Source organism: Cohnella fermenti (genome assembly GCF_004801405.1).
Lineage (GTDB): Bacteria > Bacillota > Bacilli > Paenibacillales > Paenibacillaceae > Cohnella > Cohnella fermenti.
The window spans coordinates 1-57,671 of the sequence record NZ_SSOB01000022.1; the positions used below are offsets into that span (position 1 = coordinate 1).

The 57,671-nt window shown below is 60.7% G+C and carries 40 protein-coding genes and 2 pseudogenes (1 of these 42 running past the window's edge); 11 read left to right on the forward strand and 31 right to left on the reverse strand.

Going from position 1 to position 57,671, the window contains the following annotated elements; all coding sequences use genetic code 11:
• The 12 genes and pseudogenes from E6C55_RS17480 to E6C55_RS17535 all read right to left on the reverse strand — a co-directional run.
• A pseudogene (locus tag E6C55_RS17480) lies at positions 1 to 3,516 on the reverse strand (hypothetical protein); the annotation flags it as partial.
• A 20-nt stretch (positions 3,517 to 3,536) separates the two neighbouring features.
• Positions 3,537 to 3,980, reverse strand: a complete 444-nt coding sequence (locus tag E6C55_RS17485) for a phage tail protein (protein WP_136371105.1) — start codon at positions 3,978 to 3,980, stop codon at positions 3,537 to 3,539.
• 7 nt (positions 3,981 to 3,987) lie between these two features.
• Entirely contained in the window at positions 3,988 to 4,179 is a 192-nt protein-coding gene (locus E6C55_RS17490; protein ID WP_136371106.1) for a DUF6760 family protein, read from the reverse strand.
• Between the two features lie 2 nt (positions 4,180 to 4,181).
• On the reverse strand, positions 4,182 to 4,559 hold the full coding sequence (locus E6C55_RS17495) for a phage tail assembly protein (protein WP_136371107.1): 378 nt from the start codon (positions 4,557 to 4,559) through the stop codon (positions 4,182 to 4,184).
• Positions 4,560 to 5,368: 809 nt separating this feature from the next.
• Complete coding sequence (locus E6C55_RS17500; RefSeq protein WP_136371108.1) at positions 5,369 to 5,806, reverse strand: phage tail protein; 438 nt, start codon at positions 5,804 to 5,806, stop codon at positions 5,369 to 5,371.
• Between the two features lie 171 nt (positions 5,807 to 5,977).
• Positions 5,978 to 7,663, reverse strand: a complete 1,686-nt coding sequence (locus E6C55_RS17505) for a phage tail sheath family protein (RefSeq protein ID WP_136371109.1) — start codon at positions 7,661 to 7,663, stop codon at positions 5,978 to 5,980.
• 126 nt (positions 7,664 to 7,789) lie between these two features.
• Complete coding sequence (locus tag E6C55_RS17510; protein ID WP_136371200.1) at positions 7,790 to 8,365, reverse strand: DUF4255 domain-containing protein; 576 nt, start codon at positions 8,363 to 8,365, stop codon at positions 7,790 to 7,792.
• Entirely contained in the window at positions 8,362 to 10,665 is a 2,304-nt protein-coding gene (locus E6C55_RS17515; protein WP_230986729.1) for an AAA family ATPase, read from the reverse strand. The genes E6C55_RS17510 and E6C55_RS17515 overlap by 4 nt, the downstream gene beginning before the upstream one ends.
• A gap of 147 nt (positions 10,666 to 10,812) precedes the next feature.
• Positions 10,813 to 12,165 carry a PP2C family protein-serine/threonine phosphatase gene (locus E6C55_RS17520; RefSeq protein ID WP_136371110.1) on the reverse strand — a complete coding sequence of 451 codons (1,353 nt, stop codon included), beginning with the start codon at positions 12,163 to 12,165 and terminating at the stop codon, positions 10,813 to 10,815.
• Between the two features lie 19 nt (positions 12,166 to 12,184).
• Positions 12,185 to 12,520 carry an STAS domain-containing protein gene (locus E6C55_RS17525; protein WP_136371111.1) on the reverse strand — a complete coding sequence of 112 codons (336 nt, stop codon included), beginning with the start codon at positions 12,518 to 12,520 and terminating at the stop codon, positions 12,185 to 12,187.
• Positions 12,504 to 12,977: an ATP-binding protein gene (locus E6C55_RS17530; protein ID WP_136371112.1), complete on the reverse strand. Its 474-nt coding sequence runs from the start codon at positions 12,975 to 12,977 to the stop codon at positions 12,504 to 12,506. The genes E6C55_RS17525 and E6C55_RS17530 overlap by 17 nt, the downstream gene beginning before the upstream one ends.
• A gap of 28 nt (positions 12,978 to 13,005) precedes the next feature.
• Complete coding sequence (locus E6C55_RS17535) at positions 13,006 to 16,029, reverse strand: cyclic nucleotide-binding domain-containing protein (RefSeq protein WP_136371113.1); 3,024 nt, start codon at positions 16,027 to 16,029, stop codon at positions 13,006 to 13,008.
• Positions 16,030 to 16,195: 166 nt separating this feature from the next.
• Here E6C55_RS17535 and E6C55_RS17540 point away from each other — a divergent pair, with 166 nt between their 5' ends.
• Together E6C55_RS17540 and E6C55_RS17545 are read left to right on the forward strand one after the other, a co-directional pair.
• Positions 16,196 to 18,997: a hypothetical protein gene (locus E6C55_RS17540; RefSeq protein WP_136371114.1), complete on the forward strand. Its 2,802-nt coding sequence runs from the start codon at positions 16,196 to 16,198 to the stop codon at positions 18,995 to 18,997.
• A gap of 301 nt (positions 18,998 to 19,298) precedes the next feature.
• Positions 19,299 to 20,261: a type III secretion system chaperone family protein gene (locus tag E6C55_RS17545; RefSeq protein WP_136371115.1), complete on the forward strand. Its 963-nt coding sequence runs from the start codon at positions 19,299 to 19,301 to the stop codon at positions 20,259 to 20,261.
• A 157-nt stretch (positions 20,262 to 20,418) separates the two neighbouring features.
• On the opposite strand, the gene E6C55_RS17550 is transcribed toward E6C55_RS17545, so the two are convergent.
• Positions 20,419 to 20,952 (reverse strand): hypothetical protein, encoded by a 534-nt coding sequence (locus E6C55_RS17550; RefSeq protein ID WP_136371116.1) that lies wholly within the window; start codon positions 20,950 to 20,952, stop codon positions 20,419 to 20,421.
• A 213-nt stretch (positions 20,953 to 21,165) separates the two neighbouring features.
• Here E6C55_RS17550 and E6C55_RS34730 point away from each other — a divergent pair.
• Positions 21,166 to 21,312 (forward strand): annotated as a pseudogene (locus tag E6C55_RS34730) (GNAT family N-acetyltransferase); the annotation flags it as partial.
• A gap of 255 nt (positions 21,313 to 21,567) precedes the next feature.
• Here E6C55_RS34730 and E6C55_RS17555 read toward each other — a convergent pair.
• Complete coding sequence (locus tag E6C55_RS17555) at positions 21,568 to 22,356, reverse strand: glycoside hydrolase family 16 protein (RefSeq protein WP_136371117.1); 789 nt, start codon at positions 22,354 to 22,356, stop codon at positions 21,568 to 21,570.
• 148 nt (positions 22,357 to 22,504) lie between these two features.
• On the opposite strand from E6C55_RS17555, the gene E6C55_RS17560 reads away from it, so the two are divergent.
• From E6C55_RS17560 to E6C55_RS17585, 6 genes are all read left to right on the forward strand, one after another.
• Positions 22,505 to 23,425, forward strand: coding sequence for an ABC transporter permease (locus E6C55_RS17560; RefSeq protein ID WP_136371118.1), 921 nt, complete (start codon positions 22,505 to 22,507; stop codon positions 23,423 to 23,425).
• Between the two features lie 35 nt (positions 23,426 to 23,460).
• The gene (locus E6C55_RS17565; protein ID WP_136371119.1) at positions 23,461 to 24,345 is read left to right on the forward strand and encodes a carbohydrate ABC transporter permease; all 885 of its coding nucleotides are present in this window, start codon (positions 23,461 to 23,463) and stop codon (positions 24,343 to 24,345) included.
• A gap of 45 nt (positions 24,346 to 24,390) precedes the next feature.
• Positions 24,391 to 26,088, forward strand: coding sequence for an extracellular solute-binding protein (locus E6C55_RS17570; RefSeq protein ID WP_168735710.1), 1,698 nt, complete (start codon positions 24,391 to 24,393; stop codon positions 26,086 to 26,088).
• A 149-nt stretch (positions 26,089 to 26,237) separates the two neighbouring features.
• Positions 26,238 to 28,073, forward strand: a complete 1,836-nt coding sequence (locus E6C55_RS17575) for a sensor histidine kinase (protein WP_136371121.1) — start codon at positions 26,238 to 26,240, stop codon at positions 28,071 to 28,073.
• Between the two features lie 3 nt (positions 28,074 to 28,076).
• Complete coding sequence (locus tag E6C55_RS17580) at positions 28,077 to 29,648, forward strand: response regulator (RefSeq protein ID WP_136371122.1); 1,572 nt, start codon at positions 28,077 to 28,079, stop codon at positions 29,646 to 29,648.
• An 888-nt stretch (positions 29,649 to 30,536) separates the two neighbouring features.
• Positions 30,537 to 33,182 carry a family 16 glycosylhydrolase gene (locus E6C55_RS17585; protein ID WP_136371123.1) on the forward strand — a complete coding sequence of 882 codons (2,646 nt, stop codon included), beginning with the start codon at positions 30,537 to 30,539 and terminating at the stop codon, positions 33,180 to 33,182.
• 90 nt (positions 33,183 to 33,272) lie between these two features.
• Here E6C55_RS17585 and E6C55_RS17590 read toward each other — a convergent pair whose 3' ends face one another.
• Genes E6C55_RS17590 through E6C55_RS17610 form a run of 5 tightly spaced genes read right to left on the reverse strand, consistent with a single transcriptional unit; the run spans position 33,273 to position 39,325 of the window.
• The gene (locus E6C55_RS17590; protein WP_136371124.1) at positions 33,273 to 33,893 is read right to left on the reverse strand and encodes a DJ-1/PfpI family protein; all 621 of its coding nucleotides are present in this window, start codon (positions 33,891 to 33,893) and stop codon (positions 33,273 to 33,275) included.
• Positions 33,890 to 35,104, reverse strand: coding sequence for an LLM class flavin-dependent oxidoreductase (locus E6C55_RS17595; protein ID WP_136371125.1), 1,215 nt, complete (start codon positions 35,102 to 35,104; stop codon positions 33,890 to 33,892). The genes E6C55_RS17590 and E6C55_RS17595 overlap by 4 nt, the downstream gene beginning before the upstream one ends.
• Complete coding sequence (locus tag E6C55_RS17600) at positions 35,101 to 36,213, reverse strand: LLM class flavin-dependent oxidoreductase (RefSeq protein ID WP_136371126.1); 1,113 nt, start codon at positions 36,211 to 36,213, stop codon at positions 35,101 to 35,103. Before E6C55_RS17600 ends, E6C55_RS17595 begins: the two co-directional genes overlap by 4 nt.
• A gap of 6 nt (positions 36,214 to 36,219) precedes the next feature.
• A complete protein-coding gene (locus tag E6C55_RS17605; protein ID WP_136371127.1) occupies positions 36,220 to 38,241 on the reverse strand; it encodes an iron ABC transporter permease in 2,022 nt (673 codons plus the stop codon).
• Positions 38,234 to 39,325 carry an ABC transporter substrate-binding protein gene (locus tag E6C55_RS17610; RefSeq protein ID WP_136371128.1) on the reverse strand — a complete coding sequence of 364 codons (1,092 nt, stop codon included), beginning with the start codon at positions 39,323 to 39,325 and terminating at the stop codon, positions 38,234 to 38,236. Before E6C55_RS17610 ends, E6C55_RS17605 begins: the two co-directional genes overlap by 8 nt.
• A gap of 200 nt (positions 39,326 to 39,525) precedes the next feature.
• On the opposite strand from E6C55_RS17610, the gene E6C55_RS17615 reads away from it, so the two are divergent.
• Complete coding sequence (locus E6C55_RS17615) at positions 39,526 to 40,971, forward strand: aminotransferase-like domain-containing protein (protein ID WP_136371129.1); 1,446 nt, start codon at positions 39,526 to 39,528, stop codon at positions 40,969 to 40,971.
• Positions 40,972 to 41,007: 36 nt separating this feature from the next.
• On the opposite strand, the gene E6C55_RS35415 is transcribed toward E6C55_RS17615, so the two are convergent.
• Positions 41,008 to 41,124 (reverse strand): hypothetical protein, encoded by a 117-nt coding sequence (locus E6C55_RS35415; RefSeq protein ID WP_407923749.1) that lies wholly within the window; start codon positions 41,122 to 41,124, stop codon positions 41,008 to 41,010.
• Between the two features lie 186 nt (positions 41,125 to 41,310).
• Here E6C55_RS35415 and E6C55_RS17625 point away from each other — a divergent pair, with 186 nt between their 5' ends.
• Positions 41,311 to 43,017 (forward strand): glycoside hydrolase family 2 protein, encoded by a 1,707-nt coding sequence (locus E6C55_RS17625; protein ID WP_136371130.1) that lies wholly within the window; start codon positions 41,311 to 41,313, stop codon positions 43,015 to 43,017.
• Here the strand turns inward: E6C55_RS17625 and E6C55_RS17630 are convergent.
• From E6C55_RS17630 to E6C55_RS17680, 11 genes are all read right to left on the reverse strand, one after another.
• Positions 42,999 to 43,802 carry a polysaccharide deacetylase family protein gene (locus tag E6C55_RS17630; protein ID WP_136371131.1) on the reverse strand — a complete coding sequence of 268 codons (804 nt, stop codon included), beginning with the start codon at positions 43,800 to 43,802 and terminating at the stop codon, positions 42,999 to 43,001. The two genes, E6C55_RS17625 and E6C55_RS17630, sit on opposite strands and share 19 nt — an antisense overlap.
• 34 nt (positions 43,803 to 43,836) lie before the next feature.
• The gene (locus tag E6C55_RS17635; protein WP_136371132.1) at positions 43,837 to 44,346 is read right to left on the reverse strand and encodes a hypothetical protein; all 510 of its coding nucleotides are present in this window, start codon (positions 44,344 to 44,346) and stop codon (positions 43,837 to 43,839) included.
• 20 nt (positions 44,347 to 44,366) lie between these two features.
• Positions 44,367 to 45,008: a GyrI-like domain-containing protein gene (locus tag E6C55_RS17640; RefSeq protein ID WP_330999634.1), complete on the reverse strand. Its 642-nt coding sequence runs from the start codon at positions 45,006 to 45,008 to the stop codon at positions 44,367 to 44,369.
• A gap of 286 nt (positions 45,009 to 45,294) precedes the next feature.
• The gene (locus E6C55_RS17645) at positions 45,295 to 46,884 is read right to left on the reverse strand and encodes an FAD-dependent oxidoreductase (protein ID WP_136371133.1); all 1,590 of its coding nucleotides are present in this window, start codon (positions 46,882 to 46,884) and stop codon (positions 45,295 to 45,297) included.
• A complete protein-coding gene (locus E6C55_RS17650; RefSeq protein WP_136371134.1) occupies positions 46,874 to 48,577 on the reverse strand; it encodes a hypothetical protein in 1,704 nt (567 codons plus the stop codon). The genes E6C55_RS17645 and E6C55_RS17650 overlap by 11 nt, the downstream gene beginning before the upstream one ends.
• A 13-nt stretch (positions 48,578 to 48,590) precedes the next feature.
• Positions 48,591 to 50,717, reverse strand: coding sequence for an alpha-L-rhamnosidase (locus E6C55_RS17655; protein WP_136371135.1), 2,127 nt, complete (start codon positions 50,715 to 50,717; stop codon positions 48,591 to 48,593).
• Positions 50,714 to 53,068 (reverse strand): helix-turn-helix domain-containing protein, encoded by a 2,355-nt coding sequence (locus tag E6C55_RS17660; RefSeq protein WP_136371136.1) that lies wholly within the window; start codon positions 53,066 to 53,068, stop codon positions 50,714 to 50,716. Before E6C55_RS17660 ends, E6C55_RS17655 begins: the two co-directional genes overlap by 4 nt.
• A 58-nt stretch (positions 53,069 to 53,126) precedes the next feature.
• On the reverse strand, positions 53,127 to 54,764 hold the full coding sequence (locus tag E6C55_RS17665) for an extracellular solute-binding protein (protein ID WP_136371137.1): 1,638 nt from the start codon (positions 54,762 to 54,764) through the stop codon (positions 53,127 to 53,129).
• Positions 54,765 to 54,823: 59 nt separating this feature from the next.
• Positions 54,824 to 55,648: a carbohydrate ABC transporter permease gene (locus tag E6C55_RS17670; protein WP_230986730.1), complete on the reverse strand. Its 825-nt coding sequence runs from the start codon at positions 55,646 to 55,648 to the stop codon at positions 54,824 to 54,826.
• 81 nt (positions 55,649 to 55,729) lie between these two features.
• Positions 55,730 to 56,623 carry an ABC transporter permease gene (locus E6C55_RS17675; RefSeq protein WP_136371138.1) on the reverse strand — a complete coding sequence of 298 codons (894 nt, stop codon included), beginning with the start codon at positions 56,621 to 56,623 and terminating at the stop codon, positions 55,730 to 55,732.
• 215 nt (positions 56,624 to 56,838) lie between these two features.
• Positions 56,839 to 57,671, reverse strand: the 3' portion of a protein-coding gene (locus E6C55_RS17680; protein ID WP_168735711.1) for a sugar-binding protein. Its footprint extends 2,521 nt past the window's final position; the window shows 833 of its 3,354 coding nt (coding positions 2,522–3,354); its start codon lies off the right edge, out of view; the stop codon is at positions 56,839 to 56,841.

Genomic DNA, 57,671 nt, shown 5'->3' on the forward strand with positions numbered 1-57,671 from the left:
GTTCGCGCCGCGAGCGCCGGGCGCGGCTTGGGCGTGCGGCGCGGTGCCGGGGCTCGCGGACGCGGGCGCTTGCGCCGCGATCAGCGGCGGCTGTGCGTGGCCGCGGGCCGAGCGGCCAGCGAACGAAGTTGCGTCTGCGATGGAGGCCGAGCGCATCCGGCGCTGAGCGACCTGCAGGCCGAGCGGAGGCAGAGCCGAGTGGCGCGAGGTTTGCGCTTGTTGTGCAACAGGCACAGTGGCAGCTCCTCCCGGATGCCTGCCATCCCCCCGCGTGTCTCTCGCGGGCGCGGCCGCGGCGGCGGCCCGCTCCGCTTGCGCAGCAGCGGCTTGGCGGCGCTGCGGTTCGAGGCGAGCGCTCGCCCGCGCCGGGTGGCTCAGCGGCACACGAGGCGCCGCCGAACGTGCCGCCGGGTCTGCGCCGCGAGGCGAGCTCGCCGGAGCCGCAGGCCGTCGTCGGACGGCGGTCGCGGCCGGCTCGATGGCCGTCCGGCGCGATACCATCGCCTGCGCAGGAATTGCACCCTGCGACGGCGAACGGGGCGCTTCGCCCGAAGCCTGGCGTCCAGGCGCAACATGCAGCGGCGTGCCTGCTTGGTCCCGGGCCGCGTCATGCGACGGCGAACGGTGCACAATCGGCGAGCCGGGCAGTGTGCCCGTCTGTGCGGCGTGGGGAGTTGCGCCGGTACCTTGCGCGGACGGCGAGCTTGCGTCTCCCGTCTGCGGAGCAGAGCGCGGTGCGCCCGGTCTAGGCGCCGCCCCGATCCTGGCCGCCAACTCGCGAATCGCGCCGCGTCGAAGCGGCGGCCCGCTCCGCAACATTGCGTAGCGCAGCGTGGCGCGCTGCTCCGTGAAGCGCTCCGGCGGCGTATTACCCGAAGCGGAGATGCCCGGGCGGCTTGCCGCGCCTTGCCCCTGCGACGGACGAACCGTCGCCGTCTGCCGTGGAGCGGCTGCGTCCCGTTCCCGGCCGCTTGTCGCCGCAGATCCCGTTCGGCCGTCGCCGCGGTCGCTTGCCGGGTCGGCTGCCGACACATGCCGAAGCTCCACGCCCGATGCGCCCGCACCGGCACTCGCCGTTGCATGGCCGGTCGAGCTTGCTTCCGCTTCATAGACCGTGCGGCCGCTATCGGCGGATCTGCCCGGCTCCCCCGGTCTTGCAGCATTTCCCGATCCGTTAGCGCTCGCCGCGTTGCCGTCATTGCTTGCGTTCCTGTCGGATGCGGGCATCACGCTCTCCGTCCCGCTGCGAGCCGTCTGCGACTCTTCCGAGCCGAAGGCGGCAATCGCTTCCCGGTCAGCGACGCGAACCCTGCCAACCTGCCGATGCTCCTGCCTTGCCGCCCCTGTCCCTTGCCGTGCGCCGGCGCCTTCCGCCGCCGTTCGGCCGGAACTCCCGATCAGCGGCGCCCGATCGGCGACGGGAGCGACACCCAATCCCGTTCTCGCGATGCTGCGCAGCACCGTCTGACCGAACGGCGTACTGGCCCTCGGCTGACGGACAACGGCAACCGCAGTCGCGGAACGTGCGTTGCCGCCTTCCTCGCGGGCGGCCGCTCGCGTCGTCTCCCGGTCGGCGCGAGCTTCGCGCCATTCGAGAGATCCGCGCGTTGCCGACTGCGAAGCAACCGACTGTGCAGCTGCCAGTTGCGCGCCGTGCCGCTGCTCGATCTGCTCGCGAAGACGGCGGGCGTACCGGAGCTGGCCGATCGCCCGCCCGAGCAAATAATCCTCTTGACGCGGCCTGGCCAGAACCATAAAGGCCTCCCCGCGATCTTCCCTTGCCGGGCGCAGGCGTCCTGCCTGCCTAACGCTCGGCAATCGCGCGGAATCCTCCGCTTGAAGCGGCAGCTCGTCCGCCCGCGTCCTCCGCCCCGGCCTCGCCTGGGGAACCGCTGCGCCAGGGACGCGTTCCTCCCCGCTCGCTCCTCGCTTCATCTCGGCGGCGCGGTCCATCTCGCGGATCAGCGAAGTGCTCTGCCCCGGCATGCGAACCACGCTCGCCGCGAGCGGCAGAAGCTGCCGCAGCACCGCCTGCGCCGGGTGCCAAGCGGCAGCTCCGCCGCCGTTGGACTGGCGAGCCGCGAGACGATCGCCATCGGCGGGGCGCACGGAGTTCGCCGCAGACCAACTCGCGCTTCCGCTGCCTCTTGCCCTATCACTCGCTCCATCTCTCGCTCGCTCGCTGCCGCTTCCGGCTGCGGCGACGCCGAGCCATTCGCGCAACTGCTCTACCGCAGCCCCCGTCCTCCGAAAACCCTGGGCCAAAGAAGGAGTCGTCCGATGAACGATACCGAGCCCCTGCCATGATCTATATTCAGGAAGAGCCATCCGCTCGTAAGCGGGCTGGTCTCTCCAAGCTTGATTGCGAATCCAATGGGTAACTTGCCGAAGCGCGCTCGCCATCTCCACCCGCGCGGCGAAACCCTTCGCGAGCGTTCTCGGCGCGAACGCCTCGATATAATCGACGTGCAGCGGACTCATGCGATCTGACATCGCCCCGCCGCCGTTCGCCTCTCTTGCGACTGGTCCCGAAACTCCGAGATCGATAGTCTCGATCCGGCGTACAAGCCGCTCCAGCCGCGCAACCTCTTGCGGCCTTGCTTGCCGTTCTCTCGCTTCCCGTTCCAGAACCTGCTCGACTCTCTCCTCCGCAGTCCGTCCCTCATTCGGGTCCGTCGGCTTCGGCGAGCCGTTCGCATTCCGGATATCGCGCTGTTGTCCGCGACGCTGTTCCGTCTCTTGCTCGGTGCGGCTCTCCAGACGCCGTTCGATCTGATGCTCGATCGTTCGTTCGACGTTTCGTTCCACTTGTCGTTCGATCCGACTTTCTATCTGTCTTTCTATTTGTCTTTCTACTTGTCTTTCTATTTCTATTTCTCTTTCTGTCTGTCTCTCGTTCCGTCGTTCGATCTGCGTTTCGATCTGCTTTTCTAATTGCTTTTCTATTTGCTTCTCGATCTGTCTTTCGCTTGGCCGCTCGATTTTCCGCTCGGCCTGCCCGTTCGCGGCCGGTTCCGCCGACTTCTCCGTGCGATGCTGAAGCGGCTCCTCCGGCTTCCGGGCAGCTTCCCCGCTCGGCATCGCTCGATGGCGATCCTGTCCCGCTTGCCCAGCTTGCCCCATTTGCCCGGATACCGCGTTCCCGCGAATCTCCTTGGCCTCGCGAACGCCTCTGCTTGCCGGAGTTCGATCCGTCGCCGGCAAGCCCAACGGCTGCTCGGCTCTCGCGGCAATCTCGCGAATCTCCCGCAGAATCTGGCGTTCCGTCGTTCGACTCTCCGCCCGCACCTGCTGCTCGATCGTGTTTTTCACATTTAAATTGACCATCTTAAGCATCGAGCGAATGTGCTTAAGATGCACATCAACGTGCAGAGACACCTCGGAAGAAGCGCCTGCAGGCGATCCCTCGCGATGGACCATCAAGCCCCTCGGACTGGAGGATTGCCCGACCAGCCATCCGTACTTGCCTATCAAGCTATTGGCGAACTTCGCATCGGACAGCCGAATCGATCGCATCGGCGATTCCTCCTCTCCTGCTATCTGGCCTTGAAGCCGTTATGCGTAAGCTCGATCGCCTCGACCGCGATCTCGCTGCTCGACGCGTTCAGGTCCGGCCCGGACCACCTCGTCGGATACGCATCATAGAAATTCCAGCGACGGAACTCCTGGTCCTTCTCGTTGTATAGAATAATCGAGCCGCTCTTGCGCTCGATAGTGCCCATCATCACGTCGGAATACCAGTTCCACAGCTCGTTCGTCATCGTCATGCCGCGCTTCAGCACGAGAGGCTGGAGCTTGACTCGTCCCGGCAGCCGGTGCGTGTACTGGTTCAGCCCGCCCTCGGCCACTTCCTCGAACTCGACCTCCGATTCCAGCCCCGTTACCTCGGAGAAGCCGGCAACCAGCATCCCGTCCAGTTCCACCATGAAGCGGTAGGCTCCGACAACGTAAGCGCGGGACGAATCCGATTTATTCGCCACTAGCCGATCACCTCTTCTTGAACACGTCGAACGGATTGTTCTTGTCCGTCTCGTCGTTCATCTTGCGATTGATCCTGGAGATCTCCTCGCACCACTTGCGCCGCTCCTTGTGCTCCATGTTCATGATCTCGTCATGCGTCCAATGGAAGTAGTAAGCGATGAATCCCGCCTCTTCGTAGAGACGTCCTTCCGGATACAAGCTTAAGCCCCTTCCATCTCGGACAAAAAAGAAACGTCCACCTCATGCTCATGCTCGCACTTCGGACAGATCGCCTTCACCGTAAGCCGCTCCGTCTCGTTGATCTCGCGGTACAGATTCTGCAGGTACGCAAGGTCCGCGGTAAAAAGCCGCTCGATCGTCTTCGTGTCGACCGCCCGCAGATCGCCCAGCTTCGTCACAACGCGAGCGAGCAGGATGATCGTCAGATAGCCCGGATTCTGCTGCACCCGCTGGTCGCGCATCGGCAGAATCTCGTCGGCCGCCGTCGCCAGCCGCATCGTGCCCCTGCGGTGCAAGTTGCCATTCTCGTCCACATACCCTCTCGGCAGCTCGAATTCGTATTCCGTCTTAAAAGACATAATGCTCCTCCTCGAATGTCCATGTTCCTTATGCGTCCCTTATGCGCCCCATCGTTCCGCCCGCCCCACACAACGAATCGGCGGTTTCCGCGACTTTTATGCGATTTTTCACATTCATCCGCGCCACCGAGCCGGATTCCCGCGACTTTTATGCGATTTTTCACATTCATCCGCGCCACCGAGCCGGATTCCCGCGACTTTTATGCGATTTTTCACATTCATCCGCGTCACCGAGGCCGTTTCCGCGACTTTTATGCGATTTTTCACATTCATCCGCGTTCCCGAGGCGATTCCCGCGACTTTTATGCGATTTTTCACATTCATCGCACGTTCCCGAGGCCGTTTCCGCGACTTTTATGCGATTTTTCACATTCATTCGCGTTCCCGAGGCGATTCCGGCGACTTTTATGCGATTTTTCACATTCATCCGCGTCACCGAGGCCGTTTCCGCGACTTTTATGCGATTTTTCGCATTCATCGCACGTTCCCGAGGCCGTTTCCGCGACTTTTATGCGATTTTTCACATTCATCCGCGTTCCCGAGGCCGTTTCCTCGACTTTTATGCGATTTTTCGCATTCATCCGCGCCACCGAGCCGGATTCCCGCAACTTTTATGCGATTTTTCGCATAAAAACCGCTCCGACGCTTCCCCGCAGACGAATGCCGTCCGCCCTTGCTCCGCACACTCGCCGCGCCGGCCTCAAGGGACCCTCGGGTCCCTCCGGCATTGCTACCATTTTCCACATCGGGAGCGAATAATGACTAAGGAACAACACAAAAAACTGTTGTTCCTCAGCCTCAAGCACCTCTTATTGGGTTCTCAGCATGCCTTCGTGCGCGAGCTCCAGCAGCTCGATCGCCACTTCGGAAGCCGTTGCGTTGAAGTCGGGCGCCGTATACTTCGTCGGCCAAGCTTCGATGACCTGCCAGGTGGCGACGTCTTCGCCTTCCTCGTCGATCGCGATGATCGTGACCGTCTTGCGCTCGATGACGCCTTCGACGATGCACTCCTGAATCCATTCGAACAGGTCCATGGATTCGGTTGCGCCCCACTTCAGGCTGATGTTGCCGTACTTCGCCAGGCCGGGCAGCTTGCGCGGCGTGATGACGTCCGTGCCTTCGCGATACTCGATAACGTCGAGCGACGCGTCGAAGCCGGACACTTCGCTGAAGCCGGCTTGCTCAATGCCTTCCACCTCTACACGGAATCGAAACTTGCGATAGGGATCGTTGCGTTCGCCTGCCATCTTCTATTCGTCCTCTCCTGTCTTTAATAGGTTATAAGCATTGCTAGGCTGCCGGGCGGACCTGCCGGACGAGCCGAGCCGGGTCGCTCCGCGAAGCTCCCCGCTCCGAAGAGCCTTGCGGCGCTCCAGCTCCCGGTCCCTCTCCCGTCATATCCGTCCGTTATCCCGCTCTTATTGCTCGTTCGTCTTCTGCGTAATCCGGAAGATAACGAATTCGGCCGGCTTAACCGGCGCGATGCCGACTACGCAGATGAGGCGTCCGTTGTCGATGTCGTCCTGCGTCATCGTGTTGGAGCTGATGTCGATGAAGAACGCTTCCGAAGGAGAGGAGCCCTGCAGTGCGCCGCCGCGCCATACGCGGGTCAGGAAGGCGTCGATCGTACGTTGCACGCGAGCCCACAGACGCTCGTCGTTCGGCTCGAAGACGACCCAGTTCGTGCCGGCCTTGATCGACTCTTCGACGAAGATGAACAGACGGCGGATGTTGATGTACTTCCACAGCGCGTTGGACGAAGTCGTGCGCGCGCCCCAGATGCGGATGCCCTGGCCGGAGAAGCTTCTGATTAGGTTGACGCCCTTCGGGTTAAGTACATCTTGTTCGCCCTTGTTGTACTGGACGTCGAGGCCCGTTACGCCGCGAAGAACTTCGTTGGCCGGAGCCTTCTCCACGCCGCGCGTGCTGTCGCTGCGAGCGTAGACGCCTGCAACCGAGCCGGACGGAGGAACGAAGATGTTGCGCTTCTCGAGCGGATCGAACACTTGAAGCCAAGGGTTGTACATAGCGGCATAACTCGAGTCGAAAATATCGCGGTGAGACAGCACGTCCGGAATCTTCGTCTTGTCGCGCGGAATGTCGAGGATGGCGAAGCGGCTGCCGAGGTTCTCGCAATGAGCGACCAGCGACAGTTGCACGACCGGATCGGTAACGCCCGGCACGGACATGATGCTTACTTGGTCGTTATCGACGAACGCCTGGATGCCGGTGCGCTTGCCCGGACCGTTGTCTTCCCCGACATAGTCGGAAGCGCTGAGGCCGCCTTGCGAGCCGTCGGAACCGCCGAACAGGGCGATCGCATACTTGCTTCCTTCGGAGAACAGAACTGCGATGCTGGCGTCGCCGGCAGCGACGATCGACACGAGCGCCGAGCGGGAAGTCGCCTTGTCCACGTAGTTGGCCGCAGCCGCGTTGAACGAGCAGTTCTCGTACGTCTCGGACTCGTCGCCGTAGATGACGTGAACCGTGAATTCGGAGGTGGAGAGAACCTTGACCGCAAGCAGGCCGTTGTCCACGACGTCGTCGCCGAGCGAAGCGGACAGCTCGATCACGTTGTCCTTGACGAGAACGACCGATGCGGACACCTTCTCGTCTCCGTTCACGAACGTAACGGAGTCGCCTTCGTTGAAGCCTGCCGCGTTCTTGACGCGATACTTGCCGTCGCCGAGGTCTTCGAAGATTTGCGTCTTCGCCTTGCTTGATGGAACCAAGAGCAATTCGACCGAATTGCCCCATGCGCCGGGGTTCTTCGCCGTTACGGTGAGCAGCTCGCCGGAGCTTGCCGCAGGAGCCGCGTCCGAAGGAGCAACGCGCATGATGTAAGCGCGGGCGCCGCCGTTAACGAAGAATTGCTCGACGGCATACGCCAGGAACCGGTAGGAGCCGAATTGGTTGTCCGACAGGTACCCGCCATAGTTCTTCTTGAAGTCGTTCATGCTCGTGACGAGCACTGGCAACCCTTCTACCGGACCGCGTTCTGCGAGTCCGATAAATCCGGCCGTACTCGTGCTTACGCCGGAGAGAGGCTGTCCCGCGCTGTCGAATTCCTCCACGTAGACGCCAGGTGAGAGATATTCCGCCATTTTGATTCCCGATCTTCCATACAGCCTCATTAACGATGATTGCGGCTGCCGAGACCGGTTCCTCCTTTCGGGGTTTGAAATATGCAAGACCGTTCCGCCTTGCGGGGTCGGTCGATGCGACGCTGGTTACGGCTTCTGGTGCAGCTTGACTTGGCGCTCGCGGACGCGAGCCGCCGTCTTCACACGATTCGAATCCAGGTAGACGGGTCCAACCCTATAGTTGAGAGAGAGCTTGTACGGCACGTCGGGGAACAAGCTGATCGCCGTGTCGAGAGGAATGTCCTCCTTGACGATCTTGAACGCTCCTTCCGTTCCGGCCAACGCCCCTACCAAATCAGCCCCTTTCAGCACGTTATGATCATGCAGCGTCTGCAGCGTCTTCCCGATAATCCGATGCTCGTCGATGGCCCTGGTCAACACGTCGGCCGCGGAATGCGCGGTAATCAGATAAGACAGGTCGAGAGCGACGGGCGGATACCGAAGCTCGCCCCCCTCGTCGACGAGATCGCTGCTGCGGTAATCCGGATTCTCCATGATCTGATATAAATAAAGACTAAGGTTCATGTCTCCCTTATCGTGCGGATGGGCGAGCCCGACCCCGTCGATGTGCGCGATCAGCTCCGGAACGAGAGCTTCCCTCAGCACCTTGACGAGGGACAATCCGACGTCGGAGATGACGCTGTAATCGGCCGTCGTCCTCACCCCTTCCAATAGTTGGCGTACGCTCCCAAGCGATCCCTCAGCAGCACCTTGCCCGTCTTTTTGTACTCTTGAACGACGCCTTCGATGATCTGCTTCATGGACACCGGGACTCCCTCGCTTGCCGCCAGGAACGCCGCCGTCACGACAACGTTCTTGATCGGACCTCCCGAGAGCTCGAACGCCTGCGCGAGGAAGGGGAAGTCGATGTCTCCCTGGACGGGCAGCTTCTTGGGGAAAACAGATCTCCACAACTGTTCGCGCTGGACGGCGTCGGGGAACGGGTACTTGACGATAAACGGAATCCGCCGGGTGAACGCGTCGTCGAGGTTCTGCGAGAAGTTCGAGGCCAGAATCGTCAGGCCGTCGTACTCTTCCATCTTCTGGAGCAGATAGGACGTCTCCATGTTCGCGTACTTGTCATGGGCGTCCTTCACCTCCGAGCGCTTGCCGAACAGGGCGTCCGCCTCGTCGAAGAACAGGATCGCTCCGCTCAGCCTCGCCTGATCGAAAATCTCGCTCAGGTTCTTCTCCGTCTCGCCGACATACTTGCTGACGACCCGGGAGAGGTCGACGCGGTACAGCTCCGCGTTCATCTCCCGCGCCATGACCATGGCCGACATCGTCTTGCCGGTGCCGGGCGGGCCGGTGAACAGCATGCTCGTCCCCTTGCCGTACGGCAGCTTGCTCTCGAAGCCCCACTCGTGGAGCACGGTATGGCGGTAATGAACCCGGTCGCAGGCGCGGCGCAGCAACTGCACCGTATCCGGAGGAAGCACGAGATCGTCCCAGCCGAACTTCGGCTCGAGCTTCGTCGCCTTCTCCCGCAGCCGATGCTGGATCAGCCGGTATGCCGTCTGATAGAGCAGTTGCGGCTCGGAGGCGGCCCCTCCAGGGTGCGAAGCGCCCGCCTGGTCCCGCTTGTCCGCTTGGCCCGGATCGACCGTTTGGCCCGTCCCGTCTGCGGTTCGCCGCCAATCGGCGGTCTTGCGCATCTCTTCGATCACGGCTTCGATCTGGCCCGGAGTGAGCAGGAACCGCCCCGCAAGCGCCTCCGCATCCTCCGGGGGAAGGCGGAGCGTTCCCTCGGCCATGTCCGCCCACAATCGCCGGCGCTCCCCGATGTCGGGCATGTCCAGCGCGAGGGGCACAACAACCATCGAGGACGAGGGCGGAAGCTTAACCTTCGTCTCTTCCTCCGCGAACAGGAACAGCAGCCCGCGCCAAGCGTCCAGCCGTTCGAGCAGCCGCTCCAGCCGGCGATCCTCCGACCGGCGGTCGCCGGAGCTCCCTTCGGAAGCCGGACGCTCCAGAACGTTTATCCGGTCGAACGCCGGAACGGCAGCCCGCAGCTTCGCCTCCAGCAGCAGCCGATCGACCGCCTCCAGGAACGGCCCCTCCTCCGCGGGAGCGTCCCGCAGGTCCCATTCCAGCAGCGGCTTGCCGATCGCCTCGCAGGCTTGTCCGGCCAGGAACGTCTTGCCGCTCCCCGGCGGCCCGTGAACCATAATCGCCGAAGCGGCGGCCGGACTCGTCCCCCGCTTCGCGAACTCGATCACGCGGCTGCGCAGCTCCCCGTTCAGAAGCGGCGCCGCCGGCCTCTCCTCGGCATTGGAAGAGATCCGATGGAGCCGTATGCGCGCCAGCGCTCCCCGCTCCGCCCAGTCCAGGCCGAGCAGCTCGTGAACGATCCGCTTGCGCAGCCGGACCTCTCCGGCCAGGAGGGACGAGGCCGGATCGTCCTCCGAAGGCGTCTTCGCAACGAGAAGCTCCGCAAGAGGCGAGCTCGGCTCCGTCAGCAGCGCAAGGAGGCGCCGGCGCTCGCTTGCATCGTCCGCGCAAGTTCGCAGCAATAAATCTATCGATAGGAACGGACTGCTGTAGTCCTCCTGCAGATAGCGGTACAGCTTGTCGTAGCGTCGGCTGACATGGGGAGCGGCCGTCGCGAGCAGGCAACGGAAGCCAAGCTCGCCCAGGCCGAAGGCATCCCGCAAGCGAATGAGAGGCGGCTGCGCCAAGCCTTGTCCGGCCGTCTCGGCCAGCCTTGCGGCAAGCCGCGCATCCAGTTCCTTCAGCCGCTCCTCCTGATCGCAGGCGTACACTCCCTCTTCTTCGGGCTCGTCTGCCAGCGAACGGATGTCGGAGGCGGTCAGGAACAGGCCGGGAAGCTCGTTCAAGGGCAGCTCCGCGGGCGGTGCCGCATTCATGCGCAGCGCCTCCATCTCGAGGCGTATCTCCCATCGCCGCAGTTCGTCGGTCAAGTGTTCCAGCGGGTCGGCGTACGGCCCAAGCGAGTCTGTCAATGCCGTCACTCCTCGAACACGGGCCGTTCATGAACACGTATTCTAAAATCTATGTAAAAAATGGCTTTCTACCTACATAATCACATGTAATCGGACAAATATCAACTAGAACTGATGAATTTCGCTAGGATTTAGGCCTCAACTCCTTTATTCGACAATATTCACGACCATGATCGCGATATCGTCCGATTGCGGGTGGCCTCCGGCGAACCCCGAGGCGGCCTCGAGCATCGCTTGCGCGACCGCCTCCGGCGCCCGATCCGAGGAGGCTGCGAGCGCCTCGCGCAGCCGGTTCATCGAGAACCATTCGCCGCGGCTGTTCTCCGCCTCGGTGATGCCGTCGGTGTACAACACCAGCGACTCCCCGGGCGCAAGCGTCGCTTGCCGAGCCTCGTATTCCTCGTCCCCGAAGATGCCGATCGGCAGCCCCTTGGCGGTGTCAAGCTCCCGCACGCCGCCTTCCGACACGACCAGCGGCGTGCAATGCCCGCCGTCGCAATAGCTCAGCTCTCCGGTCCGCGTGTCCAGAATGGCGAGGAAGATCGTCGCGAACATCGTCGAGTCCTCCGTGCTTACCTCGCGGTTGATCTCCATCAGAATGTCGGCCGGGCTCGGCGCCGCCTTCGCCTTGGCGCGAATCCAGATCATGAGGCCGGACATGAACAGGGCGGCGGGCATCCCCTTGTCGGACACGTCGCCCAGGCAGAGGAGCAGCTTCCCTTCCTCCAGCTCCATGAAGTGGAAGAAGTCGCCGCCCACCTCCCGCGCCGGAATGAGGCGGGCATGGAGCTCCGCTCTGCCGGATCGGCAGAATTGTCCAGGCAGGAAGCTCATCTGGATATCCCTGGCGATCTTCATCTCGCTCTCCATGCGCTCCTTGGCCGCGGTCGTCACCCGCAGCTCCTCCATCGACTTCACGAGCGCTTCGTAGAGCAGCATGTTCTCCAGGGCGATCGCCGCCGGCGAGGAGATCAGCTCGAGCAGCCGCAGGTCGCGCTTGTCGAACGGCCTGCTGCCCTTCCTATTGATGACCTGCAGCACCCCGAGCGTCTTGTCGCCGGAGACGACCGGCACGCACAGCATGTTGCGGGTCGGAATCTTGGTCCGGACCGCCACCCGGTTCGACCAGCGCGGATCGTTCGCCGCGTCGGCGATGAGGACGGACTGCCCGGAGCCCGCGACCCAGCCGGCAATTCCTTCTCCCGGCTTCAGCCGGACTTCCTTCACCTCGTCCGTCTTGTCCCCGGTCGCCACCTCGAAGTAGAGCTCCCCGGTCTTCTGGTCGACGAGGATGACCGACGAGCCTTCGGCCTGGAGCTCCCGCGAGGCGGTCTCCATAATAATCTCGAGCAGTTCCTTCCGCTTGATCGTGGAATTCAGCCTAAGGCCGATCTCGAACAGCCGGGTCGTCCGCCGCTCCTGTCTGCTCACGATCCGCAGCCTTGCGAGCGACCCGAGCAGAAGCGCCGCCAGTCCTCCTATTGCAATTCCGCCTATCATCCGAATGCCCCCAGCCCGCTCAGGATACGAACGCCAGCGCTTCCGCGCTCGTCCCGAACAGCGAGAAGATCGTCGAGAAGCCGGAGATCCGGAAGATCTCGCTCACGTTGTCGTTCAGGCCGTACAAAGCCAGCCTGCCTCCCGCCGCCTTCGTCTTCTTGACGGCCAGCAGCATGACGCGAAGCCCCGCGCTGCTGATGTAATCCAGCTCCGTCAGATCGAATACGAACCGGGAGCAGCCGCTGCCCGCCAGTTCCAGGAACTGCGCCTCGAGCTGCTGCATGGTCGTCCCGTCCAACCGCCCGCCGATTCGGATGATCCGAACCTCGCCTTGCTTTTCAATGGTTACATCCATCGTTCGCCTCTCCCTGCTCTGCACGCCGACAAGCCTTGATGTGCATCGTGAATTCGTTGCGGCCGTCCGCTCTGCGATACGAGCAGCCGTCCATCTTGTTCTTGATCAAGTAGATGCCGAGCCCCCCGACCTGGCGCTCCTCGGCGCCCAGCCCCACGTCCGGGTCTTGCCGCTCCAAGGGATTGAAGGCGCCTGCGCCGTCGCGGAACACAAGCGCAACCCGGTCCTCGTCGTCCAGCGCAAGCTCGACCTCGACGGGCGGGGCGTGGCCCGGCTGGATGCCGGCCTCCTCGAAGCCGTGAACGACGATGTTCGTGAACCATTCCTCGCAGACAAGCAGCAGGTCCATCCGTTGGCTGTCCGCCAGCCGATTGCCTTCGCAGAACCCGTCGATCACCCTGCTCAGCTTCGCCCACTCCGACATCAAGGGCACGAGTCTCGTCTTCGCTTGCCGCATGGCCTTCTCCTCCTATCGGATTTGCCCGTTAGCCGAGCTTAAGCACCATATCCTCCATCAGCCGCAGCCGATTGCCGATCGAGCGCAGCAGCCCGACGCCGACGTCCGGATACAAGCGCACAAGCTTCGCCGTCTCCTGGCCCTCGATCTCGAGGACGCGCGCTTCGTCGAAGATGACTTGCGCCGACACGTGGGACGGCCGATCGTCGAACAGCCCCGCTTCGCCCAGCGTCTGGTGCGCGCCGATAATGCCGATCGTCCCCTCCGAGCCGTCGTCGCTCTTCCCGCCGATCTCGACGTGCCCCTCGACGACGACGAACATCGACGAGGCCCGCTCTCCTTGCTTCACGAGGTACTCTCCCTCCCCGTAGACTCGTTCGTGCGCAATGCTCGCGATTCTCCCCAATTCCTCGATCGAGATGTCCTGGAACAGCGGGATCTGCTTGAGGAAAACAATCTTGTCGAGCGTGCTCAGGTACTCCCAGTTGTTCGTCAATATGCTCGCTCCTTCCGCTGCACCGGATTTGATGGCGATCGCCTGCAGCCAGGGATCGGTTAACGCGTCGAACGGATCTTCGGACGACTCGGGCGCGGCGTCGGCCGCGCGAGCCGTCATCGTCGCCGAATCCGTCGCATTCTGATAGTAGGACAGCAGCGCGGCCGCCAGCTTGGCATTGCCAAGCCCTTCGGACAGAATCTCGAGGCCGTTGTCCCGGGTCTCTTCGTCCTTGCCTTCAAGCGCCCGTCTAAGCTGCGGAATCGAACGCTCGTCCCCGAACCGGAGCATGACGGTCCACACCGTGTCCAGCAGAATTCGGGCCAGCTCGTCGCTCCGCATCCGGGCGAGCGCCGTCCATTCCTCCTGCCCCATGTCGCGGATGCGGGCCACGACGGCGTGGTTCGCGCCGAGCTCCCGCAGCTTCTGGACGCAGGAAGGCACGATCGTCTCGTGAACGTCCTGCTCCGTGCCCAGCGCCATGATGGCGTCGACCGCGGCCTTCCACACCTCGTCGTGGTGCGAGACGAGCAGCCGGTGATAGACCGGCAGGCCGGCTTCCCCGATGTCGACGAACGCCCGCTCGATAGCCGAACGAAGCTCGAGATCGGCCCCGATGAGCAGCTCGGCCAGATTCGTCGCCGTCTCCCCGTCCCCGATCCGACCGAGCGTCCGCACCGCGGTATGCCGCAGGAACGGGATCGGATCGAGCAGAATCATCATGACGTCGAAGTAGAAGTCCGTCAGCTTGCGATCGCCGATGATCTCGCAGGCGAGCACCGTCGAGGCGCTCCGTTCGCCGAGCCACTCCTTCAGCTCTCTCGTCAGCTCGCCCGACGGCGGCATGATCCGCAGCGCCTCCGCCTGAACGAGCCGGCTCCCGTCGTATCTCGCCTGCCGAATCCGCCGTTCGCGGTCCCCGGCCAAGCCGGCGGAGACGAACAGCCGGCGGAAGACGACCGCTCTCACGTCTTCGTCCGGGTCCTTCAGGAAGGGCTCCAGCCGCTCGAACCGGACCGCATTCCAACTGGCCGTCGAGATTGCGCCGAGCGCTTCCGCCCTCCCCCGCTGCCCGCGCTTCTCCGCGTATTGAAGCAGCCCTTCGGTCGCGGCCGGGTCGGGATGGCCGGCGAACAGCTCGATCGTGAGCAGCCGCACGGTCTCGCTCTGGTGGCGAAGCTGCTCGAGCAGCGTCTTCTTGATCCGGTCGTTCTTCATCGATTCGACGAACTCGCTCATGAAGTCCTTGACGGACGACGCCCCGATCTGAATGTAGCGGACCAGTTCCTTGATATAGAGGTGGCGATCCGCCCAGGCGAGGGCGAGCAGCACCGCAGACATGCCGAGGCCGACGAGCGCCTGCCACGTCAGGGACATGCCGAGGCCGTGCAGCAGCGACGCCCCCGACCCGATCAGCACGCCGGCCGACGCCGCAACCCCCTGCGCAATATAGCGAATCCCGTCTCTCGTTCTCATAGGCAGCATTTTGAAGAAAAACTGGTAGCTCGGTTCCGCAAAATAATAGAGAAGCAAGTAACAGAGACAGTAGCCGAACGAGGCGGCGAACAGCGCGTATTCGCTGCCGATCAGCAGGCTGACCAGGGCGAAGCTGCCGAGGAACAGAGCCGCGATCGCGAAGACGGTGTTGCTCGCACCGAGCCAATCGATGAGCCGGGCCGCGAACAGTTGCAGCAGGAACGCCGCGCAGAACAGCACGATAACCATAAGCCCGTAGAACGAGGCCAGCTCCGCTTCGTCGGTGTAGACCGCCTGGGCCGAGGTGAAGTACTGGTATTCGATGAGAAAATAAACCGCCGGCATCAGCGTCATGATGCCGATAACGGTCATCAGGAACGGGGACCGCAGCGCTTGCTTCAGATAATAGATGGTGGAGAGCTTCTCTTCCTGCTCTTCTTCCGCCTGTCCCTTGAGGGTAAGCGGAATGAGGTACAGCTTGATCGCCCGGAGGAAATTCGGCAGCCCGGCGAGCAGCAGTCCTGCCGCCAGCAGGTAGAGCAGCTCCGGCCCGATCAGCGGGGCGAGCAGATTGGAGAAGACGCCGGCCGCGACGCCGCCCAGAATGGCGGACAGCACGAACACGGGCATGACGCGCTTCGCCTGCTGCGTCGGGCACAGGTCGAAGGCCGCGCTCCACATGAGCAGCGTCTGCTGCCGGATGACGAAGTTCGAGCAGAGGAACAGAATGACATAGAACCCGAGCCAGCTCAGATCGAGCGCCCGGTAGACGAGCAGAACGGCGCCGTTGACGAGGCCGAGCGCGATGAAGAAGGCGTACATCGAGACCATGAACCGCGGCTTGGACAGCCTCTGCGAGAGAGCCGAGAACGCCCAGCCCTCGAGCGGCATCAAGAGCGCTTCCGTCAGATACATATAGGGAAGGTACGATGTGCCGACACGACTGTTGAAGAGAGCCATGAACGACGTGTAATTGATCATCTCGGACATCCCCGCCAGGAAAAAAACGGTGCCCATGATCCACACCTTGCGACGATCCTCGTACCGAAGATTGAATAACGCCTGGAGCTTCGCTAACACGTGCGCTTCCACCTTATCCGCCAAATCATGACTTGTGTAGTTCCATCATACTACAAAACGCGGGCGATATTCGATCAAGTTCCTATTTTTCCTATCAAATTCGAGCGCAATCGGTTCTTCCTCATGTATAATGGATTCCATATATGGATACCGGGGAGGTAACGCCGTGTTCGCCGGCATGTTCAAGAGGGGAAGCTCGAAGACTCCGCAATCCAATCAACAGCAGGTACAGGCTCCGGTCACGCCGGTCAGGCAGCCGTCGCAGCAACAGCAGCAGCAACCGCTTCAAGCGACGAAATCTCCGGAGGAACAGCGCAAGGAAGACCTGGCCGCGGCCAGGGACCAGCAATTGCCGCTGATTGCCTCCCAGCTCTATCAATCGTTGCGGGCCGGAGCCAACCAGCAGGCCGAACAATACCTCCTTACGAGCAAGGAAGCGCTCGCCCTGCGCGATTCGGTCATGCAAGCGGCGACCGCCAAGGTGGAGGCGAACATCGACTCCGATGGAACCGCAACGGCGGAAGAGAAGGCGGATGCGAAGAAGTACGCGAAGGAGAACGTGGAGAAGGCGCGCATCGTCGAACAGTCGCTGAAGAAGCTCTCGCTCGACACGGTCAGCGGCGTCGTCGACATCGCTAACCGGCAGATGCTTCAGGACAAGGCGAAGGAAGGCTACGATTCCGTCGCGCCGAAGATGAAGACGGCGCTGGAGAAGCAGAAGGCCGAGGCCCAGAAGCAGGCGATCAAGACCGGCCAGAGCGCGATGGAGAGCAAGCTGTCCGAGTTGACGACGCAGATCAAGACCGGCCTCGCGCAACGCATCAAGGCGGACGCTTCGTTCCTGAACGGCAGCATCGACGTTCAGGACACCGGCAAGAGCGAGGTCGAGCAGCGGCATGCCCTGAACGACACGCTCGTCGCCGATAGCGTAATCGACACGCTGTACACGAACAAGCTGTTCGACCCGATCAAGCTGGCCGTCGTCATGAAGCTCGGCTATGAGCGCGGCTTCTTCAGCACGACGTCCGACGAGACGAAGGCGTTCGTCAAGAAGCTGGCGACCGCGGCGAACGACCAGGCGAGAGCGGACATCGACAGCCAGTTGGACACGGATACGAATACGTCGGGCAAGTCCGAGCTCGGCAAGAAATACTACGGCATGCTCGCGAAGGTTCAGGCGCAATCGCTCTCCAAGGGCTCGGTCAACACGGTCGTCGAGAACAAAGCTATCGAGATCGCGAAGCAGGTGCTTCCCGAAGCCGGAACGAAGGGCGCGCTCAAGACGGCGGCGCAATCGTCCGCTTACGAGGTGGCGAGAGCGAATTCCGGCGACGCGGAGAAGATCGCCGCCGCCGCGAAGAAGGGCGCGCAGATCAAGGCGATCGAGCTGCTGAAGGCGAAGCAGACGGAAGCGGTCGCCGCTGCGCGGGCGATTACGAAGGGCAAGAAGGACGACAAGGGCGTTACGGTCGCTCCGGCGGACACGGTCAAGCAAGGCGAGATGGCTCAAGGAGTCAAGGACCAGGTGAAGACCGACGAGATCGGGAAGAAGTCGATCAAGCAGGCCATCGAGTCGGATACGCTGAACGGCGGCTTCGCCAAGGTCGGCAAGGTCATCGATCTGGCCGTGCCGAACGTCGGCGATTCCAGCTCGTTCGACTTCGAGCTGAAGATCCCGGTCGACCAGACGGGCAGCGTGTACGTACTGTTCGGCCTTGCTGCGGAGGCGGAGCGCGAGCAAGCCGACGGCGGCAAGACGGACCTGACGGTGAACGCCCAGATCACATTCGGCGCCGGCTTCCAGACGTGGGGACTCGACGCCAACTTCCGGGCGGGCTTGTTCATGGAGAGCCAGGCGAAGGATTCCGTCGGCGTCATGAAGCTGCTCTCCTACGGCATGTACCGGGAGATGCGCAACATCGCGCCGCGAGCCGCGGAATTCTTCTGGGGCGAAGGCGGCAAGTCCGGCATGTCGAAGACCGACGAGTCCGAGCTGTGGGCGGCGATGGTCGAGCAGACGCATATGAAGGAAGGCAACTATGTCGACGTCGGCCTCATGACCAAGCTGCAGGGCGACATCAATGCCGGCGTCGCCAAGATGGGCGGCGAGCTCGGCTACAAGCGGCTGCACCATTACGATCAGGAGACGATCGAGGATCGCGTCAAGGATCACAATACCGCCAAGGGCATCGCGAGCCCGGTCGGCAAGACCGGCTTCGGGGATAACACCGACATCGACAAGCTCGGCGAGAAGGCAAGCGCTCTCGGCTTCAAGGCGAACAAGCACGTGTGGGAGGCGGGCGCCACGGCCGAGGTCAAGCTCGGCGGTACAAGCGTCGGCTTCGGCCTTGAGGGCTCGCTCGCCTTCGTGAACGGAAGATTGCGGAACCTGGAGATCTCCGCCAAGGGCTCCATTCCGTTCGCTTACGGCGAGGATGTGTCCGAATGGGCCAAGATCGCTTCCAAGTGGGTCACGCCGATCGTCGGCGGAGCCAAGAACGTCGCCGGTCTGCTGCAGAGCAAGATGCGCACCGACCAGGAGGGCGTCAAGAAGGGCATCGGCGGCGCGCTTGACACGGGCTCCGACATCATGTTCACGCTCCCGCAGTTCGACTCCGTCGGCAAAGGCCTCGTGGAGAAGATCCAGGGCGACGAGACGATCAACGACACCGTGCGCGGCTGGCTGACGGGCAACCCGACGACGAGCGCCACGGAGCAGGTCAACAAGATTCTGCTGTCCAGCACGCTCGATCTGTCGCTCGGCTTCGAGAAGGAATGGAAGAAGGACGGAACGCCGAAGGAATGGGAGATCGCGCTCGAAGCCGCCGAGACGAAGACGTTCGAGATCGACGCGGAGATCGTCAAGGTGTCCGTCGAGAAGTCGAAGAGCCTCGGCAAGCTGGGCTTCGGCACGAACGAGCAAGGCGAGCTGGAGTTCAAGGGCGCGTTCCTCGGCTTCGAGACGTAATAGGCGGGGTTGCGGCTGGAATGCGGCTTGGTTGCGGGATCGAGCCTTCGTTGCGGTGAATGAATGTGATTTCTCACATTCATTCGCGGCGCTGAAGGCCATTTGGCTGATTTTATGCGAAATTTCATATAAATGACGGCCGTCCCTCGGCTTAATCGGCCTATAAATGTGAAAAACCGCATAAAAACGTTAATTTCGGCGATATCTGATAGTGTGTATGTGAAAAATCGCATAAAAACTGGCGCTGTCGTGTTATTTCCAATTATACGGCGCTTCGAATAGACAAGGAGACCTGCCTGCTATGGCGATTCAGCATTCTACCATCAAGACGAGCTTGCCCGTTCGGTTCCTCGCGTTGGACGGCAGCGAGCTGCGCGCCGTCCTGAACCGGATCGAGCTGCGGTACGACGATGCCGCACCCGGCGACCCGATCGGCTCCTGCGAGCTGCTGCTCGAAGTCGACGAGGCGGCGCGCCGGGCGATTGCAGAGAACGAGTGGTTCCATCTCTTCCGCGGCGTCCGGCTGAGCGAGGCTTCGTTCGACCCGGAGCATCCCGCTCGGATGACCGTCTCTCTGCGCCCTGCCCTTCTTCGCCGCCTCGCCGCCCAAGGCTTGGACGCAGAAGGCGTGCTCGACGCCTTTATTCCGTCGAATGGCGCAGCGCCCCTCTCCGCCTTGCTCCAGCAGACGGAGAGCTGGCTGGCGCTCGAACTGAAGCAGGAAGTCGCGCTGCCTTCGGAGCTTCAAGACGAAGGCGCGTTGTCCGCAAGCCTTCGCACAAGTTGGCGCGATGCGCTGGGCGGCGAAGGGGGACAACTCTCCCCTCATTCATCCGACTCGGCTGCCGCCTCGTCTCTGTACGATCAGATGCTTCACTATCTCGAAGCCAAGGGGCTGACGGTGGAGCCCGTCAACGACTCGCTCATGAGGATGCGCTTCTATACGGAAGAAGCCGAGTGGGGCAGCGTCATCCAGGTGGACGAGGATGCGCGCCTGCTCGTCCTCTACTCCGTCTTCCCGACCGCCATTCCCGCTCCTCTTCGCGAAGAGACGGCACTGGCGTTCATCGGCGAGAATTACGGAAGCCTGCTCGGCAGCTACGAGATGGATACAAGCGACGGCGAGCTGCGTTACCGCACAACCGTCCCTGCCGACCGGGAACTGAACGTCAGCCTCGTCGCCGCGGCATTGTCCGACCACCTGAAGGTCATGAAGCACTTCGTGCCGATCGTCGCAAGCGTTATTGAAGAAAGCGGGCTGTGAAGCCCGTTTTTCTTATTCTCAGGAGAGTGGAATCTTCGTCAGGCTTGCTTCGATTGGCTCCATGAGAATGTCGACCCGGACAGCGGCTTATGGAGGCGAGACTGCGTCGGCCGGACTACAGGACAAGGTGGAGCGCCGCTCTTCCACCATAAACGGTCTAAACCGCTTGAGAGAAGCGGATCAGTCCGAGGATCGCGAACAGGAATAAGGAGGAGCCGGCCGCAATTCCGGTTATCGCACTGCTGGCAACCTGCATTCTCCGGGCGATGAACGGAGAGAACAGAGAAGCGGCGATGAGCAATCCGGACAGAACGTAGAGACCGGAATCCTGGAAGACGTCCTTAAGAGCGATAAAGTGAATGCCCACGATAAAGGCGATCCAAGGGGCGACGAAGTCATGGCGCTTGCGACGAATCCAGAAGTACGACCCGATGGCGCCGATAGCGAATTCGGCATAGAAGGCGATCAGATAGGCTCGGAAGGAATCCGAGTCGTTCAGGGCGCTGGCCCCGTCCCAATGAGTGACGCTAAGGTAGACTCCGATCAGGCAGACCAGCAATCCAAGCGAAGCGCCGATTCCAAGATAGATTCTCCAACTGGATCGCGGATTCTCTTGTGCCCATCCGAACCATGCCATGCTAAATAAGCCGAAGACGGAAGCGTACATCGCATAATCTCTTACGTAATCCATACGAGACCTCCACTTGTAAAAAGTAGAAATTACCCAACAACTACTTTTTACTATAACATGGAATGTTACGTTGCTCGCCTTCCATTCCGTATCGTATACTATCGATAATTTAATGACATGGGAATAATAGGTGGGACAACGTGGAGATTAAGATTATTGTCGACGATCTTCGAGGGCCTGAGGCGGCGGCGCTGCTGGAAGAACATCTGAGGGGCGCGGGCCATCCTGGCTCACATCATGGACGAGGCGCAGAGGCGTGGCTATTCTCGGGTAAGTCTCGAGACGGGCTCGCCCTATTCGTTCAAGCCGGCCGTTCGCTTATATGAGAGCTTCGGCTTCCAGCTATGCCGCCGCGTTGCCCAACCAGGTGCCGCTCTTTTTGTAAATGGGTGCCCTATCCCCTCTGATCAGTGCCCTAATTATTGGAGAATCCAGGGCCTGAACAGCAGGGATAAGGCACCCTTCTTTGGAATGGCAGCAAGTACGCATGAGGAATTACCATTTAAAGGAAAAATTCAATATTCCATGACCGAGATTGCTCGGGTTGCCTCACTAAACATTGCTTCACTAAACATTGCCGATCGCTGAAGTGTATTAAGGACGAGCGACAAGCCTTCAGTCCGCAAGCTCATACACCCGTATACTCGCCACCGTCATGACTCCGGGCAAAGCCGCCTCGTCCACCGGGACACGGTCGTACCAGCCGCCGACGGCGAGGTTGAGAAGCAGATAGAACGGCCGGTCGAACGGCGTCTCGCCCGGAGCCCAGCGGCTCTCCGCGTAGCAGATCTCGTCGACGAACCAGCGAATGGCGCCATCCTCCCATTCCAGCGCGTAGTCGCGGAACTCGCCGATCGTTCCGTGCGGCAGCTCGTAGACGTGCTCATCGGTCACCTTGTTCTCGATGTCCTTCCCGTAATGCAGCGTCCCGCCGATCTGCCGGGGCAGGCGCCCCCGCGCCTCCATCATGTCGATCTCTCCCGACGCGGGCCACGAGCCATACGCCGACTCCTGCGGCATCAGCCAGATCGCGGGCCACAGCCCTTGCCCGACCGGCAGCCGCGCGCGCACAACCAGCCGCCCGTAGCGGAAGAAGAACTTGTCCCGGGTATCGATCCGGGCCGACGTATAGGCGAAGCGCCTCCCGTCCGCCGCCGACTCCGCTTCGAGGCGTGCGCACAGGTTCAGGCCCTCCTCGTTCCAATACAGGTTGCCGGCCTTGTCTGTATAGAACTGCTCCTCCCCGTTGCCCCACCCGGGGCAGATCGGGTTGCCGTCGCCATCGAGCAGATCGTTGCCGATTCGTACATTCCAGTAGCTCAGACGATCACCGACGCAGTCGCGCCCGGCATACGCACTCCCTCCGCCGCCGGCGAAATCCTGTTCCCACACGAGCTTGCCCATCCTCTGCACTCTCCCTTCTTTTCCACCAGAATACCGGAAGCTTCCCCCCAGTCCAATCGAATCCAAAAAAATGGGATACCGTCAAAAACGATGGCATTCCAAAGCCATGCGGGAATTCGCTAGGATGATGATGAAGGAGGCGCAGCCGATGGACCAACGCAAGACCGGAATCATGAAAGCGCTCGCGAGACAATGGCAGTTGCAGAGCATGGTCGTTCCGGGCATTATCTGGATGTTTATCTTCTGCTATATCCCCATGCTGTGGCTCGTCATCGCCTTCATGGACTATAGCATCGCGAAGCCCATGCTCGAATCGCCCTTCGTCGGCCTGAAGCACTTTGAAGACTTCGCGACCGACGACCGGTTCTGGCGCTCGATCCGCAACACCTTGGGGATGAGCTCGATCAAGCTTCTGCTCGGCTTCCCCATCCCGATCCTGTTCGCCCTGCTGCTGAACGAGATCCGGAGTCTCAGGTTCAAGCGCACGGTGCAGACGATCTCGTACCTGCCGCACTTCGTCGCCTGGACGATCTTCGGCGGCATCGCCCTCAACTGGCTGGGCGAAGGGGGCGTCGTTAATCAGCTGTTGATGGCGACAGGCCTGCAGGATCGCGAGATTCTGTACATCAGCGACCCGAAGTACTTCTGGTGGATCACTTACTTCACCGACACGCTGAAGGAGACCGGCTGGAGCGCCATCATCTACATCGCCGCGATCGCAGGCATCGATCCGGAGCTGTATGAGGCGGCCGAGCTGGACGGAGCGGGACGCTGGCAGCGAATGTGGCACATCACGGTTCAGAGCATCCGCCCGACCATTGCCATTCTGTTCATTCTCGCCATCGCCGGCATTCTCGGCAGCAACTTCGAGCAGATCTTCATGCTGAAGAACAACATGAACATGAAGATGGCGGAGAGCCTGGACCTGTACATCTACAACATGGGTCTCGTCTCCGGACGCCACTCCTTCTCGACCGCCGTCCTGTTCGCCCGCTCCATCGTCGCACTGGGGCTGCTGCTGCTGGCGAATTATTCGTCGAAGAAGCTGGCTAACGAGAGTATTTTCTAACCTGCCCTGATGGCAAAAGAAAGGAGGGAATCGGCATGGACAAACGCGGTAGAGCGAGACGCGGCGGATCATTCGAATTCGTCAACGCTCTGCTCATGCTCGCGGTCTGCTTCCTCACGCTGTACCCGATGTGGTTCGTCTTCATCAATTCGATCAACGCGCCGCAGCAAGCGATGCTCGGCACGGTCAACTGGTTCCCGAAGGAGCTGTCGCTGGACAGCTACAGCGTCGCGTTCAACGACAAGAGCCTGATGAACGGCTTCCTCATCACCACGCTGCGAACCGTCATCGGAACGGTGACCCACGTACTGTTCACGGCCATCGTCGCCTACGGCATGAGCAAAACCCAGTTGATCGGACGCAAGCTGTACATGAGAATCGCGCTGATCACGATGCTGTTCTCCGGCGGGCTGATCCCCACCTTCCTGCTGATGACGAAGCTGGGGCTGTACGACAACTTCTGGGTGTTCATTCTCCCGTCGCTGTACGCCTTCTTCAACATGGTCATCTTCATGAGCTTCTTCCGCACCATTCCGGACGGACTGGAGGAATCGGCGAAGGTCGACGGAGCCTCGGACTACGGAGTCCTCTTCCGGATCGTGCTTCCGAACAGTATGGCCGTGCTTGCGACGATTGCTTTATTCTCCGCGGTGTATCATTGGAACGATTATTACCAGGGCGTCATCTACATCCGCTCGCAGGACCTGCTTCCGCTTCAGACCATCCTGTACAAGATCGTCGCCGAGAACTCCATGTCGTTCATGCAGCAGCAGGCAATGGCCCAGTTCGGCGCCCGGCTGCCCGGCAACTCGATCAAGTTCGCTTCCATGATGGTCGCCACGGCTCCCATTCTGTTGTTCTACCCCTTCATCCAGCGCTATCTGGTCAAAGGCGTTATGATCGGCGCGATTAAAGGGTGATTGCATAAATACCGATAGACCAATTAAGAGAGGATGATCCCGTCCATGACACTCGCATCACGCCTGCTGAACAAACCAAGCACCGCCCTGCTTCTCGCTTCAAGCCTGCTGCTCGGCCTGACCGCCTGCTCCGGCAATAACAACAATAACACAGCGTCCCCCAGCCCCTCCTCCTCTCCATCGGCAACGACGCAGCCGTCCGACAGCGCTTCCCCCTCGGGCGAAGCGGGACCGAATGCGGACGAAGCCGCCTGGAAGCTCGATACGAGTCCGGTCGATCTGACTTGGTTCGTCGGCGCCAACTGGTACGCCCACACGTGGGGCGACAGCCTGACATCGAAGTACGTCACGGAGAAGACCGGCGTCAACGTCAAGATCGAGGTGCCGTCCGGCGACGCGAACGAACAGATGACGCTCATGATGACCTCCGGGCAACTGCCGGACCTGATCTCCATGGGCTCGTGGGAGACAGCGGTCAAGAAGCTGTGGGAAGGCGGCCACGTCTATGCGCTCAACGAGCTTGCCGACCAGTACGATCCTTACTTCTTCAAGGTGGCCGGCGACGGCACGCTGAAGTGGTATAAGCAGGCGGACGGCAATACGTACGGCGTGCCGAACGACTCCTACAGCCCGAATCTGATGCACGAGACCGGCATGACGGCGGCCAACCAGACGTTCCTCGTGCGCAAGGACTTGTATGAAGAGATGGGCAGCCCGGACCTGACCACGCCGGAAGGCTTCCTCGGAGCGCTGCAGTCGCTGAAGGACAACTATTCCAAGTACAAGGGCCAGACGATCAGCCCGTTCTTCGCCCAGGGCAACGTCCCTTACGGCATGACCGAATACTTGCAGAACCTGCTCGCGATCCCGTTCGAGAAGGACGGCAAGGTGTATGACCGCATGACCGATTCGGATTACATCAAGTGGCTCAAGACGTTCCGCACCGCTTACGAGCGCAAGCTGATCAACGTCGACTTCCTCGTTGACTCCGACACGCAGGTCGAAGAGAAGACGAACAACGCCCGCTACTTCATGATGGTTCGCGAATGGACCGGCATGACGGCCGTCAACCCGATGCTGGCCGCAAGCGCCAATCCGGACTCCTACTACATCGCGGTGGACGGACCTCAGAACAGCAATGGCGACAGCGCCAAGCTTTTCCCGGGCAATATGGACGGTTGGATGGTCACGATGATCAGCAAGTCGACGAAGAATCCGGAGCGCGCCATCCGCTTCCTCACCTACCTGGCCAGCGAAGAAGGACAGCGCGACCTGTTCCTCGGCAAGGAAGGCGAGACGTGGACGACGGTGGACGGCAAGCCGCAGCTTAACGCCGACCTCGTTCAATTGGCGGATACGGATATCGCAACGTTGGAGAAGGACTACGGAGTGCTGGACACGTACTGGATGATGCGCAACCCCGTTATCGTGAACCAATGGCGGCCGGAGAAGGCTCCCGTCATCAAGCAGATGGAAGACTTCGCCAACGCCCAGGCCGATATCGACAGCGGCATCTACAAGGGGCTCGACCCGCTCGGCGATTCCGATGTCGCGGTCGCCTGGTCGAAGATCTCGCAGAACTGGGAGGAAGTGCTCCCCGAGCTGATCACCGCGAAGGACGAGGCTGCTTTCGATAAGATTTTCTCGAGTTTCCTTGAGCGCCGCGACAGCTACGGCTTCGCGCAGGTGATGGAATATCGCCAGACCGAGCTTGACGCCCGCAAAGCCAAGATGGCGGAATAGGGAAACTGCGGCAGCAATAGGACCGGCCACCATCAGGTGGCCGGTATTGTCGGCTTGTCGTGTTTGCTGGCTTGTCGTGTCCGTCGGCTTGAACCGCCTTCCGGCCGGTTTGCCAATTATGGTATATTACGGAGGTGGGAGGCGTTCGAATGATAGAGTCGTTGGCTCGAATAAAGAAGCTGTACCGCAATTCCCGCATCTCCCGCAAGCTGATTCTGGCGTTCGGCCTGGCGATCGCGGTCCCGGCCCTGCTCGTCTCCTTCCTGTTCATCCGCACGCAGGAGACGCAGCTCTACAAGGAAGCGATGGCCGAAGGAAGCAGCCACGTCTCCCGCCTGAACGAGCAGTTGCGCAACCGGATGGATATGCTTGCAAGCGCTTCCTCAACCGTTCTGACGCAGAAAGCGTTCGTGGACTTCATCCATTCCGATATGAACGGGGACGGTCTGCAGCTCGTCAAGTTCAAGCAGAACCAATACGAGCAGCTTCACAATATCGTCGAGAGCCACGAGCTTGTCAGCGAGCTCAGCTTCTACGTCGACAACCCGAATCTATACGAGATCTGGCCCGAGATTTATCGATATGACCGCTTCGAGCCGCAGGACTACTGGCTGATGCTGCGGGAGGAAGGCGGCGCGGCGTTCCGCCTGTTCTCCTGGAAGAACGGGGAGCATACGCTCTCCTACTATCGGCTGGTTCGCCTCCCGGATAAGCAGCGAACCTTCCCGACCGTCATGGAGATCCGTTCGGAGCACGACGTCTTCTTCTCCGACTTGCTGGTCAAGAACGAGGGCGACTTTTTCTCCGTTGTTATTGATGCTTCGGACCCCTCCAGCGCCGTCTACAACCCCAACCATGCCTTCGCGCTCGACGCCGGAGACAAGCTGGGGAGCATCCTCGGCGGCATCCACAAGCGGCTCGACGCGCTGCAGCAGGACCGTCCGCTGAAGGTCCGCGTCGGGGACCAGACCTATTATGCGCTGTACCGCTATATCGCCCCGCTGAACGCTTACGTGATGGATATCGCTTCCCATCGGGTTCTGACGGAAGGGCCGCGCAGTTGGTATGCGAAGGTCGTCCTGATCGCGCTCGTCGCTATGCTGCTTATCATGCTTCTCGTCTCGACGACGACGAAGCGGATTTTCCGGCGGTTGGAGCGTGTTCTGGTCGCCATGCGCCAGGTGCGCAAGGGCAATCTGGACGCGAAGATCGACACGGGACTGGGCGCCGGAGACGCCGGCGACGAGATCGACGAAGTGGCCGTCAGCTACAACGGCATGCTGGACGAGATCAAGCTGCTGATGACGCAGGTGGTCGATAAGCAGTTGATCGCCAAGAATGCGCAGCTCCACTCCCTGCACTCGCAGATCAATTCGCACTTCCTCTACAATGCGCTGGAATCCATTCGGATGAGGGCGGAGGTCGAGCGGCAGCCGGCCATCGCCGACGCGCTCGTGTCGCTCGGCTCGCAGCTCCGGTACAGCATGCAATGGCGCGGCGACACGGTGGAGCTGGGCGAGGAGCTGGCCAATATTCGCAGCTACGTGCAGTTCATGAACTTCATGGAAGGCGACCGGATCGACCTGTCGGCGGAGCTTACGGAGGAGGCGCTGCAATGCCCGATTCCGAAGATGTGCCTGCAGCCGGTCGTCGAGAATGCGGTCCGTCATGCGGCTCCGCCGGACGGCAGCGTTCGCATCGACATCTCCGTTCGCACGGAGGAGGAACGCCTTGTCATCGAGGTCCGGGACGACGGCGTCGGCGTGGAGCCGGAGCTGCTCGAGCGGCTGCAGGCCGCGCTGCGCAGCGAAGCGGATACGCCGATCGTCGCGAGCCGCAACGGGCTTGGCCTGGAGAATGTGCACAAGCGGCTGCAGCTTCATTACGGCAAGGACTGCGGCGTCCGGATCGAGAGCGCGCAGGGCCGATATACCCGCGTCACCTTGCGCCTGCCTTGGGAGCAAACGAATCTGGGAGGTTGGTAGAGCATGTTCAATGTGTTGATCGTAGACGATCAGAAGCAGATCCGCGACGGCCTGCAGGCGATGCTGCGGCAATTCCCGCTTCCGATCGACGGCCTGCACAGCGCCGCGAACGGCCTGGAGGCGCTGGAGCTGCTTCGCCGCCAGCGGATTCAGCTCGTCATCACCGACATTCGGATGCCCGACATGGACGGCCTGACGCTGATGGAGCGGACCCGCGAGGAAGGCATCAAGGTCGACTATCTCATCCTCAGCGGCTACGGCGACTTCGCTTACGCCCAGCGCGCCATCGCGCTCGGCGCCAAGGGCTACCTGCTCAAGCCGGTGAAGCGGGACGACCTGCGGGCTGCGGTCGAGAGCGCCTGGGAAGAGATCCGGGCGCGCAAGGAGCTCTCGCTCAGCATGAAGCACGCCTCCCGCCGCGCCCGCGAGACCGACCGCAAGGAGCTGCGTCTATTCATGCAGGGGGCGGCAAGCGACGAGGATTGGATGGTCCGCACCGAGCAGAACCATCCGGAGCTGTGGCGCAGCTACCGCCTGGTCCTGCTGCGGGAGGAGCGGCGCGCGAGCCAGCCCGGCGCCGGCGATTCGCAAGGGGCGGAGAATGCAGCCTGTCAGGTCTACGGCAAGCACGGCTGCCTCATCCTGCAACGGCAGCCTCAGCTTGTGATTGCCGTCAAGGCGGACATCGATCCCGGAGCGCTGCCTGCCGCGCTTCAGAGTAGCCAGATCGAGGCCGCTCTGGCCATGACCGATCCCCGGCAAGGGCTGAAGGAGCTGCCCGGCGCCTACGCGCAAGCGCTTGAGCTGTACCGGCACAGCTACCTGTTCCCGGAACTGAGCTGCCTGCTGCCCTCGCACCTCGAGCGCCTGGATTCCCAGTGGCAGCTTCCTTACGAGGAGCTGTACGCGCTTTTCCAACAGCTTGGCACCTCCAACGGGGGACGAATCGCTCAGGATCTCTCCGCGCTCTTCCGCAAGGAGGCGCTTCGGCGGTATCCGATCCGCTATACGATCCAGCTCTGCCGCGCCGCGGTCCAGATGCTCGAGGAGTACGAGCGCGTCATCCGGCCTTACCTGGGGGAAGAGGCGCTGGACATCGAATGCTTGCGCAACCTGTTCGACTATCCGGGCATCCGCGACTACATTCAAGCGCTGCAGCGGCAGTTGCTCCGGCTGAACCAATTCTACTACGAATACAAGTGCAGCTATCGCCATTCGCAGGACCTGAACGAGGCGATCCGCTTCATTCACGAGAATTACCACAGGCCGCTCGATCTCGCGATGGTGTCCAACCACGTGTCGCTGAACTATGCCTACTTCTCCAACCTGTTCAAGAAGAACGTCGGCAAGGGCTTCGCCGAATACCTGCGCGACGTGCGCCTCGACAAGGCCCGCCGGCTGCTCGCCGAGACCGACTACAAGATCGTCGAGATCGCGTCCATGGTCGGGTACGAGAACTACAAGAGCTTCACGCGGGCATTCCGGGACGCGACGGACCTGCAGCCGACGGAATACCGGGAGCGAACGCGACGCCGGGAAGAGAGCGAGGAGGAAGCTCGGGGCACGGCGTTGTGAGAGCTTGCGAGGATAGCGCGAGGGCTCTGCTGGCGGTGTGTTGATGGTGTGTTGGCGGAGTATTTGCGGTGTGCTGGCGGTTTTGGCGGTGTGCTCGCTGCGATGGTGATGTGTTGATGTTGTTGGCGGTGTGTTGGCGGTTTTGGCGGTGTGCTCGCGATGTGTTGGCGGTGGGTTTACTACGTTTTTGACAACTCCACTGAGATCACGCTGTCCTCCCCCCCTGGTCCGATGCCGCTGCGATTTTACGATTTTATATCATTTTTCACATTCATCGGCCCGGAATGGAAGGAATCGCGGCGTTTTATGTGATTTTTAGCATATATGCGATGTCACGGGCCGGAATTTTCTCTATGTATGCTATTTTTCACATAGAATCGTTCAACCTGCCCCTTATCGCGCCGCACGAATGTGAAATTTCACATAAATTCCTGGCATCTGGCGGTAGGAGGGCGGGATCTGCGGTCGATATAGGAGCGCGGAACCGGAAGGGGGGATCGGAGCGCAGGATCGGACAGCGGAATCGAAGGACGGGATCGAACAGCGGAATCGGCGGCTCCCCGCTTTATCCGAGCCCCGCCCCCCTCGCTATCCCCACCACATCTACGTTCGGGCCGCGTCTCGTGGCCGCCCCGGACGCGATTGCCCCCGGATGCGATTGCACGCGGTTGTTCGCATCAGAATAGCCCAGAATGGCCCGGAGCAGCCCGGCCTGCTGCGCTCAAGCGGCTCCACCTCCCCCAACCCAAAATAATGGGCCCCCATCCAAACTGTCGCACCTATTCATCCTATTGTCCCACTCGCTAGAATAAAGATGTTCCCCTTTGTAAGCGGTTTCCATTGCCGCTCATCGGGCGAACATCATTTTCTATCTGAGGGAGGGCAATTATGTATCGTTCTAACCAACCGGGCCAACGAGTCCGGCAAAGGGTGCTGCGTCTATTCCTGGCTATCGCTCTGCTGGCGGGCGGCGGCCTGCTTCCGTCTTCTTGGCTCCAGGGAGCCGAGGCGGCCGGAACGACCGTCACGTCGATGGCTTACTTCTCGGCTTCGGACGGCCCCGTCATCTCCAAGTCGGGCGTCGGCCAGGCAAGCTACGGCTTCGTGATGCCGATCTTCAACGGGGGCGCCGCTGCGTGGACCGATGTGTCCGACGACGTGGGCGTCAAGGTGAAGTCAGGCGGCAACTGGGTCGATATCGACAGCGTGAGCAGCTTCGTCTACAACCAGAACTGGGGACACTGGAACGACAGCGGCGTGTACGGCTATTGGTTCGTTCTGTCCGCGACGACGGAGATCAGGCTGTATTCCAAGGCCAACAGCTCGGTGACGCTCGATTACACGCTCGCCTTCACGAACATCAACACGACGACCATCACCTCGATGACCGCGACGCAGGGGCCGCAGCTCACGGCCGGCTATACGGGCGGCGCAGGGTTTACGTACCCGATTTTCAACAATAATTCTTCCATCCCGTATGAAGCCGTCGCCGACGACCTGAAGGTGTACGTCAAGCCGGTCGCCAGCAGCACGTGGATCGACATCGACAACAACGCGGCCAGCGGCTGGATCTACGACAGCAACTTCGGCCAGTTCACCGACGGCGGCGGGGGCTACTGGTTCACCGTCACGGAGTCGATCAACGTCAAGCTCGAGTCGGTCAGCTCCGGCGCCAACCTGATCTATACGATCACCTTCAACGTCCCCGTCCGCAACTCCTACGTTCTGAGCGCTTATGACGGAACGACCTACACGGCCGACAACAGCGGCGCGATCGGCATTCCGCTGCCCAAGATCGACGGAGGCGCCCCGATCGGCACCGAGCTGGGCAAGTACGTCTACCAGATCTACAAGGGCGGGCAATGGGTCGAGCTGAGCAATTCCGCCCTGAGCAGCTTCGTCTACTCCGGCAGCGGGTACAACAACCTGTCCGACGCCAACCAGTGGGGCTATTGGGCCGACTATATTTACGGGCTCTGGTTCCAGCCGATTCAGGAGGACATGCAGCTTCGGATCGGCTATCCCTTGGATGGGCAACTCGGCGGCAGCGTCGGCAGCAACTGGGTGACCTACACGTTCATCGGCAATCCGAACGCTCCCCGCCCCGACGTGTCCGACCAAGACGATATTACCATCGGAACGTCAAGCGATCCTTCCATCTCGGGCATGGACCTCGTCTGGCAGGATGAGTTCAGCGGAACGGCGCTCGATACGAGCAAGTGGAACTACGAGCTCGGCTACTACATCAGCAGCGATCCGAACAGTTGGGGCTGGGGCAATGCGGAGCTGGAATATTATACGAACAGCACGCAGAACGTCTTCGTGGAGAACGGCTCGCTGAACATCCGGGCGCTTGACGACCCGCAATCGTTCCCGCAGGACCCGACCCGGTATGCCCAATACTCCTCCGGCAAAATCAACACCAAAGGAAACTTCTCCTTCCAGTACGGAAGAGTGGACATCCGCGCCAAGCTCCCGACGGGAGACGGCATCTGGCCGGCGCTCTGGATGCTTCCGGAGGATTCCGTCTACGGCGCCTGGGCCGCATCCGGCGAGATCGACATCATGGAAGCGAAGGGACGTCTGCCCGGCACGACGAGCGGAGCCATCCACTTCGGCGGCCAATGGCCCGTGAACCAATACCTCGCCGGCGAATATTACTTCCCTTCGGGTGAGACATTCGACAGTGACTACCACGTCTATTCAATGATTTGGGAAGACGACAACGTCAAGTGGTACGTGGACGGCAAGTTCTTCTTCAAGGCAACAAGCGCCCAATGGTACTCCGTCGCGGCTCCGAACGACCCGGACGCTCCGTTCGACCAGCCTTTCTACCTTATCATGAACCTCGCGGTCGGCGGATACTTCGATGGGCTGAGAACCCCGGACGCGTCCGATATTCCGGCGACGATGCAGGTCGATTACGTGCGAGTCTATGAGGAAAATGGCACCGGAGGACAAAATCCGGGGAACGAAAATGTATCCGTTACCGGGGTGACGCTGAACCAGAGCACAGCGCAGGTGGAGGTAGGGCAAACCGTTCAGCTTAACGCCGCCGTAGCTCCGTCTAACGCGACGAACAAGCAAGTCACCTGGTCCGTCTCGAACTCTTCCGTTGCTGCCGTCAGCTCGAGCGGCCTCGTCACCGGCGTCGCTCCGGGCACGGCAACCGTCACGGTCACGACAACGGACGGCAGCTTCACGGCCTCGTCTGCGATTACGGTCGTGTCGCCTCCGCCGACCACCTACATCATTGGAGATGAAGTGCGCGGCATCAAGAAGACCGGCGACAACCTGCTCTTCTACGTGAACGGAGCCACCTTCGCCGATCTGCACTACATCGTCAACGGAGGCGTCCAGCTTAACGTCGCCATGAGCACGACGGGGAACGGCAACTATACGTATGCGGTCAACAACCTGCAGGCCGGAGATACGGTGCAATACTTCTTCACGTACAATCCGGGACAAGGCGCGCTTGACACCGCTTGGCAGACCTATGTGCATGGCGTGACGCAGGGCGTTCCGGAGGAATAAAACCATCCTAAGAGAAGGGAAGCCGCTGGCTTCCCTTCTTGCTGCGAGGAACGGCCATATTCCCATTCGCCCGCGCGCTGTATCCTTCCGTCAGCTTCCCCGCTCTCCGCACTCTTCCCGCCACTCGTATTCCATCGTCCTCGCCGCACGCTCCGCCGTCTCTCGACCGATCAGCCTCTCAACCAAGCGCAGCGACAGATCGATCCCGGCGGAGATGCCTGCGGATGTCGCCAGATCGCCGTCGTCCACGTACTTTACTCCCGATACCGCCTGTACCAGCGGATGCCGCTCGGCCAGTCTGGCGAGACTGGCCGCGTGCGTTGTCGCGCTTCGCCCGTCCAGCAGCCCGGCGCGCGCCAGAAGCAGCGCCCCAGTGCAGACGCCCGCCATGATCGGCGTGTCGGCCCGTCTCGACGCCAGCCATGCGACCAGATTGTCGCGCTCCGATTCCTGCCGGGCTCCGGGCCCTCCCGGTACAATAAGCGCATCGAATTGCGGCGAGTCCGCGAACGAATAATCCGGCACGATCCGCAAGCCTCTGGCCGCACGCACGACATTCCCGTCCTCCGACAACGTCGATACGCGGCACGGATAAACCCATGGCTCCGACTCTCCCGGAACCCGAGCCAACGAGAACACCTCGTACGGCCCTGCGAAGTCCAATACCTCTACTCCGTCAAACAAGACGATTCCGATCGCCAGCTCTCTCATCGAGTCACCTCCGGGCTGCCCGTCCCGACAGGCGGCAATCCGTAATGGCTTCGCAGCGTGCAGCCGTCGTATTCGGTTCGGAACAGACCGCGGTTCTGCAGCTCGGGAATGAGCCGATCCACGAAGCTGTCCATTCCCCCCGGCAAATACGGGAACAGCACGTTGAAGCCGTCGGCCGCACGCTCCTTGAACCATCTCTCCATCCGATCCGCCACCTGTACCGTGCTTCCGCTCATCTTCAGGTGAGTTCCCTGCGCAACAAGCTGTCGCACGCTGAGCCGCTGATCGCGAATAAGATCGAGCACGAGTTGCACGCGGCTTCTCATGCCGTCGCTTGTACTGACGGCCGGAAGCGCTTCTAGCGGGATCGGCTCGTCCGGATGAAGCGAGGTCAAGTCCGTCTCCAGCATCTGCGACAGCCGCTTCGCTCCGCTCTCCACGCTAACGAATGTATTCAATTCGCGTTCGAGCTCCTTCGTCTCCGCCTCCGTTGCTGCAACGATCGGGACGAGCCCCGGCAGGATAAGGACGTGCTCCGGTTGGCGTCCGAGCGCCGACGCCCGCGATTTGACATCGCGGTAGAACTCCTTGGCGGCATCCAGAACGGGCTGCGCCGTGAACACAACTTCGGCATGACGGGAAGCGAATTGCTTGCCGACCTCGGAGGAACCCGCTTGCACAAGCACCGGCCGCCCTTGAGGCAACGGCTGCGCCCAGCGCTTCCACATGCCGACGGCTTCCAGAACGACCCGTTCGGCACGCTCGTACCGCAAGTCATGCTCAAGATGAGATTCCCGGCTGTAGTTGGCATGGACGCTCTCCACGGCCGTCGTCACCATGTTCCAGCCGGCGCGGCCGCCGCTTAAGTGGTCAAGCGATGCGAAGGCGTTCGCAAGATGGAACGATTCATTGTAGGTGGTGGATGCCGAGATCACGAGCCCGATTCGCTCGGTGGCGCCTGCCAGCGCCGCGAACAGCGTCAGCGGCTCCGTATGCGGAGAAGGCGAGCTCTCCACGCGGTCGCTCGCCGCATAGAAGTCGGCAGCGAACAGCGCGTCCATTTTGCCCCGCTCCGCCGTCCGGGCAAGCTCGATTAAGTAGTCCAGGTCGCCATTCCTCTCCGGCTGTGTCAACGGCAGCCGCCAGACGGGGCCGAAGCCGAGACCGAGCGCACAAGCGTTCAGATGCATTCGCCTCTCGTGCACCGTCATTGAACTCCCTCCCCCATCCATACGGCCGCAGGCCGACTCAAGCCCAGCTTCTCTCTCAGTGTGACTTTCTCCGGGGGAGAGCCGAACCAACCTTGCCGCCGCAGGGCCGGAACGAGTTCGTCCGCTACGCGAACGATATCGGCCAACGGCTCGGCCAGCTCAAGATGGAAGCCTTCCGTCGCATTCCCCTTCACCCAGCGGCTCATCTCTTCCGCCATGCGTTCGGCGCTTCCCCGGAACGCCAGCCCTGTCGGCTCCTCATCGGAAGGCCGGCTGCCTTCGAACACCAACGATGCCCGATGGCTAATGCGCAACTGCGCGCCGTCGCGTCCCGCAGCTGCCGCCGCACACCGGATTGCCGCAGATTGAGCCGCCGCCTGCTCCGGGCAATCGGCTTCTGCCACGATCCAATCGGCCTGCCCGGCAGCGAAGACGAGATCCGCTTCGTCTTGGCGGAGCGCCCGAGCCAGAACCGGATGACCTTGAACCGGCCGGACGACGTTAAGCGGCCCGCGCACTTGATAATACTTGCCGCGGTGATGAATCGGCTGGACATATCTCGGATCGGCGAATATGCCCGCTTCCTTGTCGATCCGGATCGCGCCGTCCTTCCAACTGTCCCATAATCGGCGCGTCACGCCGAGCAGCTCCTGTCGCCGCCTGTCCCTATCAATAGGACTCATCGCGTCTATGTCCGCATGGTTGTCCGCATGGTTGTCTGCATGGTTGTCTGCATGGTTGTCCGCATCGCCGCCAGCTCCTGCTCTTCCCGAAGCCAACAGCCACCCGCACCGGCCTCCGCTAATGTTGTCGAGCGAAGCCGTCGCGCGGGCAACGTGATAAGGCTCGTAATCGTCGAGCGAGATCGCGGCGACAAGACCGATGCGCCGGGCGACGGAGGCCAGCGAAGCGGCGGCAACAACCGGATCGATTCCTCCCGGCTGATCCTCATCCCTTCCCGTCGCGCCTTCCAGCCAGACGGCGGTCATGGACGCCCGCTCGGCCGCCAGCGCCAGCTCGCGATAATAAGCCAGCCGATAACGCGAAGACGGCCACCTCTTCTCCTTGACGCCGCTGTCGCGGCAATGGATCGACAAGCTGAGCAGCATAGGTCGTCATCCTCTCCTCTGGCTACGCCATAATAAATAGAACAAGTACGGAGCGCCGACCATCGCCGCCACTGTCCCCGAAGGAATCTCATTCGGAATCATGATCACTCTGCCGATCACATCCGCGCCCGCCAGCATCGCGCCGCCGATCAGGCAAGCAAGCGTCAGCCTTCTGCGGAACGAATGGCCGACGAGCCACTGGGCAGCATGCGGAGCAAGCAGACCGATAAACCCTACCGTGCCGACCTGCGACACGGCCAGCGCGGACAGTGCGACCCCAAGCGCAAGAGCGCCCAATCGGGCAAGCGAAGGGCGAAGGCCCAGACCGGTCGAAGCTTCGTCGTCGAAGCCGAGCAGCTCGAGCCGTCGCCCATGCAGCCAGGAGAGCGGCAACAGAATGACGGAGGCCGCCGCCAGCACCGCGACCGCTGTCCATCGCATCGCATACGTGCTCCCGTTCATCCAGATTTGCGCCGAGATGCTGTAGGGCGTCTGCAGAATCAGAATCTGAATCAGCGCCGAGAACGCCGCCGACACCGCAATGCCGATCATGATCAGGACGCCCGGCTGGAACCTGGCGCGCCAACCGAGCAAGAACGTAATCGCCGCCGCCGCGAACGCTCCGATCAGCGCGGCGGCCGAATATTGCCAGGCGGACGCTTCCGGCTTCAGCACGATAAGCAGCAGCACCCCGGCTCCCGCCCCCGAGGAGATGCCGACGATCGACGGGTCTGCGAGCGGATTGCGCACCGCCCCCTGCACAAGCAGGCCCGATGCGGCGAGCATCGCTCCCGCCAGAATGGCGCCCGCCATTCGGGGCAAGCGGAATTGCAGGACGATCTGCTGAGCAAGCGGCTCGCCCTGTCCAATCAGAGCAAGAAGCACCTGCCGGGGAGACAGCGCGAAGCCGCTCGCCAGCGTGCAGCCAAGCACGAGAACGAGGAACAGCACAAGCAGCAGCACGCCGGCGCCAATGCCGTACGCGAATCGCCCCTTGGCTCCGTATTGGCTCATCTGCAGTTGCCGCAGCCCCGCGCCCATGCCGTGGCTTCGAGCCATCCGCAGCGCCAGAACCAACAACCAGGGAGCGCCGATCAACGCCATGACGGCGCCGACCGGCACTTGATTCGCAATCGTATCCGGCCGATAGGTGAGCGTATCGGCCGCTACCAGCAGCAGCGCCCCGCAGAGGGCGCTGGCCGGCAGCAGAGCCGCATGTCGGCGGAAGCCCGCCAGCTTGACCACGTGCGGAGCGACCAGGCCAACGAAGCCGATCGGGCCGGTAACGCTGACGATCAGCGCCGACAGGAACACCGACAGCAACACAATCGTCAGCTTCACTCGTCCGACACGCTGCCCAAGCGACCGCGCCGTATCCTCGCCGAGCGAGATCGCGTCGAGATGCCGGCTGAACAACCATGCCGCCGCCAGGCAAGCCGCAATCGGCGCCCATACGCTGCGGACCGTCGTCCAGTCGTTCTGCGCCAGCGAGCCGTTCCCCCAGATGAGCAACTGACGAGTCTCATTCTCGAACAGAATCTGAATCATATTCGTCGCCGAGCCGAGCAGCATGGTCACGATCAATCCCGACAGCACCATGCGCAGCGGCGAATGGGAGGTTCGCCCCGCCAACGCATAGACAAGCGCAACCGCGAGCAGCCCTCCTGCGAACGTCAGAAGCAAGGGATATCGGCCGACCCAGGCCGGAAGGAACACCGTTGCCGCCACAGCCGTCAAGTAAGCGCCGGCATGAATGCCGAGCGTTCCGGCGCTGACGAGCGAATTGCGCAGCGTCGTCTGAAGCAGCGCTCCGACGAGCGCAAGCGCCGCTCCGGCCAGCAGGCCGACAAGAGCGCGCGGCAGCCGGAAGTTCATGATCACTTCGTATTCGGTGCTGTGCCGGGAATGAGCGAGCACCCTCAGCACCGTGCCGAAGCCGATGTCCGCCTGCCCTCTCGCGATATTGGCGATCACAACAATCGGAAGCAACGCCAAGCCGAGAACGAGCAGTCGGGCTTGCTTATTCATTCGTTAACGCATCGACAACCGTATCGGCGAACACCTTGGCCGTTGTCGGCCCGCCGAACATCCAAATGTACTTATCCATCCGATAGGCGCGATTCTCCTTGGTGAACGTCAGGCTCTGCCACACCGAATTGTCCTTGAACTGCTTCTCGTAGACGTCTTCCTGCCCCTGCATCATCATGTAGATGAAGTCGGCCTCCTGCAAGGCCACAAGCGATTCCACGGTCGTGTTGACGCTTCCGTCTCCCGCCCCTTCTTCCGAGCGATAAGCCGCCTTCAGTCCGAGCCGCTGAAGAATCTGCGGCGCCTGGGCGTTATCGGTGTACAGCTTGATCGCGGCGGACGTATTGCCGTTGCCGTTCATCAGCAAGCCGAGCACGAACTCGGTGCCGTCCTTGCCGTGCTCGATCAGCGTTTGCTTCAATTGCGCGAAGTGCTCGTCCAGCTCCTTCAGAATCCGTTCGGCCTCGTCTTGCTTGTCGAAGATGCCGGCAACCGTCCGGAAGGTGGCCTCCATCTCCTCCAATTGGTTAAGCCCGCCTTCCGGGAACGGATCGAACGCGATTGTCGGTGCAATGTCCTTCAGCAGCTCGTAGTTGTCTCCCATGAAGGAGACGTTGCCGATAATCAGATCCGGCTGCAAGCCGGCAATCACTTCAAGATTCGGCTCGCTTCGCTTGCCTACATCTGTCGCCCCGTCCGTCAGTGCCGGGTTGTAGTCCATATACTTCTTGTAGCCTGCCGTATCCGCAATCCCTACCGGCGCAATGCCGAGCGCGACCAATTCCTCGACATAACGATAGTCCATGACGACAACCCGCTCCGGGATTCCCGCGATCTCCGTCGATCCCTTCGCATCCTGAATCGCAATCGTTCGTTCGGCCGCGCCTTCGTTCGCGCCCGAGGATGACGTTGCCGAAGCGGCAGGCGATGCCCGGCCCTCCGACTTGGTCGCATTCTCCCCGCAGCCCGCCAGAAGAATGACGACTGCGAGCCCGGCGGCGGAAGCCTTCAGCGCTGCGCGGCCGAAGCGTCGACGGAGCGGACGGGCGGAGCATGCGGCGACTGCCGGACTTGCGGCGTCCATTGACTTCTGATCCCGCCTTGTCTTATGCTTGTTGGCAATTAATGATACGAAATTGAACAACGGTATTCCACCTCTCGTTGACTGTGATAATCATTATCAGTTAGCATTATAGTAAATGGCTTGTTCCCGGTAAACCGCCAATTCGCTGCGACGTTCACCAGCCAATTCGCCGTTCAAGCCTACAAGGAGGACAACTCGCCGTGCCGTTCACCCTTAATCGGGACAGCAAGGAACCCTTGTTCCGCCAACTCGTCCGTCAGATGGAATCTCGCATCCTCTCGGGCGAGTGGCCTCTGCATATGAAGCTCCCTCCCGAGCGCTCGCTCGCGCTTCAGCTCGGCCTGAACAGAAGCACCGTCACCGCAGCCTATCAGGAGCTGGCGACACAGGGCTGGGTGAGCAAGGTGCAAGGAAGCGGCACCCGCGTGATCGCCTTGCCGGAAGACGGGGCGGCTGCCGTCGCCATTGATTGGAATCAATATTGGAACAAGAGGGCCGATAACCCCTTATTGCCCTTGAAGAAAAGCCTGCACAGCATCGCATCGAGAAAGGGAACGATCAATCTGGCCATGGGCGAGCTGTCCGGCGAGCTGCTGAGAGGGCTTCCCTTGTTCGGCCGGCCGGAGTTGCCCTCCATAGCCGAACCGCTCGGATATGTGGGCCCTCCTCTCGAACGCCGCTACCGGAGCATTATTGCTTCGCATCTGGAGCGTTACCAATCCATCGATACCGATGCCTCGCGGATCTTGCTGACCTCAGGCGCCCAGCAGGCGCTCTATCTCATCGTGAATTGCCTGCTGAAGCCGGGCGACGCGATCGCCGTCGAAGCAGCTTCTTACGCCTATTCGCAGAACCTGTTCCTGTCGGCCGGGCTGCGCGTATTCCCGATCGCAATGGACGAAGACGGGCTCGTCCCCGAGCATCTGGTCCGCTTGTACGAGCAGCACAAAATTCGCATGGCCGTCGTCAATCCAACGTACCAGAACCCGACCGGAACCGTGCTTAGTCTGGAGAGGCGCCGACGGCTGTACGACATCTGCGCCGCTCGCCGCATTCCGATCGTAGAGGACGATCCTTACAGCTTGCTCGGCGACTGCCGGGGACAGCAGCCCCCGCCTTCGCTTAAGGCGTTGTATCCCGACAGCGATCTGATCCTGTACATCGGCACAACTTCCAAGGTGCTGACGCCGGCTCTGCGAACGGGCTGGCTGGTAGGCCCGGAGGAGGTCATCGCCCGGCTTGGCGATCATCGAAGAGAGATTGACAACGGCCTCAGCCCGATTCTGCAAGGCATCGTCCACTCGCTGCTCGACGAACGCGTGCTGGAGCCTCATCTGTTGCAGGTGAGGACTTCTCTGGCAGAGAGACGGGATCGGGCGTTGGGGCTGATGCGCGGGCATATGAGCGGTCTTGCGACCTGGAGAGAACCGGAGAGCGGCTTCTATGTCTGGTGCCGGCTGAATCCGTCCATCCGGCTTCCCGATGTCATGCGCGAATGCGAGGCGGAGGGCGTCCTGATCATGCCGGGCACCATTCTTGGCAATGACTCGCGCCGCTTCCGGATTACTTACTCCCGCGCCTCGCTCGCGGAGCTTGAGGAAGGCTTGCTGCGAGTCGCCCGCGCGATCCGCAGGGCCGCAGAATAGCGCAAAGCCGCCGCACGAAGAGCTAAGCGGACGGAGTCAAGGATCGATCGACGGCTCCTTCCGGTTCCGATACGAGCTTGGCGACACGCCGTTCATCAGCTTAAACATCTTGCTGAAGTGGAATTCCTCCTGGTAGCCGCACAGCCGTGCGATCTCCCGGACCGGGCACTTTGTCCAGCACGAAGTGAATATGCAGCGTCAGACGCTCAAGGCGATACATCGCCCATCCCCTCCTCTCAGGAGCGATTATGACAGGTCAAGCGGTGATTCTTCCATTCCTGCGCCAAGCGGCGCGTGCTATGATCCATAGTATCAGATCACGACCTGGAGGAGTAGACAATGAGAACGTTCCGCGAGCATTGCATTCGTCAGACGGAATGGCTGGACGGGCCCTGGAACTTCGTCAAGGACCCCGGCGACACCGGAATTCGGGACCGCTGGTTCGAGCGATTTCCACAAGACAGCCGCGCCCTGTACGTTCCTTCCTGCTGGAACAACGAGCTGTCTCTCTATGACTACGAGGGAATTGCCTGGTATCGGAAAATCATCCGCACTCCCGACACACGCCACATTAGGCTGATTTTCCACGCGGTGTTGGGGCATGCCGACGTCTACCTGGACGGTCGTCATCTCGGCTATCACTACGGCGGGTATACGCCCTTCGACTTCATTGTGCCGTCCTTGGCCGAGGGGGAGCACGAGCTGATCGTCCGCACGGACAGCCGCCTGGATCGCCTGACGATTCCGACCGAGCATGTCGATTGGTTCCACTACGGCGGCATCATCCGCTTGGTGGAGCTGCAGCGGCTGCCCGATCTGCATATTCAGCGGGTGGACATCGGCTATGAGCTTGAAGGAGCGGACGCGGACGTCACGATTAAGGTGCAGCTTCGCTCGCTGTCGCAGGAGCGAGTCGCAACAACGCTGACTCTGTCCGAGGGAGGGGCGGTGTTCCATACGGGGACGGTCTCGGTGGAGAGCGGCGAGACGTTCGATTATGAGGTCAAGCAGCGGTGGCCGGACGTTCGGCTCTGGAATGTCGGCCGCCCCGAATTGTACGAGATCAAGGCGCGGACCGACTTCGACGACAGGACGGAGCGCATCGGCTTCCGCAGGATCGAGACGAAGAACCATCGCGTCCTCATCAACGGCTCGCCCGTCTACCTGAAGGGCGTGAACCGGCACGAGGAGCATCCGGAATGGGGGTTCGCCTTCCCGCCGAAGCTGATGGGCAAGGATCTCGATATTATTCGGGAATTGGGCTGCAACGCGGTGCGGGGCTCGCACTATCCGCAGAGTCCGTATTGGCTCGACTTGCTGGATGAGCAGGGACTCGTCTTCTGGAGCGAGATTCCGATGTGGGGGGCGGCCTTGCCGAACGACACGGTGAAGGAGCCGTTGTTCCGGGAGCGCGCGCTGACCATGATCGAGGAGATGGTGAACCTGCACATCCACCACCCTTCCGTGATCTTCTGGTCGGTCCACAACGAGATCGACTCCCGCACGCAGGACGCCTACGAGATGACGGAGCAACTGGTGGCGCTGGTCCGGCGGCTCGATTCGTCGCGGCTTGTGACGTACGCGACGATGCACCCGCTCGAGGATGTGCTGCTTCCTCTCTTCGACGCGATCGGCATCAACAAGTATTACGGCTGGTACGAAGGGGAGACGGCGGGCTTCGGAGAGATGCTGAGGCAGTTCCACGAGCGAGCCGAGGCGATGGGCGCCGGCGATCGGCCCGTGCTCATGACGGAGTTCGGCGGCGCGGGCATCTATGGGGATACGGGCTGGGAGCCCCGTCTGTTCAGCGAGGATTATCAGGCGGGGATCGTCTCGGAAGCGTTGTCCATCTTCCGGGACGATCCGAAGATCGGCGGCACGTTCGTCTGGCAATTCGCCGATGTCAGAGCCGACCTGCACAGCAACGGCTCTCACTTCCGCGACCGGGCGCGAAGCTTCAACAACAAGGGCCTCGTCAACGAATACCGCAAGCCGAAGCAAGCCTACCGCGAGGTGAGGAGCCTCTATCAATCCTGGAGGGATTGACGGCTGCCGCCCGGCACTTCGACGATCTCTCCGTCTACGCTGAGCCATACCGACGAAGCGCCGGGATTCCACACGAAGCGGGTCGACGCCGCGAATTTAAGCTGGCGGAAGGCGTTCAGGTAATCGACGATCTCCATGTTCGTCGCGTACCAGATGTCCGATCTTCCACCCGCCAGCCGGCAGAAGCTCTCGATCAGCTCCCAATTGCCGTCGTTGTCGAATTCATAGCTGTGCCCCCACACGTACATCAGGTACAGGTACTGCTGCTTGTGGAAGCCGACGAACTGCTCTCCCAGCGCCATCAAGTCCTGCTTGTGGTGGCATGTCGGCTGCCATTCGAACAGGTCGTCCGGCAGGCCGAACTGCCCCGTGCTCTTGACCACCCGGGCATATTCGATGCCCAGGTGCGGCAGCATCGCCTTGATCTCCGGGCTGTACGAGCCGTTCGGATAAGACATGCCGCGCACGGGATAACCGGCAATGCTCTCCAGCCCTTCCCGGTCGTCCATAATCTCCCGGACAATCGTCTCCTTCGGGCAGCGCGCGATCGTCGGATGCGTCACCGTGTGGGCCGAGATCTCGTGCCCCTTATACAGATCCGCCGCTTCCTCGGCGGCGATTCTCCCCGGCTCGCCCATGAGGCCGGAATTCAGATGGAACGTCCCCTTGATGCCATGCCGGTTGAATATCTCCACGAGCTTGCGATCGGCATACACGCCGTCGTCATAGCTCATCGTCAGCACTTTGATCTTGCCTTCCGGGAATGCCAGGTTGATCTTGGACATAATGATAGCCTCCTGTCGTTATAAGCGGAATCCGCTATTCGATCGTCTTCACGCCAATCAGTCGAGTGTTCTCGATAACATCGTCGTTGTAACGGACAAGCTCATGGTACCCTTGAATCTCGAGTGTCGCCGTTCCCGACGGCTTGTCGCCGAATAATGCGCTGGCCTCTTGGTTCAAGAAGTATAGCCGGACTTCATAATCAAACAGATTATGTTTAGGGAATAGAAGCTGGGACTCGGCATCCGGAAGGAAGAAAACGATGCGCTTGTCCAATTCGGGATTGACGAACCCGTTCTCGAACGTGCCCGTCACCTCGAACGGCTCCGAGTCGAACGCGATATCGACGATGGGCTGATCCTGCGCATTCTCTCTTATGTCCACGCTGCCGATCGTCATCGCACCGATCCTATCTCCCGCCTTCACCTCTCGCGGATCATACGTTTGAGGAGCTTCGGAATCGGAGCCGTTGTCGGAATTGGCTGGGGAACTGCAGCCCAGCAACAGCATGAAGCCGAGAATGATCAATAACAGCCTGCCGCTCATGCGCCTTCACCCCTCCCGGATTATGAACCTTGCACAGAGAATCGCAACACCGTCTTTAGCTTGGCCGCTTTCGTCTTGCGCGGGTCCGACAGGTAGATTTCCCGATGAAGCTTGCTCGTTCGGGTTACCCCTTGCTCCGCGCAGAACTCTTCCATCCGCGAGAAGCTGGCCGGCTCCTCATCGAAGCTGCCCGCATGCAGCATCTGACAGCTCAACCCATCCGCAGCCTGCTCGAACCGGATTTTCCCCAGGAATGGATTGGCCTTCTTCTTCATCGTCGCTTCCAGGAAGCGCTCGAACCCCGCTCTCGTCACAAAATCGGGCTGGCGAATCATAATCGTGTACTTGAGGTTGCTCTTGTCCGTCGCGGGCTTCGTGTAATCGAGCAAGTCCCATACGCCCTCGAGCGGGAACACCGTGTACTCGTAATACCCGTCCGGCACGTCGCTGCTCCTGTACGACATCTTCACCGCATAGCTCAAGCTGTACAGAGCCTCGGTCGCCTTGACAAACTCCTCGCCGTTGGGATCGCCGGAACCGCTTACCATAAAGAACGGCATGCTCGGCACGTCCACGATCTCCGGTGTCGGCTTGGGCAGGTAGAGGTGCTTGAAGTCCTTCTTGTAGTTTATCGGGTTCGGCAGGGGGGAATCTCTCCTTATTTTATGTGATTTATCACATTCATCGGCTGGGGTTCGGCAGGAATCAAGGGGTTTTATGTGAATTTTAGCATAGATGAGGGCACTCCGAACCGGAATGCCCCCCATGAATGTGAAATTTAGCATATAATGGTCCAAATACCCCGTTATCGGGCAGCGCGAATGTGAAATTTCGTATAAAATCCCGGCACGAGCCGACAAAAGCGCTATCGCAGCGAGGCGGCCAGTCGGCCGGCAACCAGGCGGCGAGGTGACCAGGCGTCCCAGCGGCCAGCCAGCCGTCAAAGCCTCAAGGATTGACGACGCCCGGGACGTGCCGGATCTCCTTCCAATCCAGCACCTGCCCGTCCTGCAGCAAACGCTCGCGCAGCTTCGAATAGTCCAACTCCTGCAAGGCGCAGCCGTGTTCCAACGCCATGGCGGCCGCCGTTCCCGCAGATTGCCCCAATATCATAAATACCGGTTCCATGCGAATGGAGCCGAAGGCAATATGAGAGGACGACAAGCAGACCGGAACGGCCAGATTGCCGCACTCCTCCGCTCGGGGCACGATGGAACGATACGAGATGGGATAAGGAGCGGACGGAGCGACCTCGACATTGCCTTCGTTGATGCAGCGCCCATCCGCGACGATCCGCCTGCAATTGTGCGAGTCCATCGTATAGGCCGCCAGACCGACGGGATCGTCGACGACCTGGAGGAATCGACAATGATGCTCGGTCATGACCAGGTCGGCGATCATCCGTCTTCCTTCGCGGACATACAACTGATGCGACCAATGTCCCGTCTGCGGGTATTCGTCCAGCGGCAGCCCCCAGCGGGAAGCTTGCCGCCGCACCTCTGCGGACAGGCGCTCGTCGTTGCCGAGGAAGTACAGCAGCCCCAGCGTGTAATTGACATGCGCTTGGAAGATCTCCTCCCGCTCCGCATACCCGGCTTCCGGCCACCGATGATTCATTCCGATCATGTCCGTGCTGAAGGCTCCGTAGTTGTTCAGGTCGGTTTTGCCATTCGGCATCAGACTTAACAGGTCCAAGGCATCCCAGATTCCGGAGCGAATATATCGCTCTAGCAAGACGTAATGCTCCGGGTCATAGCCAGCGGGCATCGGGACCGGCAGCCGGTTCCCGGGAACATCCGTCAAGCAGATTCGGAAGTTGTACGCCTGCACGGCCGAATCGCCGGCTCCCTGAACGCCGGGTGGCTCCTCCGTTACGCCGAAGACGAGGCCGCTGTCCGGCTTGCCTTCGATCTGATAAGGATCGATCCAGGTCTTGAAGTTATGATTCGGGTGGCCGAAGTGGATGCCGTTCAGCGTCTCCTTGTAGACGGAATTCGCTTCTCTGCCGACATGGTACGACACCCCGGCCATGGCCATCAGATCGCCTTCGTACGTGGCATCGATAAACATGCGCGCTTCAACGCGGTTCCCGTTCTCCATTGTCACATAAACGATAGTTTCCCCTTGCTTCCCCACTTCCGCAAGCTGCTGTCCATAGTACACCGGGATTCCCGCTTCCGCTGTCCAATCGTTGAACAGACGCTCGGCCGCGCTTGGCTCGAACTGCCAGATGGCTCCGTCGCCGTCGATCCGCCGATCCCCTTCGTAACGGCGGCCCAGCTCCCGGTAGAACTGCCTGGCAATACCTCCTATCGCCGCTTTGTTGCCGATATCCGTCTGCCCCAGCCCCCCGGAGGACAAGCCTCCCAGATGCTGTCCGAATTCGGCAATGACCACCGACAAGCCCATTCGCTTGACCTGCAGCGCCGCTGCCACGCCGGCCGAGCTTCCTCCGTAGACGCATACGTCCGCCCGAATAACTTCGCCCATGTTATTGTCCGCAGAGGGCCGATAATAGAACAGATTCTCAGAGATCATCGCCATTCCTCCCCAATTTATGCGCAAGCACCCGGGGCATCTGAACATGATGGCTTCGGTACAAATGCCCGGTTGGCTGCGGCTTAAGCAAGACGGCTATCGCCATCTCGCCGTCTTCCGTCGCGACGCTTGCCCTTGCCCATTCTTCGTCAGATTGCAGTGCGACCTCGGACGCCGACAGCGCATCATCGAGCGATAACCTGAAGAGCCATGCCGCCTGTCCCACGCTGTGAAAATCAAACTCTCGTTCTTCTCCCGCCGCAATGACGTAATCCAGCGCGTATCCGTCGCTCGTGCGCTCCGCACACATGGATAGCGGCCCGTAATCGGAGCGTTCCAGCACGGCTTCCATCTGCAGACAACGCTCTCCGAGCTGCGCCTCGAACCGCTTGGCCGCCTGAAGCGTCTGTATATTCGGGGCAACGTCGTCGCCGCCGATCCATAGACGTATGCGCAAGTCGGATGCGGAGAAGCGGCCGTTGATCATGTCCAGGTCCTGGTGCCAAGCGCCGTTATCCGTAGCGAAGCTGATGGCGAACAGAGCTTGCTTGCGCGACTGCACGCCGGTGAATATCGCGGAGCAGAAGTCCTTGCCGTTCATGAGCGCCTGCAGACGGATCGACACCGTCTTGCCGCCCCCCGCATCGGCATAAGCGATCAGGTTCCGACGCTGATTCCACATGCTCCCCATGCTGAAGCTGCCGAGCGTCAGCTTGTCGTTCTGATAAGAGGTCGCATAAATCTGGTATCCCGTCTCCGCCTCCATCAGCGTCGGCTCGGCATCGTACCTCTCAGCAGACGAACGGAACCATTCGCGGTACGGACGCGGACATGGAAGGAAGGAGGAATCGGCTTGCATCGCGCGAGCCAGAAACTCCTTCTCGTTCGGGCGCAGCAGCGTGCTGTACGTGCGGCTGTGCGGTCCTCCCCAAGCGCCTGTCGCGGGATGATAATGCCTGGCAACCATGCGCCAGGCCATGTCCAGCAGCCTGCTTGCGGTGTGCACGGCCACGGCGGATTCGGACAACTCGGCCAGATCGCGAAGCTCCTCGATCGCGATCGGCGTGTAGCAGGGGCTGTTGTATTCGGAGAAGGTGCCTACTTCCTTCGTATAGGCATAGAAGGCTTGAATTCTGCGCTCCCCGTAGATTCGCAGCTCCTCGTCCTCCAGCAGCTCCCCTCCAACAATCGTCACCATCGCTCCCATAATCGCAATGTTCGTATAATGGGACCCGACGTCCCGTCTGCGGATGGCCTGACAGGCGTGATACAGCGCTTCTTTAAGCTTGATCACCAACGGCCGGGGCAATCGTCCGGCATGCCGCTTCACGATCAGCAGCAGCTTCTTGCCGTGGAAGTCGGCCATGTTCCAATCGGGGCGATCCATCCGGTCAAGCGGCTCTTCGTAGAAGTAAGGCCATATCCCGTAGGTGTCCCGCGTCGGGTCCTGGTCCTGACAGGATACGACCGCTTCAATAATATCGGCTGCCGTCCGCACCTGATCCTCCTCCTGGCATTCGAGCAGGTCGAAAGCATAACAAACGGAAGGATACAAGGCGAGGACAAACGGGTGTTTATCCGGTTTGAGTGCGGTATGATAGGTCGCCGTAAGCGGCGTACGCAGAAGCTTGGCCCGGGAATCGAAGCTCCGGGCAGAGGCGCGGATTCTGTCCGTTAATGCAGCCTTGTCCATGTCTCATCCTCCTCTACTGCTGTCTCTTGTATCGATAAACGCCCGAGCTCAGCTCATGGCGCTCATGGCCGTATTCGAACGTGGCCGTTATTCCCTGCGGCAGTGTCAAGATTAGGTTCTCCTCGTCCCAGCCAAGCTCCAGCCGCCCGAAGGGCGTACGATGCCAGGCCGAGAACCGGCCGATATCGGCCGGCGAATACGGAGCGATCCGGATATGCCGGAATCCCGGCTGCCTATCGTCGATCCGAAACCCCGCCAGCGCCTTGTAGTACCAAGCCCCGATCTCGGAGAACATCGGATGGTTCATCGAGGAGCCTCCGAACCAGTTCTCCCCCAACGTCCCTGCGCACAGCTTCGTCATATACCCCCACCCGGGAAAATCCTCCTGCGAGGCAATCCGGTAGGCGAGTTCGATGTGTCCATGCTCCGTCAGTACGTCCAACAGCATCTTCGCACAGAAGATGCCGCCAACCAGGTGGCCGCGTTCCTGTTCTATCGTCTCCAGCAATCGTTTAAGCGCATAGTCCTTCTCTTCGCCTGCGACCAGATCGAAATAAAGCATTATCGCGTAGAACGTCTGGCTCTCGCACGGCATCCCGACGAATCGGCTCCGGAACGCGACGCGGATGGCCGCGGCGAGCTCGCTCCCCTTGCGCTCGTTCATCTTATCCTGCAGCAGTCCCGAGATGCGGCCGTACAGGTCCGCCATGCAATAGGAATAGGCGGTCAGCAGCGACTCTCTAGGAAACGGCGCCGCGTTCGGCGGGGCCGACCAGTCGCCGAGACCGTTGCGGCAAATCCCGTCCTCCAGAATCGATTGGAGGTAATCCACATAACGCGCCATCGGCTCGTGATACCTTCTCAGGCAGTCGACGTCTCCGGTATACCGGTATAGCTGCCACGGAATGACGAACAAGGCCGCATCCCAAGCGGGGCCGGCGAACAAGCGATCATACCCCCATGTGCTCGTGGGGGCGATACACGGGATGCGGCCGCCGGGAAGCTGACAGTCAACCAGATCGTCCAGCCACTTGATATAGGCGTCGCGCATATCGAAGTTAAACAAGGCCTGCTCGCAGGCCAAGTGCGCGTCGGCTGTCCAGCCGTTCTTCTCCCGGTGCGGACAATCCGTCGGAAGATGATGGAAGTTCGTCAACGTCGATCGCCGAACCGCCGCCTGAATCCGGTTCACCAGAGGGTGGTCGCAGCTCAAGCCGCCCGCATCGGCCAGATCGGTGTGGAAGCATCTTGCCATAACCTCGATCGTATCGTAATCGCCGTACACCCGTACGTAACGGAAGCCGTTGTAGCCGAATTCGCTGTGCCATACTTCGTCGCCTTCGCCCGATAGAATGTATTCGTCGCGCTGGAAGCGATCCTCGTAAACATGCTGCTTGTACCGTTCCAGATCGGGGGTCGCTGTCGTGCGCAGCGCCTCGAAGTATTGCAGGATGACTCGGCTCCCGCGCCTTCCGCTCACCTTGATCTGCACATTGCCCGACAGATTGACCCCGAAATCATAGATGACCGGCGTCGGACTCGGCACGATCCGTACCGGCGGATAGGTCTCCCTGAGCCGGATCGGCGGAATGGCCTGTTCCTTCAGGATGCCGCCCGGTGCAGGCACGACGGTCGCGCCCTCCCAATGCTCGATCCGATAGGCGGCGTCATACGTCTCTCCGCAGCGCAATGAATTGAAGAGAGTGGCGCTGGCCGCACATTCCCAGCTCGAATCCGAGACAAGCGCAATTCGACCGTCAAGCTCCAGCTCCAGGATGAACTTCGGCCGATCGCGCCAGAGCGCATGCTGGAATTCCCAGGCGGTCGGCTGGCACTCATTGTACCAGCCGTTGCCCAGCTTCACCTCGAACTTATTGTCTCCCTCGATCAGATAGTCGAGAACGTCGTAACGGTTGAACAGCACCGTCTTGTCATAGCTTGTAAAGGCAGGCTGCAGCAGCTCGTTGCCTAGGCGGCGCCCGTTGATCTTCAACACGTAGAAGCCAAGTCCGCTAATCCGGAGGCGAGCCTCCTTCGCCTTGCCCGGCAACCGAACCGACTTCCGGAACAACGGCGCGGCCTTCTCGTCGCAAGTGCCGCAGGCGATCCACCTCGCTTGCCGCAGGTTCGATTCGATCACGACTCGTCGTCCTCTCTCTTAAGCTGCTTCTCGCGATATTCCGAAGGCGTGAGCGCGGTCAGCTTCTTGAAGATGCGAACAAAGCTGTTCACGTTGCTGTACCCGACCGCCTCCGCGATATCCTTGATTTTCCCGTCCGTATCGGTCAGCATCCGCTTCGCCGTATCGATGCGCAGATTCATCAGGTAATCGATAAAGTTGCTCTCCGTCTGTTCCTTGAACTGCTTGCTCAAGTGCGATACGCTTACGCGGAATTCGTCCGCCAGCAAGTTCAGCGACAGCTCGGCCTGGCCGAAATTCGTCCGAATATAATCCAGCACCTTGACGATTAGATCACTCTTCTCGCGATGGCCGCGCTTGCTCCGAATCCGCTCCGCATAATCCTGCAACACCGACAGCAAGAATTCCTTCATATCCGTTAAGCTGTCGGATTGATTCAGCATATCCCGCATCTCCTGAGGCATGCGGAATTGCTCCGGATCAATCCCCGCCTCGCCGGCCACCACCGACGCCTTCATCAAGCATTGCAGGCTCAATTGCCGGATCATCTCCGGCGGAACCGCGGACTGGGCGAGCGCCTCGAACCAGCGATCCGTCTGCGCCTTCAGCTTCTCCACATCAAGCAGCTTCAGGGAATCCATCATCGCGTCCGTCATGGCCACCAGGCGGTAGAATCTGGACGATTCCTCGCCCTGCACATCTTCCCACGCGATCACCGTGTTCGTTCCGAGCACCAGACGATAGCTCAGCGCCTCGTTGGCTTGCGCGAAGCTCAAGTGAAGCTTCTCCGTCGAATCGGCCAGGCCGCCTACTCCTATCGTAATCGTACGTCGCAGCGTCTCCGCCGCGTAGTTCTTGATCAGATCCGCCAGCGCTCCGGCCCGCAGCTCGGCTTCCGCGTCATCATCCTCGAAGCTCATGAGAATCGCCACGCAGCCGTTCTCCAACTCGATGGCCACTCCATTATGCTCGGCCAGAATAAGCTCTTCCGCCACGTTGCACAGAGCGTAGTTATACAGATGCTTGTCGCGGGGAGTCAGCGTATCCTGATCCTGGCGCTGGTCGAACTCCGCCACCAGCACGACGAACCGGTTGCCGTCCAGCGGCATGCCCAGCATATCCATGTACTGCCTGGTATTCGCAATGTTAATCTTGTAATCGGACAACAATTCGATGACGAGCTGCCACTTCAGGATCGGCTTGGTCTCCCGAACCTGCTGCTGCAGTCGTTCGCTGTTCACCAGAATATCCTCGAAGCGGGACTCCAGCAGTTGGAACCGATCGCCTCCCGCGGAAGCGCCGGGCTGCGGCGACAAGGCGTTCAGACGGGAGGTGATCGTCGCCAGGAAGCGATTAAGCGGACGGAAGGTCCATCTGCCGAGGGCTAACGCCAGCACGGCCGCCAGCAACAGCAGCACGCCGGACAAGACGGCCAGCGTATTGCGGACCACCGTGAGCGGCTTGTTCAGCTCAAACTCCGATACGATGCGCACCATGGTCCAGCTCGTGTAAGAGCTTGTCTGGTAGAACACCATCACCGGATTCCCCTCTGCCGTCGCCCCGAACGTGCCGGAGCTTTGCCCTTGCAAGGCCGCCTGCGAGACCAGCTTCTTGACGAAGGGGACCGTGCTCCAGTCTTCCCCCAGCTTGGCCTGATCGGGATGAAGCACGACGCGCCCCTCCTTGTCCAGCACCAGGTTGATTCCTTGATCGTCATCCCGAGAATGGATCAGAGCGAGCAGCAATTCTTCCTTCATATTGAAGGCGACGGCCCCTCGGCGGTCCTCGGCGGAATGGATCAGCGGATAGGTGCGGACGAAGGTGACGACATTGCGATAAATCGGGAAGCTGGAGTTGCGAAGCAGCAGCTTGCGGCTGCCCATCCAGTCCGAGTAGCCGTCGAACCCGGCGAAGCGGCCGATCCAGTCATAATTGCTCTGCCGACTCTCCTCCGTCAGAATATCGCCGGATACGAGCCTGTCCTGCGAATACGAGTACAGGTCGACAGAGAACAAGTATTCGTCGCTGCGGATGAGGCGGTCGAGCCGTTCCCCGATCCGGTAGTCGGCGGTCGCGCGCCGGTCCTCGGGCAGATTGTCGTCGAAGAAGTTCTTGACCTCATCGTCCTGCACGAGCTGGATCGCTTCGTTGTCGATATTCTTGAACACCAGCTCCAGCTTCTGATTCATATGCTCCATCAACGCTTCGTTTGTCCGAACAAGCCTTGTCTTGAGATCGGACGTGAAGGTGAAGTAGAAGATCAGAGCCGATACCGTTACGATCAGGAACAGGAACAGAATCAGGCTTGTTATGAGTTTGATGATCCATCGGTTGTGTTCGCTATTCATCATCGTCCTGTTCCTCTCGTAAGCCGTTGTCTTCCGAATGCGAAGCGGTCAGACCCGGTTGTTATTCAAACGACGCCTTGTTGGCCTCGTACCATTCCTGGGCTTTGGCCTCTACCGCTTCGCCGCCGAGACGTTGCCATTCCTTGCGAATCTCCTCCAGGCCCCAATCGGCCGTGTAAGAAGCGCCTTGCGTCGTTACTCTGGCGCGAATCTCTTCAATAAACGGCTTCATGGCCGTCTGAATCTCGTTCACTTCCGTGAAGCTCGGCTGATAAGGAATATCGCGGCGGAACTTGTTCTTGGTCGCCGTCTCCAGTCCCTTCTCGCTCAGCCCGGCCAGACGCTGGGACAATTCGTCGGACGCCGCCTTCGCCGGCAGATCGGCGGGAGTGAACGAATCGTTGCGCAGCACCGCATACTCGCCGGCATAGGACACTTCCTTCTTGTACTTCTCGGAATCGATAACTTGGGCGACGCCGTTCACGTCCTTGTAATGCACGCCCTCCGTGCCGTACACGAGCGACTTCCAGCCGCTGTCGACAAGCCAGTCCAAGTACTCGACGGCCGCCTTCGGATTGCCCATCTCCTTATTGAAGGCGACGAAGATAAACGGACTCGTCTCCTGATAGAGGCCATACTTGCCGTTTGACGTGGAGACCGGCTCCAGCGGCACCGGATTGGCATCGGGGACGTTCTTCAGCATGTCCCGGATATGATTCTCCATCGCGCTGCCGCCCCAACTGCCGACGAAGATGCCGGCCTTCCCCGTCGTCCAGAGCTGGATGGCGCGTTGGAAGTTCTTGTCGGTCAGATATTCCTTGTCCACCAGTCCTTCTTCGTACATCGTCTTCTCCCAGGCCATCGCATCTCCGAAGCGATCCAGCGTGGCTCCGTACTTCATCTGCCCGTCCTCGAGATACCATTGGTTGGAGATCGCGGCGTTCATCGCGGAATACGCGTCGAAGGTCGTGCTTCCGACAAGCGCGGTCGTGTCCGCTTTGCCGTTGCCGTCCGGGTCTCCGTCCTTGAACGCCTTGGCCACCTCGATAAGCTCCTCCATCGTGGTCGGCGTCTTCAGATTCAACTTATCCAGCCAGTCCTGCCGAATCCATATGCCATGATTGGCAATCGAATCAAGCGTTCTTGCGGTGGCAACGGCGTACATCTTCCCGTCAAATGTGAGGTACGGCTTCAGTTCGGGATGCTCCTGCAGATAAGCTTTGTAAGACGTACTGTACTTCTCGATATAGTCGTCGACCGGCTGAATCGCCCCTTGCGTGACCAGCTTGCCGATGTACGTTCGGTCGTATTCCCAGATCAGATCCGGCGCCTGATTGGAGGCGATGAGGACGTTCAGTTTGTCCTGGGCTTGATTCCTCGGCACAGGCACGATGCTGACGTCGATGCCGGATTGCTCTCCGATCCACTTCGTCCAGCGATTGTCCTCGTAGGTGCCTTCATCGCTGGATACCGCCCCGCGGTCGAACGTCGAGATGCTCACCTTCTTGGGCAAGTCCGCGTACGGATCTCCGGCCGGCGTACCGGAGGAAGACGCTTCCGGGGCCGGCGAGGCTTGCGAATTCCCGTTATTCCCATTATTCCCGTTGCCCGAGCACCCCGCCAGCAACGCACCAGCAATCATGCACAACGCCACCGCCGAAGCGGGCTTTTTTATTTTCCAATACAAATTCGAACTCATGCGATAAACCTCCCAAGAAGATTATAGTATATCGAAGCTGCCGAGACAGCCTGTGATCGTCAGCCCTTGACGGAGCCCAACAAGACTCCCTTGACAAAATGCTTCTGGAGCAGAGGGTACACGGCCATAATCGGCAAGACGGCCAATACGATCGCAGCGGCCCGGATTCCCTCCGGCGTTATCGTCCGCTCGCTTACTCCTTCGCCGCTCCGGAGCATCTCCGGGCTGACGAGGTCGATCATCTGATACAGCTTGACCATAAGCGACATCTTGTCGGTGCTGCGGATGTAGATCAGAACGTTCATGTACGAATTCCACCATCCGACCGCATAGAACAAAGTCAGCGCCGCGATCACCGGCATGGACAACGGAAGAATGATGCGCAGCAGCGTCACCCATTCGTTGGCCCCGTCGATCGCAGCCGATTCCTCCAACTCCGAGGGAAGCCCTTCGAAGAACGACTTCATGACGAACATGTTGTACACGCTGACAAGCGCCGGCAGCCAGAGGGCCCAATAGGTGTTCACAAGGCCAAGGCTGTTGACGAGCAGGAAGTGGGGAATCATGCCGCCGCCGAACAGCATGGTGAACAGCACCGCCTGCAGCATGTACCCGCGCCCCCGCAACCGGGGCTTCGAGAGCGGATAGGCCGCCAGGATCGTAAACGCCATGTTGAGCAAGGTGCCCATAACCGTAAGCTGGATCGTGTTCTTCATCGCCACGAGCAACTGTCCGTCGTCGATCAGATTCCGGTACGCATCCGTGTTGAGATCGATCGGCCACAGCAACACTTCGCCTGCGGATATGGCCCGACTGCCGCTGAAGGAGACCGCAATGAGATTAAGGAATGGAAAAACGGTAGCAGCGGCGCATAGAGCCAACAAAAGGTTGTTTATCCAATGAAACAAGCCGGCCGAGCGTGAGCCTTTGATCTGCACGGCATTTACACTTCCTCTCGTGTGGAGCTACCAAAGCCCTCTTTCTCCCATCGTCTTGATCAACCGGTTGACGCCTACCACGAGGACCAGGGCCACCGCGGACTGGAACAGACCAAGGGCTGTGGAATAGCTGTATTGCAAATTCTCGATTCCGCGATTGTACACATACGTGCTGATGACCTCGGCAACGCGGTTGACGGCGGGATTCTTCAAGGTGTACACCTGCTCGAACCCGACATCCATCATTCGTCCCACCTGCAAGATAAGCAGGATGGCCGCCGTACTGCGAATGCCCGGCAAGGTCACGTGCCAGATCCGGCGGAGCTTGCTTGCGCCGTCTATCTTGGCCGCCTCGTAGAGCGTCGGGTCGATGCCGGCCATGGCCGCCATATAGAGGATCGTGCCGAAGCCCGCCTCCTTCCAGATGCCCGACAGAACATAGGACACCGGCCACCAGAAGGTATCGGCCATAAAGTAGATCGGCTCAAGCCCTGCCAGCTTCAATACGGCATTCACAATTCCCGTGGACGGCGAGAGCATCGCGATGACCATGCTGCCCAGAACCACCCACGATATGAAGTGGGGGATATACAGCAGATTTTGCAGCGCTCTGCGGTACCCGCTCCAGCGGACCTCGTTCAACAGCAGGGCAAGAACAATCGGGACGGGGAAGGCGAAGACCAGGTTGTACACATTCAGCAGCAGCGTGTTGCGCAGCACGGTGTAAAACTCGCGGTCGGAGAACAGCTTGCGGAATTGCTCCACCCCCACCCACTGACTTCCCCAAATCCCGTCGGCCAGCCGATACTGCTTAAAGGCGATGACTTCTCCGAAGAGCGGAGCGTACTTGAACAATAGAAAATAAATGGCCACCGGCAACAGCATCAGGTACAGATGCTTATCCCGGGCAAGCGACTTCATGGGCCGCCCTCCTTTTGTATAATGAGTGTCGGTCGAACCTCCCTTAACGCTTTGTTTGTCCGCTGCAAGCGACGATGCGGCAGGGGCCCGGCTCGGGCATGGCACCGCGACTCCAACGCTATCACGGGGAATGCGGCCAAGGTAGCTTCACCTTTTGTTCGCGTATGCTTCGCCTGCATTCCGGCCCCTGCTTTTTTTGTGGAGATACGCTTTTTTTATTCGATCAGGAGCAAATCCCCGAATTCGTCGGTGTTCTTCACTTCGCCAATGCCGCTCATATATTCGATCCAGCCGCGTCGGCCCGTGCCGTCATTGTCGTTAATCAGCAGCGAGAAGCCGAAGTCGGCGCCGACAGCCGCCGTCATTCCGTCCGGCAGCAGCGCGTCCCAAGGAATCGCAAGCTCGTACACGGTAGTCGCCTGACTGTCGTCGCGCGCGACGGCATAAGCGGCTCCGCTTAGATTCGCCGTCCTTGTCGCGGCGGTCCATCTCCACAGGATCGCCCCGGAATTCGGATTCAGTCCGAGCCCGATCTCGTTGTAGCCAAGAGCGGCCCCGCCCGCCTTGCGTCCCGGTTGCAGCGCGAACTGAATGCTGTCACCGCCCCAAATATCGCTGCCCGAGCCGCTCTGCACATGGGTATTATCCTTCGCCTTGACGGCGAGATAGAAGTTGTCGTCGTCCCACCGGACATACCCGGTGCCGCTGAGATCGCTCGTGCCGCCCCAATCGCTCAGATGCGCCTGCGAGGCTTGGTCAAGCTCGAAGGAGAAGGCATCGTCCCATTCCCCTGCCGATAACGAACCATCGATAACAGGCGAAGTCGAAGCCTCGGGTGCGGCAAGGAAGCTCATTTTGCGCCGGACGACGACACCGGCCCCGCCGGCCAGCTCGGTCTGAATGTCGAGCGCGTACAGTCGATCCTCCGGCGTTCCCGGCCAATCGAATGTCAAGGTTGCGGAGCCATTGGCGGCAGCGGCAAACGATTGCTGCCCGCTCCAAGGGGACGAGTCGGCGGAGAGCTGCACCGTCCCGGCGATCGCCTCAT

Coding starts and splice junctions, on each gene's coding strand:
- E6C55_RS17495 (WP_136371107.1), bottom strand. CDS start 4,559: ATGTCTTTTAAGACGGAATACGAATTCGAGCTGCCGAGAGGGTATGTG.
- E6C55_RS17500 (WP_136371108.1), bottom strand. CDS start 5,806: ATGGCAGGCGAACGCAACGATCCCTATCGCAAGTTTCGATTCCGTGTA.
- E6C55_RS17505 (WP_136371109.1), bottom strand. CDS start 7,663: ATGGCGGAATATCTCTCACCTGGCGTCTACGTGGAGGAATTCGACAGC.
- E6C55_RS17520 (WP_136371110.1), bottom strand. CDS start 12,165: ATGATAGGCGGAATTGCAATAGGAGGACTGGCGGCGCTTCTGCTCGGG.
- E6C55_RS17525 (WP_136371111.1), bottom strand. CDS start 12,520: ATGGATGTAACCATTGAAAAGCAAGGCGAGGTTCGGATCATCCGAATC.
- E6C55_RS17530 (WP_136371112.1), bottom strand. CDS start 12,977: ATGCGGCAAGCGAAGACGAGACTCGTGCCCTTGATGTCGGAGTGGGCG.
- E6C55_RS17545 (WP_136371115.1), top strand. CDS start 19,299: ATGGCGATTCAGCATTCTACCATCAAGACGAGCTTGCCCGTTCGGTTC.
- E6C55_RS17550 (WP_136371116.1), bottom strand. CDS start 20,952: ATGGATTACGTAAGAGATTATGCGATGTACGCTTCCGTCTTCGGCTTA.
- E6C55_RS17555 (WP_136371117.1), bottom strand. CDS start 22,356: ATGGGCAAGCTCGTGTGGGAACAGGATTTCGCCGGCGGCGGAGGGAGT.
- E6C55_RS17560 (WP_136371118.1), top strand. CDS start 22,505: ATGGACCAACGCAAGACCGGAATCATGAAAGCGCTCGCGAGACAATGG.
- E6C55_RS17565 (WP_136371119.1), top strand. CDS start 23,461: ATGGACAAACGCGGTAGAGCGAGACGCGGCGGATCATTCGAATTCGTC.
- E6C55_RS17570 (WP_168735710.1), top strand. CDS start 24,391: ATGACACTCGCATCACGCCTGCTGAACAAACCAAGCACCGCCCTGCTT.
- E6C55_RS17575 (WP_136371121.1), top strand. CDS start 26,238: ATGATAGAGTCGTTGGCTCGAATAAAGAAGCTGTACCGCAATTCCCGC.
- E6C55_RS17580 (WP_136371122.1), top strand. CDS start 28,077: ATGTTCAATGTGTTGATCGTAGACGATCAGAAGCAGATCCGCGACGGC.
- E6C55_RS17585 (WP_136371123.1), top strand. CDS start 30,537: ATGTATCGTTCTAACCAACCGGGCCAACGAGTCCGGCAAAGGGTGCTG.
- E6C55_RS17590 (WP_136371124.1), bottom strand. CDS start 33,893: ATGAGAGAGCTGGCGATCGGAATCGTCTTGTTTGACGGAGTAGAGGTA.
- E6C55_RS17595 (WP_136371125.1), bottom strand. CDS start 35,104: ATGACGGTGCACGAGAGGCGAATGCATCTGAACGCTTGTGCGCTCGGT.
- E6C55_RS17600 (WP_136371126.1), bottom strand. CDS start 36,213: ATGCTGCTCAGCTTGTCGATCCATTGCCGCGACAGCGGCGTCAAGGAG.
- E6C55_RS17605 (WP_136371127.1), bottom strand. CDS start 38,241: ATGAATAAGCAAGCCCGACTGCTCGTTCTCGGCTTGGCGTTGCTTCCG.
- E6C55_RS17610 (WP_136371128.1), bottom strand. CDS start 39,325: ATGGACGCCGCAAGTCCGGCAGTCGCCGCATGCTCCGCCCGTCCGCTC.
- E6C55_RS17625 (WP_136371130.1), top strand. CDS start 41,311: ATGAGAACGTTCCGCGAGCATTGCATTCGTCAGACGGAATGGCTGGAC.
- E6C55_RS17630 (WP_136371131.1), bottom strand. CDS start 43,802: ATGTCCAAGATCAACCTGGCATTCCCGGAAGGCAAGATCAAAGTGCTG.
- E6C55_RS17635 (WP_136371132.1), bottom strand. CDS start 44,346: ATGAGCGGCAGGCTGTTATTGATCATTCTCGGCTTCATGCTGTTGCTG.
- E6C55_RS17645 (WP_136371133.1), bottom strand. CDS start 46,884: ATGATCTCTGAGAATCTGTTCTATTATCGGCCCTCTGCGGACAATAAC.
- E6C55_RS17650 (WP_136371134.1), bottom strand. CDS start 48,577: ATGGACAAGGCTGCATTAACGGACAGAATCCGCGCCTCTGCCCGGAGC.
- E6C55_RS17660 (WP_136371136.1), bottom strand. CDS start 53,068: ATGATGAATAGCGAACACAACCGATGGATCATCAAACTCATAACAAGC.
- E6C55_RS17665 (WP_136371137.1), bottom strand. CDS start 54,764: ATGAGTTCGAATTTGTATTGGAAAATAAAAAAGCCCGCTTCGGCGGTG.
- E6C55_RS17675 (WP_136371138.1), bottom strand. CDS start 56,623: ATGAAGTCGCTTGCCCGGGATAAGCATCTGTACCTGATGCTGTTGCCG.